Consider the following 57671-nt stretch of genomic DNA (forward strand, 5'->3'; position numbering starts at 1 on the left):
CAGGAAGAATCAAACGGGCTAGGGTTAAAAGGGTATCGTAAGTAGTCATAAGTTTTTGCCACAAAGATAGCAACTTCTAAGATACCCCACAAGATTTTGCGGCTGACCCGAGATATATAAACAAATAACAAGATATTAAAAAAGCACCCACGGAATTGTAGGTGCTTATTTTCATATGGAGCGGCAAGCGAGGTTCGAACTCGTGACCCTCAGCTTGGGAAGCTGATGCTCTACCAACTGAGCTACTGCCGCATAAACATTTCCAAGGTCATGCCTTAAAAACGGTGGCAAAGTTAATAAATTCCTTTCTAAAAAAACAAACGTTTCGTCAAATATTTCCTATTTTTGCTCGGGAAAACAAAGATGTTCTTTCAAAATACAGACTAAATACCAATGAAACGAATCATACTCATCACCGGAGGAGCACGTTCCGGCAAAAGCACCTATGCGGAAAAGCTGGCACTCGAACTCTCGCCTACTCCCGTCTATCTTGCCACGGCACGCATCTGGACGAAGAATTCCGCCAAAGGGTAATCCGACACCAAGAACGCCGGGGACCGGAATGGACAAACATCGAAGAGGAAAAAGAACTCAGCCGCCACCAACTGGAGGGACGGGTCGTCCTGATAGACTGCATCACCCTGTGGTGTACCAATTTCTTCTTCGACCTCGAGTCTGATACCGACCGGGCACTTGCCGCTGCCAAGGCAGAATTCGACCGCTTCACGGCACAAGACGCAACCTTTATCTTCGTCACCAATGAAATAGGTATGGGAGGAACTTCCGAGAACGAATTGCAACGAAAGTTCACGGACATGCAAGGCTGGATGAACCAATATGCAGCTGCCCATGCTGACGAAGTGATACTGATGGTATCCGGCATCCCACTTACCATAAAAAACACTCATTCATAAAACAACAAATAATCAAAACTCAACAGACTGATGAAGACATTTCATATCACCCGCCCGGACGAGTCAATCCGTCCCGCATTGATTGACAAAATTAACAACCTGACCAAGCCCAAAGGCTCATTAGGTACTTTAGAAGAACTGGCACTCCAAATCGGACTCATACAACAGACATTATCCCCCGCCTTGAAACATCCGCAAAACATTATCTTTGCCGCCGACCACGGCATTGTAGAAGAAGGTGTCAGTCTATCTCCAAAGGAAATCACCTGGCAGCAAATCAGCAACTTCCTTCATGGAGGGGCAGGTGTCAATTTCCTCTGCCGGCAGCACGGTTTCACCTTGAAAATAGTAGATGTAGGAGTAGACTACGACCTCCCCTACGAGAAAGGCATCATCAATATGAAAGTGCGCAGAAGCACCCGAAGTTATCTGCACGAGGCAGCCATGACGGAAGAGGAAATGGAGATGTGCCTGGAACGGGGTGCCGAGGTGGTGCGCCAATGTCACGCAGAAGGCAGCAATGTCCTCAGCTTCGGCGAAATGGGCATCGGAAACACCTCCTCATCTTCTCTCTGGATGACTTACTTCACCGGTATTCCCCTGGAACAATGTGTCGGTGCAGGCAGCGGACTGGACAATGCAGGTATCCGCCACAAGTACGAAGTGCTGAAACAGTCTATGGAGAACTATAAGGGCGACGGCTCTCCCCGGGACATCATCCGCTACTTTGGCGGACTGGAAATGGTAATGGCCATAGGCGCCATGCTGCAAGCTGCCGAGCTGAGGATGATTATCCTTGTAGACGGATTCATCATGACCAACTGCCTGCTTGCTGCCGCCAAGCTCTATCCGGAAGTGACGGATTATGCCATCTTCGGACACTGTGGAGACGAGTCCGGCCACAAACTGGTGCTCGATGCCCTACACGCCCGCCCATTGCTGAATCTGGGACTGCGTTTAGGAGAAGGAACGGGAGCCATCTGTGCCTATCCCATTGTAGACTCGGCAGTGCGGATGCTCAACGAAATGGATAACTTTGCACATGCCTCCATCACCAAATACTTTTAAAATGAACAATATTTTAGCAGCATTCATCATGCTCACCCGGCTGCCTTTCTGGAAAATCAAGGAAGTACCGGCAGAGTGTTTCAAGCACGTAGTTCCCTATTGGCCGCTCGTAGGCTGGCTGACGGGAGGCGTGATGGCGGCAGTGCTGTGGCTTGCCGGACAGATTATGCCGGTATCATTAGCATGGATCCTTGCCATCATCGCACGCCTGATTGTCACCGGATGCCTGCACGAAGACGGGCTGGCGGACTTCCTCGATGGCTTTGGCGGCGGCACCACCCGCGAACGGACACTTGCCATCATGAAGGACTCCCACATCGGAAGCTACGGCGTCATCGGATTGATATTCTATTTCCTGCTGTTGCTCCAACTGCATCAACTGCCATTGGGGCTTCTCTGTATCCTTGTGCTCTGCGGCGATTGCTGGTCCAAATTCTGTGCCTCCCAGATTGTCAACTACCTACCCTATGCCCGGAAAGAGGAAGACAGCAAAAGCAAGACCATCTACAACCGCATGAGCCGGTACGAATTGCTCGCCGGATTCTTCTGCGGCCTGGTGCCTTTCGTACTGCTGCTGCCTATAAAGCTGTGGATTGCCACCCTCTTCCCCCTGCTCACCTTCCTCCTGCTCTACCGGCTGATGAAGCGGCGCCTGCAAGGATATACGGGGGACTGCTGCGGAGCCACATTCCTGCTTTGCGAACTGTCCTTCTATTTGGGAAGCCTTATTCTAATTATAAATTAAAGATTGAAAATTAAAGATGGAAGTAATATTCATTCGACACACTTCGGTAGATGTCCCTCCGGGCGTATGCTACGGACAGACCGATGTTCCTCTGAGACCCACATTTGAAGTGGAAGCCGCCGTGACGGCAGAGAATTTGAAAGCATACCTACCGTTCGACCACGTCTACACCAGCCCCCTTACCCGCTGCGTACGCCTCGCCACCTATTGCGGCTATCCCGATGCAGAACGGGACAAACGGATTATGGAAATTAATTTCGGCGACTGGGAGATGAAACCCTTTGAACAGAATGACGACCCCCGCCTGCAGGAATGGTATGCCGACTACATGAACGTGGCAGCCACCGGTGGAGAGTCCTTTGCCATGCAATACCGACGTGTCGGCCAGTTTCTGGATGAGTTGAGGAAGAAGCCCTATACACGCGTTGCCATCTTCGCACATGGCGGCGTACTTATCTGCGCGCAACTCTATGCCGGAACCCTCAAAGCCGAAGAAGCCTTCGACGCATTGACGCCCTACGGTGGCATCGTCCGCATTAATCTCGACAAGGAATAGTAAACGAAATGGTAGGACCTTCCTCCGCTTCGGCTTGCACCTTGTAGATACCTCCAAAATAATGAATAAAATGGGCATTGATTTCATGGCGAATCAAGCTTGTTTTATTCTCAAAATGCACCTTTGCAAACGGAGCGTTGACCACATCGAAATAGAGAACCGGCCTACTGCGGTCCCGTCTGATGCGAATAACCGCCTCATAACGGGCTGTGTCATTCTCTGACGGAGTCAGCATGCTGACAAGCAATGTCTCGAACCACTTCCGGTCCGTCCTTGCAAGCTGCCCCTTGATGTCGGTCTGCAGGCTGACAGACACAGTGCCCTCCTCACGACCGTTCACTTTATCCAGCACCTTGCTGCACAACTGAATAATGTCACACTCCTCGTTCTCATACTGAATCTTGCCTGACTCCAGGCGGGACAACTCCAGAATGCTGTTGACATAGTTCAGCAGACTTTCCGCATTAGTCTGAATAATCTGCCCGTATTCCCTCTTAGTCTCCTTATCCAGCTCCTCCTTTCCGGTCAGCAATTCGGCAAAGCCCACCACCACATTCAACGGGGTACGTATATCATGGCTGATTTCCGATTTCAGACGTTCCTTTGCGATGTTGTCCGTCTCTGCCTGCAAAGCAGCTTCAGCCGTCTTCTTCTCTACGACAGCAATCTTTCCGGAGACATAGCGCGTATACAGGTAGAAAAACAGCATCAGCAGCAGGCAGACACCCAGGAGTATAAATCCTATACGGTAATTCATGTCCTGAATCTTCTGCTTCTCCAACAGCAGCTCGTCAATGTGGTAAATCTCCTTGACCTGCTTCAACTGGTTGGCCGAGAAGGCATTGTTCAGCGAATCCTGCTTGCGTATGAGGTAACGCCGGGTCTCGATAGCCCCGTCAATATCCCCCTTGTCATATTGCGTACTCGCCTTGTAGTTTATCAAAGTGGCAAAGGTGGAGACGTAGTTGTTCAATACCGTAGGGGTCACCTCGTCTATCAAGGCGATACTCTTGTCGTACTCATCGGTCTTGGCATAATATTGAAGCTGTATCAACTGGACATTCAGCCAGAAGACGGGATCGACGTGCGGCTCAAGCAGTTTCTTCACTTTCTCGATATGCTCGCGTGCCACTGTAAGGTTCTTCTGGTTCATGTAATGCAGAATATACTTCACTTCGCAGTCAATCTCGAAATTGCTCCAGTTCTTCCGTGTCTCGGGTTCTTTGGAAATGACCGCCTGCAGCGTCGTGTCCATTTCTTGCAAATAGGGCAGTTTCATGCTGTCTTTACCGCTATTGCCGTATACCTGGGCAATACGCGACAGAATATCCACTTTCAAGCTGGTCTTTGTCTGGGGAGAAAAATTCCGGTAAGCCTCCAAGAAAGAGTCCAGTGCCTCATTCGGGCGGCTAGAGACTCCGTAAGCGCATCCCAGGCTGTTATACGCCGCTATCATCCGATATTGCTATGGCGGAGTTTTGATTCCTCTAACGCCTCCTTGGCCACATACACCGCTTTCTCTATCTGCCTCTTGGAGGCCAGGGCACGGCTGATGGCAGCCTTCTGCTCCAGATAATAATCATAAGTGCCTACCTGAGGGACAAAATTCTTCAGCACACCCACCCAGTACGATAGACTGTCCGGGTCGTGTTTCTTGTCATAACATGCCGCAAGATAGTAGGCGCCCATATTCTCATAAAAGGTATTCCTCTGCCGACGTGCCTCCTCGTACAAACGGGTGGAGAAAGTCATATTATAGGGAGCATACTGGTGTTTGTAGGCCATGTCACGGAGATACGTCAGCCGGACAAGGGTGGCAGGCAGGGCATCGGCAACCTTCAGGATGCTGTCCTGATACCGGGCAGCCCCCGTGTCTTCTGCCAGCAGCGGACAGAAATATCCGCAGAGCAAAACGTAGATGAGAATCAATATTCGTTTCATTGCGCCGTTCCTCCGTGTAATGCGGGATTATACTTCAAAGGATGTGTAAAGCAGAAACGCGCGCCACGGGTGTACCCACTGTCTACCCACAGCTTGCCATTCATATATTTCACAATCAGTTGGCAGATGGAAAGGCCCAGTCCACTTCCCTGCACAAAATCATTCAGCTTTTCAAAGCGTTCAAAAATCAAATGCTGCTTTTCCGGTGGAATGCCGCATCCGGTATCCGTCACGGAGAAAAGTGCCGTACCGGTATCAGCCATTTTCAATTCCAGCACAATGGAGCCCTGTTCTGTAAACTTGGCGGCATTCACCAGCAGGTTTATCAAGACCTGGCGGAGGCGTGCATCATCCGTATCCAGCATCAGGACGGACAAATCCGTGTCAAAACGCATTTCAACCTCCAGCTTGCGCGAGGCTATCACGGTCTCCACTACCTCATTACACAGCTTCACGGCATCATGCGTGCGGATGTTGAAGGTTATGTTGTCATTCTCGAAATCCGAGAAATCCAGAATATCATTGATAAGTTTCAGCAACTGAAAGGAGTTCACCTTGATAATTTCGGAGAATTCCCGGCGCGATTCGTCATCGAACGACTCGTCCTCATCCGTCAGTACCGCCGAGAATCCGACAATGGCATTCAGCGGCGTACGTACCTCATGGCTCATGTTCGAAAGGAACATGTTCTTCCTTTGTATGGCTTGCACCGCTTTCTCCTTCATCGCCTCCTGCCGCATTTGGGAATGCTTCAAACGGAATATCTTCTTCCAGCCCAGCACCAGGAGGAATATCAGAAACAGTACGGACACAGTGATGCCTGCCAGATAGAAACGCATGGAGACAATGCGGTCGTGCTCGTTCTGATAGGCCAGTTGGTCGGCCTGGAAACGGGTACAGAGCTGGTCTATCTCTTTGGGATAATTCTTCTCGAACGAAGTCTTGATATACGAAAAGACCTTGCCGTATTGTCCGTAGGCTTCTTCCTTGTTTCCCATCTTCACCAACAAATCCGCCTTTTCGAGCAGAGCTTCCTTGTAGATGTTATGGTTTATCCGGGCATATTCGGTTTGAAGGAAATCATTGTAGGCGGTCAAGGCAGCCTCATACTCTCCGGTGGCCACCAGATAACGGGCATCTATAATCAGAAGGTATTGCCGTATCTCTGGAATCAGCTGCGCTTCAAGCTGGCCTATCTGTGCCAGACAATGGCTGGCAGCTTTCAAGTCACCCTTGAACAATTGGCAAGAGGCATTGGAGATGTGGCGCATGGCCAGTTCCAGCGGAGAAAGCCGGTCTTCCGGATAGAGGTTCAGACGTGCAAGATAACGCGAGGCGCCGTTTACATTCCGTATACGCAGGTTATAATCTATCAGTTCCACCAGCAGCATACGGATATGCACATCCTCCCCGTCCATCCCATCCAGCAGTCTCAAGGACTCTTCATAAGCGGCACCGGCTTCCCGGAGTCTGCCGGTATAGCTGTACACCTCTCCCATGGCATTCAGCGCAAGGGCATTGCCGAAGGGGTAGGCAAGCGCGCGGGCTTTGGAGTACATCTGGTCGCTCTGGGCAATGGCCATACGGATTTCTCCACGGAAAAGGGAGGATTTTATAAGTATTCTTTCCAGTTCGAAATAGGTGTAATAGCGCTGGGATTCATCCAATTGGGACAAAAGGCCGTCGGCATTCAGCGAGTCACACTCCTCCCGGGTCAGATAGTCGAAACCGAGGCTGTTGTGGAAAGTGGAGATGACCTCATGGACTATACTTTCCTTTTCTTTAGTCCAAGAATCCGCTTTATCTGTTGCCGATGCAATTATTGTGCTCCCGAACCAAATAAAGAAAAGGAATATATATAGTTGCTTTATCCTCATTTATAAGACTTTGTTTGCTTTAAAAGTTACATTTTTAATGCAACGCGGTCTTGCAAAGATATTATATCTTTTTGGAACGGACAAAGAATCAGTTAAAATAACAACATTTTAAAAACAAAAGGAAGCCAAGGTCGATGTCACTATTACGGCAACCACCATCCACCACTCCACACGCCGGTTGATACGAACAGCCACACGCATATCTTCCGTCTTCAAAGGCCGCTCATTAAAACCGATATAAGGTTTCCATACCTCCTCACCAAAATAGTTGTGCGGACCTCCGAAACGGCAATTCAAAATACCGGCAAGGGCGGCTTCCGGATAACCGGAATTAGGACTGGCATGCCGGCAGCCATATCTGCCCACAAAAGCAAACAAGGAAAGGCGACCGGAAACCAGTACCATCAGAAAGGCTGTCAGACGAGCAGGGATGTAATTGGCAACATCATCCAGGCGGGCGGCAAAGCAACCGAACTGGCGGTAGCGCTCATTCTTGTAGCCGACCATGGAATCCAGCGTGTTCACCATCTTATAGGCAAGCATGCCCGGAACTCCCAACAGCAGATACCAGAACAAGGGGGCAACTACCCCATCACTCAAATTCTCTGCCAAAGTCTCCAATGCAGCAGTACGTACCTCCTGCGCCGAGAGTGCAGACGTATCACGCCCAACGATACGTGCCACTTGCATCCTCCCTTCCTCCAAGGAACGGTCCACCGCCTTGAACACCATACGCACCTCGCGAACCAGCGTAGTGCCCGCCAAGCAATAGAATATCAGCAATATTTGCACCGTCAGAAGCATACCCGGAGAAAAGAGCGCCGCCAAGCGGAGCAACAAAAGCGTAATCACATATGCCCCCAAGACAAGAGACACCGCCACAAACGCACCTTTCAGAAAACGCGAATCGCCCCGGTTCAACCGGTGTTCACAGAAAGAGATGGCCTTGCCGAAAGCCACAACCGGATGGGGTAGCCACGCCGGGTCGCCCAGCCAGTGGTCAAGCAGCCAGGCAGTGAGAAGCGGCAGGTTCAAGTTGAAGGCGACACCCAAAAGTATAAGCACATCTTCTTCCATCGGTTATTCCTCCTCAAGCCATTGTCCTATTGCTTTTACAAGCCTATCATTCTCCTCTCGGCTCTGGGCAGCTATGCGGAAAAAGTGCTCATTCAGTCCGTCGAAGTTGGAGGCGTCCCGAATCAGGATACCATGCTCCCCTGCCAGATAGTCTTTCAAAGCGGAAGCCCTACCCATACGGAGGCACACCAACATGAAATGGGTTTCGGTGGCCCATACCTCCAGTCCTCCCAATGCCTCGAGCGCACTGCGCAGGCGGGCAGCCTCTTGCAAGTAAGACGCCACATCCAGTGGATTGGGAACATCATGTTCCAGCAGATGGAGCCCTGCCTCAATGGCAAGTTGGTTGACCGACCAGGGCATACGGTTGGTACGCAGGCGGTGCAGTAGGTGGGGGGCGCCGGTCACATATCCCAGTCGCAGACCGGGAACGGCATAACGCTTGGTCATGGAGTGCAGCAGCAAGACGTTGGGAAACTCCGCAGCCTCGGCAGCAGAGAAAAGCGGACGCAAGGTGAAAAACTCGTAGGACTGGTCGATGACGAAACATACCTGCGGATTATGACTGATAAGTGTTGCCAGATATTCCTTCTCCACGACCGTTCCGGTAGGGTTATTGGGATTGCACAGCCACAGCATGCGCACCTCTTCCGGCAAGCGATACCCCTCGCTCTCCGCAGGAAGCCGGTAGAGGGAAGTGACCCGATGGCCGTGCATGCGGCAGGCATCGGCATATTCACTGAAAGTGGGTTGCACAATGGCGGTGTTTGTCCCGCGGAAAGTCTGTGCCACGAGATAGATGGCTTCGGTAGCTCCGTTCGTCACGCACACTGCCTCGGCAGGAAGGTGGTGGTGGCGGGTAAGGCAGGCCTCAAGCGTGTAAGGCTCCGGTTCGGGATAATTGCCGATGCTGTCAATCCGGGCACACAGATGCGCCTTCAAGGCAGAGAGGTCCACCCTGCTATAAACGTTCGAGCTGAAATTGGCCGTAATCGGACGGCTGTATTTATAGGAATCGTCTCCGTGTCCTTCAATCATGGTTCTTTGTCAATATTTGGTAGATAAGCGGCAGGTTGACGTGGCGGCGCACGTGCTCGGCAAGCCTATCATATTGTTCTTCTTTGAATGTATGGTAATCGAAAGCGCCGGCATTCCCGGACAGTTTGTCTGTAAAAGGCGCAAGCAGGAAATCTATGAATTCCGGATTGTCGAGAATGCCATGAATATAGGTCCCCATGCAAGTGGAGTCCACGTAGTAACCGTCGGTAGAACCGTTCTCCAGAAGATTCAAGGGAGAATCGGGAGCAGCTTCTACGGGGGTGGTCACTCCCATATGGATTTCATAACCCTGCATTAATGGAGAATGGAGAGTGGAAAATGGAGAATGGGGATTGCACAGACCGAACTTCACCTGGCGGGTCACCTTCTCTCCCGACATGCGGGTACTGATGGGCAACAGTCCCAGTCCGGGCAGGCGTTCGATGTCTCCCTCCACATGCTCAGGGTCGAGTACCTCCTGCCCCATCATCTGATAGCCGCCGCAGATGCCCATCACGGTGGCACCTTCACGGTGGGCACGGATGATGGCAGCCGCCACACCGTTACGGCGCAATTCGTAAAGGTCATCAAGCGTGCTCTTGGAGCCGGGCAGCAGGATGACGTCGGCCTTTGCCAGCTCCTCCACATTGTTGGTATAGAACAGATGTACGCGCGGGTCACGCTCCAGGGCATTGAAATCGGTAAAGTTACTGAGGTGGCGCAGCAGGATGACGGCGATGTTCACCTTTCCCTTCTCGGCACGGACAGACTTTGTGGCAAGCGCCACGGAGTCTTCTTCCTCAATGTAGATATCACGGTAGTAAGGCACCACCCCGACAACGGGAATGCCGCAAAGCTCCTCCAGCATCGTAATGCCCGACTCGAAGAGACGTATATCCCCCCGGAACTTGTTGATAAGGATTCCTTTAATGCGTTCCCGCTCATGGGGACGAAGCAACATCAGCGAACCGTAGACGCTGGCAAACACACCGCCACGGTCAATGTCGCCCACAAGAATTACATCGGCTCCGGCATGCAGGGCCATCGGCAGATTGACAAGGTCGGTATCCCGCAGATTGATTTCGGAGATGCTTCCCGCGCCTTCCAGCACAACGGGATTATAGCGGGCGGCAAGGCGGTCGTAGGCAGCACAAACCTCCCGGCGCAGTTCGTCGCGTCCTTCCTTGCGGAAATAATCATAAGCATTGCGGTTGCCGATAGGACGCCCGTTAAGAACAACCTGCGGGGTATGGTCCGACTGTGGTTTCAGCAGCAGCGGATTCATGTCCGTGTGGCAAGGCACTCCGGCGGCTTCTGCTTGCACAGCTGGGCACGGCCTATCTCCAGCCCTTCGGGAGTGGCAAATGAATTGAGCGCCATATTCTGTGCTTGAACGGTGCGGGCTGATAGCCGTCCTGCTTGAAGATGCGGCAGAAGGCGGCAGCAATGATGCTCTTTCCCACATCACTACCCGTCCCGGCAAACATAATCGGATGAAGTTTCTCCATAAATTCCATTTTAGCGAATGCAAAGATAGTGCAAATCCGAATATCTCTCCCATTCATAAGCCATATCTTCGGAAACTATTCGTTATATTTGTAACGTTCTATTCAAAAAGATGACTACTGAACAATTCACACCTCCTCTTGTTTAGAGAAACAAGAACCCCTAAACCGAACGAACTTATGAATAATCTATTATGCCGGAGATTCTTTCCGGCTGTTGCCTGCGTGCTGCTTGCCATCGGTGAAGTGGCTGCACAAACATCCCTCCCCCTTAGCTTCGGTGATGCCCTAAGGCAGATGCAAAACGGCAACCGCAGCCTGAAAATGGCCGACAAGGGAATTGAAGCCGCCCGTGCGGAACGTGACAAACTGAATGCCCTCTGGTACCCCTCCCTGCAAGGTGCCGGTACGTTCGTGCATCTTTCCGAAAAGATAGAAGTAAAACAGCCCCTTTCCCAGTTCACCGACCCGGCAAAGGACTTTGTGCACAACATCGTGCCGGACGACCAGTTCATCAGCAGCATACTCGACCAGATAGGCTCCCATACCCTTGCCTTTCCACTGGCTCCACGCAACCTGACTTCCGTCGGCCTGACCGCCGAATGGATTGTATTCTCCGGCGGCAAGCGCATCCGGGCCTCGAAAATAGGCAACACCATGATAGACATCGCCCGCGAAAACCGGGGACAGACCGATGCCACGCAACGCACCCTGCTGGCAGAAAGCTACTTCGGACTGAAACTTGCACAAGAGGTGGTACGCGTGCGGCAGGAGACTTACAACAGCCTGCAACGCCATTACCAGAATGCCCTTAAACTGGAAGCTGCCGGCATGATAGACAAGGCAGGCCGGCTCTTTGCCCAAGTGAATATGGACGAAGCCTCCCGCTCACTGGAAGCTGCCCGGAAGGAGGCCTCCGTCGTGCAAAGTGCCCTGCGCACCCTGCTCAACCTGCAAGACACCTGCAGTATCCATCCCACCTCGGAGCTTTTCATCAACGACCAACTGCCCGCCAAAGAGGAGTTCCTGCAAACCATGCGGGTGGAGAACTACACCGTGAACCAACTGCAACTGCAGTCACAGATTGCCCGCCAGCAGCTCCGCATCGACCAGAGCGGCTACCTGCCGGACATCGCCGTATTCGGCAAGCAGACCCTCTATGCCCACGGCATACAAAGCAATCTTGTCCCCCGCACCATCGTAGGCATAGGCTTTACTTGGAACTTGTTCGACGGATTGGCGCGTGAGAAGCGCATCCGCCAGTCGAAGATAGCCCAGCAGACCCTTGCCCTGGGACAAGAAAAAGCCAAAGAAGACCTGAGCGTAGGCATCGACAAGCTCTACACCCAATTGCAAAAGGCACAAGACAACGTACGCGCCTTGAATACCACCATCGAGCTGAGCGAAGAGCTGGTGCGAATCCGCAAGAAATCCTTTGCCGAAGGCATGGCAACCAGTACCGAGGTCGTAGATGCGGAAACGATGCTGGCAACCGTCCGCGTGGCGCGTCTGGCAGCCTACTACGAATATGATGTGGCACTGATGAACCTGCTGGCTATCTGCGGAATACCGGAACGGTTCGAGAAATATTTCGATACAACTTATTAAAACCTACCCTTTATGAAAATCAATAATAAAAGCATCAGCATTGCATTTGTCATTATCCTGGCCGCAACGGTCATCATTTCGCTTGCCGGCATGTTACTCATGAGCCGGCAGCCCCTGGTCCTGCAAGGACAAGTGGAAGCAACGGAAATACGTATCAGCGGGAAGCTGCCCGGACGTGTGGACTCCTTCCTCGTACAAGAGGGCGACTGGGTGAAGGCAGGCGATACGCTTGTCGTCATCAACAGCCCCACCATCGAAGCCAAATACCGCCAGGTGAATGCCCTGGAGCAAGTGGCCCAGGAGCAGAACAAGAAGATAGACGCCGGTACCCGCCGCCAGATTGTAGCCACCGCCCGGCAACTCTGGAACAAGACGCAGAGCGACCTTGCCCTCGCCAAGACTACTTACCAGCGCATTGTAACGCTTTATAAGGACAGTGTCGTCACCTCCCAGCGACGTGACGAGGTGGAGGCCATGTACAAAGCCGCCCAAGCCGCCGAACGTGCCGCCTACGAGCAGTACCAGATGGCCGTGGACGGAGCGCAGAGCGAGGACCGCGCCTCGGCCCGCAGCCTGGTGGAAGCGGCGCGAAGCACCGTCGATGAAGTCTCCTCACTCCTCGTCGACTCCCGTCTCACCGCCCCCGAAGACGGCCAGATAGCCACCATCTTCCCCAAACGCGGAGAGCTGGTGGCCCCCGGCACTCCCATCATGAGCCTTGTCGTGATGGACGATGCACACGTGGTACTGAACATACGCGAGGACCTGATGCCGCAGTTCAAGATGGGAGGCACTTTCCGTGCCGATGTCCCCGCCATCGACGGCAAGGACATTGAATTCCGCATCTACTACATCAGTCCGCTGGGCAGCTTCGCCACCTGGAAATCCACCAAACAGACGGGCAGTTATGACATGCAGACGTTTGAGATACATGCACGTCCCACACAGCAGGTAGAGGGATTGAGACCGGGGATGTCCGTACTTTTAAAAATGAAGAATAAAAAATGAGAGATAAAGAATTTGGCTGCGCAATGAAAGCGCTCCGCATGGTTATCCGTCGCGAATGGCATCGCATGACCTCCCGCCGTCTATACCTCGGCGTCTGCCTCGTGCTGCCTTTGTTCTGTCTGTTCTTCATGGCCACCATCTTCGGAAACGGACAGATGGAGAACATTCCCGTGGGTATCGTCGACCTGGACAACACTGCCACTTCGCGCAATATCTCCCGGCGCATCTCTGCCGCCCCCACCTTCCGTGTGACGGAGCACTTCACCGACGAAGCCGACGCCCGCCAGGCATTGCAACGGAAGGACATATACGGCTACCTCGTCATCCCGCCCCGCTTCGAACAGAAGGCGGTGACGGGAACTGACGCAACGCTCACCTATTATTACCACTATGCCCTTCTTTCTGTAGGCAGCGAGCTGATGGCGGCGTTCGAGAATACGCTTGCCCCCGTGGCACTCTCCCCCATCGTGATGCAGGCCGAAGCTCTGGGAGTCAGCGGAGAACAGATACAGACCTTCCTGCTCCCCGTAGAAGCCAGTACCCATCCCCTCTACAATCCGGATATGGACTACTCCATCTACCTGAGCCAGCCCTTCTTCTTCGTACTGTTCCAGATACTCATCCTGCTCACCACCGTCTACTCCATAGGCAGCGAGATGAAATTCGGCAGCGCCGGCGAATGGCTGGAGACGGCACGGGGCAATATCCTCACTGCCGTAGCAGGGAAACTGCTGCCCTATACCCTCATCTTCTCGTCCATCGGCATCTTGGCAAACTATGTATTGTTCGGCCCGTTACACATCCCCTTCTCGGGCAGTCTGTGGCTGATGAACGCAGTGACCGTACTCTTCATCATCGCTACCCAGGCATTGGCGGTCTTTATCTATTCGGTCTTTCCCAAGATTGCCTACATTATCAGCGTAGTGTCCATGGTAGGCTCGTTGGGAGCCACGTTGTCCGGGGTCACTTTTCCCGTCACAGCCATGTATGCGCCCGTGCATGCGGCATCCTACCTCTTCCCCGTACGGCACTTCACGGAGGCGGCACAAGCCATGATTTACTTCGATGCAGGTTTTGCCTACTTCTGGCAGTCGGTAGCCACGCTATCCGTCTTCCTGCTGGCAGCATTGCTGATACTGCCGTTGCTGAAATGGTGGATAAAAAAAGAGATAAGGGAAGAAGCAATCGCCGCCTCCCCATCACCTTGCCCACCTACCGTATTGTCAACAGCTTCCGTCATCCGCCACGAGTGGCATGCCATCGCCACCAATCCCGCCATCCTGCTCGTGCTGGCAGGCGGCATCTTCCTCTACGGACTGCTCTACAACTACATGTACGCTCCCAACCTGGTGCGCAAGGCTCCCGTCGCAGTGGTAGACCTCTCCCACTCCGCCCTCAGCCGCGAATACATCCGGCTGCTCGACGCCACTCCCCAGACCGCCGTCTACGGCCAGACGCCCAACATCCTCGAAGCCCGCCAATGGATGAAGCAGGGCGACGTGGCAGGCATCCTTTACCTGCCTGCCGACTTCGAGGCACGTGTGGCACGGGGCGAGACTTCGGTTTTCGTGCTCTATGCCGCCACGGACGCTTTCCTCAACTTCAAGGGATTACAAGAGTCCAGCGCGCGTGTCATGCTTGCCGTGAACGATGCCCACCGCATGGAGGGCACCGTATTCCTGCCTCCGCAAGGGTTGCTGGCAGTGGCTTCGTCCGCTCCCGTCAGCGTGTCAGGCACAGCCCTCTACAACTATACGGAGGGGTACGGTTCGTATCTGATTCCAGCCGTCATGATTGTCATCATCTTCCAGACGATGCTGATGGTGATTGCCATGCTGACGGGCGAGGAAGCGGAAGCCAGAAGAAAGGGAATACGCTGATGCGTGCCGGCTCGCTGAAGGATGTATGGCGGATTGTCGGGGGCAGGACCTTTGTATACTTCATGCTGTATGTAGTGTTCTCCCTATTCCTGCTGGGACTGCTGCCGCATCTGTTCAGCATCCCCCACATCGGCAGCGGAAAGGATATCGTCACCATGATGATACCCTTCCTGCTGGGCACAAGTTTCCTTGCCCTGGCCGTCTCCCGCTGGTTTACAGACTCCGAAGCGCCGCTACTGATGATAGCCTTCTTCTCTGTGGGCTACATCTTCCTTTCGGGCGTGTCTTATCCGCTGGAGCTGATGCCGTGGTATTGGCAGGCGGCCCACTATCTTTTTCCGGCAGGTCCTGCCGTACTTGCTTTTGTAAAACTGAACTCAATGGGTGGAACGCTGGCCGACGTATGGCCGCAGATGCTGACAATGTGGATACAAGTATTGGTCTATGGAACTTTGGCGCTCTGTACTACACGTCGCCTCTACGGAGAAGGAAAAGTGAAGGCATAAAAAAAGGCTATCTATCCCAGACAGCCAATCTTTTGTTAACCTTAAATCTAATACTATGAAAAACACATTGCAAATATACGGAGTTCTCCGAATTCTCCAAAATTTCCGCCCATAACAGCCTTATTTATAACATGGTTTAATAGGAATATGCCGTTGTTAACAGATAGGGGCTGGGCAAATAAGAAATTTTCACTATCTTCATCCCCAAAATCGTAAATCAAAGAATATTCTGCCATGATTCATACCATACTCGATACAGACCTTTACAAATTCACCACCTCGTATGCCTACATCAAATTGTTTCCCTATGCCATGGGCACTTTCAGCTTCAAGGACAGAGACGACACCGCCTATACGGACACGTTTCTGAAGGAGCTGCAAGAGGCGGTGGACAGCCTGGCACAGACCGTACTTACTGCCGAAGAGCTGGAATACATGACCCGCCACTGCCGTTTCCTGCCAAGGGTCTATTGGGAGTGGCTCTCCTCCTTCCGCTTCCAGCCGGAGAAGGTAAGCATCCATCTGGACGAGGACCGGCACCTGAACATTGAAATCACGGACTATCTGTACAAGGCCACCCTTTACGAAGTCCCTCTGCTTGCCATCGTATCCGAAATAAAGAACCGTTCTTTGGGAAACGTGGCCGACATGGACAACATACTCTGCAAACTTTCCGAAAAGGTGGCACTCTCCAACCGGCGCCAGCTGTATTTTTCGGAGTTCGGCACCCGGAGACGCTTCTCGTTCGAAGTACAAGACAAAATCATAGGCCGTCTGAAGGAAAACGCCGAATATTGTACCGGGACTTCCAACTGCCACTTCGCCATGAAATACGGCATGAAGCCTATGGGGACGCATCCGCATGAATGGTTCATGTTCCACGGCGCACAGTTCGGCTACAAACACGCCAACTACATGGCCTTGGAAAACTGGGTGAACGTGTACGACGGCGACTTGGGCATCGCACTGTCCGATACCTATACCTCCGGCATTTTCCTAAGTAACCTGAGCCGCAAGCAGGCCAAACTATTCGACGGTGTACGCTGCGACTCCGGCGATGAATTCGATTTCACCGACAAGCTCGTTGCCCGCTACCGCGAACTGGGCATCGACCCTACCACTAAAACCATCGTCTTCAGCAATGCGCTCGACTTTGGCAAGGCACTTGATATTCAGGAGCATTGCAGAGGTAAAATCCGCTGCTCCTTCGGCATCGGCACCAATCTGACGAATGATACCGGTTTCAAGCCCTCCAACATCGTAATGAAACTGACGCAGTGCAAGATGAACGTCAACCAGGAATGGCGCGAATGCGTGAAACTGTCCGACGATGCAGGAAAGCATATCGGCAGCGAAGCGGAAGTACGGGCATGTCTGTATGATTTAAGGCTCGGACAACAAGCAGGAAACCTATGCTGAGAACAGTTTCCCGGCGATTAGCGATAAGCACTTACTGTCTTTTCCTTTTGTAAGCAAACTCCTGCCATTTCTCCTCCGGCCAGTCCTGCCGCTGCATCTCCATGCGGGCCATGACGAAGAACAAGTCCGAAAGGCGGTTGATGAAACGTAGGATATCCTCGTTCACGGGGTCTTGGCGATGGAGTGTCCACAAACGGCGTTCGGCACGGCGGGCCACGGTACGGGCAAACTGCAGTTGGGCAGATGCGGAAGTGCCACCGGGCAAAAGGAAGTAGCCGTTGTCCGTCAGCAGGACGGTCATGGCATCCATCTCCTGCTCACAGCGTAGCGTGAGCTCTGCGGCAGAAAGCGGATTAGGATTTACCACTCCCGAGGGGGTGGCCACATGGCTCATTACCACCATCAGTTCCCGCTGGACAGCATGCAGCAACTCCTGCCAGGCATCTTTTGCCGCCAGCATGGAGCGCACGATGCCAATCACGGCATTCAATTCATCAAGGCATCCGTTTGCCTCGATACGGATGTCATCTTTCGGCACGCGCGTGCCACCATGAATACCCGTTGTTCCTTTGTCTCCAGTTTTGGTATAGACTCTTTTCATACTCTATTTGATAAGGAACTGTGCCCACTGCGGGATTTCCTCTACATATTGTTTGAAGAGGGTCCCGTTTACAGTGCGGAACAATAATCGAGGGATTTGATTTTCTATTGAATTATCGTAGATATATACCCTATCAACCAAGGATATTGCTTTGCCTATATTCAATAACGATTTATAATAACGGGAAATAATTTTGGAAATGGGAACTTCATGCCCTCCATTCAAATAGCGCTGTGTAATACGCCGTACATTTATCTCAGGATTATCTGTACAGACAAAAAAAATGCGAATAAAAAATCCTGCTTTTTTTGCTTCTTCAACAAATGCAAGTTTTTCGTCTGAGGAAAAGACTGTTTCAAATACAAAATCTTGCCTTTTCCTTAAACACTCATAACGCATTTTAGTCGCCAATTCTGCTGCCTTCAATACTGCAACGGGAGAATTCCAATCACCATATTGTTCTTGCGCTATATTATCAGGATTAATGTAAAGGCTATTTTCTGCCCATTCATTATGAAGCAGTTGCACTGTCGTAGAAGTTTTACCCGAACCATTCGGACCAGCTACTATACAAAGTGTCGGATTTTTTTCGTTCATCACATGGATATATCACTTACATTTTTAGCTCTATATGCTTTCAATTTTTCTCTCACCTCTTGCATTCTCCGCTCCAATTCTCTTTTTGCCTTGCGAGAACTTTCACGGGCCGCAACAGCCACTTGTTCCATCAAAGCATGCAGTTGTTCATCAGTAGGGTCTTCCAAAGAAGACAAGCGATAAGTATTCAGTTTCATAATCATAATATATTTAAATGAAAACAAAGATACTCCACTATTTCGAGAACACAAACGAAATTACATAAAATATCAATGCGCTATTTTAGAGTTCACCGAACAAAGCCATCACATCCACCTCGCCCCAATACAGATGCGTATAACTGGCTATCAGGTTCTTATAGCGAAAGACGTGAGTGGTTACCTTCCCTCCTTTGGCATTGTAGACCTGCGCTATCGAGGGAGGAAGACTGCACGCACCACCTTCTTTTCCACCAGCTTCGGGCACGGCAAACTGCGTATAATGGAATTCGTGTCCTTTCAGCCGCCATCCGTTATAGTCGAACTGACGGTATCCCAATGTCAATTTCCTGCGTTTACGCTCGTTCGTAATGCTGAAAGGCAATACTCCTACCATCTCATTTCCGATACTGCCTACACAGCTCCCGGCGCTTCTTCCATCGGTATCAATACTTCCCTCGTCCGTATCCCCATCAGAAATAACGGACTGCGAAAGATATATCATCCCCCCGCATTCCGCCAGCGCTCTGCCACCGGCCTCTATATAGCTGCGGATAGACTCCCTGGCAAGCCTTGCCCCGGCAAGTTCCTCCAGACGGTTCTCGGGATAGCCGCCGGCAGATAGAGCAAATCCGTCTCTTGCGGAATAGCCCGGTCCTGCTCCGGATTGAAGAAAGTGACCGTGCCCATACGGTGCAGAATATCCAGATGCTCCGCATAAAGGAAGGAAAAGGACTCTTCGTTGCGCGCTACCGAGATATGTAGCTTCCCCGGCTCTGATAGTACCGGCTTCTCCTCCACTGCCGCCGCAGGCAATGGACGCCCGGTTATCGAGAGCAGCAGTTCCCAGTCCACATGTTCCTCCAGCAAGCCTGCCAGCATGTCCAGCCCCTCCGTCTCCTTAGAACGGCTGAAATCCAGCCCCAGATGGCGCGACTCCTGCTCCAGTTCCTTCTGCTTGGGCAGATAGCCAGACAAATCACGTTCAAGTCTTCACAGACTTCCTGCAGCATCTGGTAGTGGCGGGGCGAGCCGACACGATTGAAGATAACTCCCGCAATACGTATATCCGGACGGAAATTGATGAACCCCGACAACAAAGGAGCCATGGAATAGGCAGCCGACTTGGCATCGACCACCAGCACCACAGGAATACCCAAGAGCCGTGCCACTTCTGCCGACGAGCCCCGGTCGCGGTCGTACCCGTCGTACATCCCCATCATCCCCTCGACCACGGCAACATCCGCATCCGCCGAATAGCGTGCATACAGACTGCTTACGTGCTCCTGAGACGCATGAAAGTATCCAGATTGATGGAAGGACGGCCACATACCGCCTCGTGATACTTGGTATCTATATAATCGGGACCGCACTTGAAAGGCTGCACCTTCAGACCTTTCTTCACAAACAATGCCATCAGTCCACGACTGACGGTGGTCTTTCCACTGCCCGATGTGGGGGCGGCTATGAGAAACTGAGGGATGGAGCGCATGGGAAAATTATGAGTTATAAGTTATGAGTTAGTAAGTTATTTGGGGACGGAATATTTTCCTACTGCAAAGATAAGCATATCTCCGACAAAAGTTTTATCTTAGCTGCGAAAATAAAACATATCACCATGATAACCGAAGAACTTAAGAAACTCTACATCGCACATACCGGACACGAACCGGAACAGATTGACGAACTCCCCTCCTCCGGCTCCAACCGCCGTTACTTCCGCCTCATCGGAAGTCCTACACTTATCGGTGTCAGCGGAGAGTCTGTGGAGGAGAACCGCGCCTTCCTCTACATGGCAGAACATTTCCGCCAGAAAGGACTGCCCGTGCCGCAAGTATTCATCCGCTCCGAAGATGATATTTATTATCTGCAAGAAGACCTGGGCGACTCGCTCCTATTTAATGCCATAGAGAAGGGCCGCAAAACCAGCGTATTCGGCGAGGATGAGAAGCAGTTGCTACGCAAGACCATCCGTCTGCTTCCTGCCGTGCAGTTTGCCGGAGCCGACGGCATGGACTTCTCCTACTGCTACCCGCAGGCAGAGTTCAATAGCCGCAGCATTCTGTGGGACCTGAACTACTTTAAATACTGCTTCCTCAAGGCTACGGGGATGGACTTCCAGGAAGACCGGCTGGAAGACGATTTCCAGAAGATGGCAGACGTGTTGCTCCGTAGCAGCTCCGCCACCTTCATGTATCGCGACTTCCAGAGCCGCAACGTGATGATAAAGGACGGCGAGCCGTGGCTCATCGACTTCCAGGGCGGACGCAAAGGTCCGGTCTACTACGACGTAGCCTCCTTCTTGTGGCAAGCCAAAGCAAACTATCCCGACAGCCTGCGCCAAGAGCTGCTGAAGGAATACATCGACGCCCTGCGCAAGTACCAGCCGTGGACGAGGCTTATTTCTATGCCCAACTCCGCCACTTCGTGCTGTTCCGCACCATGCAGGTGCTGGGTGCCTACGGTTTCCGCGGTTACTTCGAGAAGAAGCCCCACTTCATACAAAGTGTTCCCTTCGCCATCGAGAACCTGCGCCAGCTGCTCCAAGAACCTTATCCCGAATATCCTTACCTCTGCCGGATTCTGCGCGAACTTACCGAGCTGAAACAATTTACAGACGACCTGCAAAAGCGTCGCCTCGTGGTGAAAGTCACCAGCTTTGCCTACAAGAAAGGCATCCCCGAAGACTCCACGGGCAACGGAGGAGGTTTCGTCTTTGACTGCCGCGCCGTGAACAACCCCGGCAAGTACGAGCGTTACAAGCCCTTCACGGGACTGGACGAACCCGTTATCCGCTTCCTGGAAGACGACGGCGAGATAGCCGTATTCCTGGAGCATGCCTACGCCCTTGTCGACGCTTCCGTGAAGCGCTACATGGAACGCGGCTTCACCAATCTGTCTGTCTGCTTCGGCTGCACCGGCGGACAGCACCGTTCCGTATATTCGGCACAACACCTGGCGGAACATCTGCACAAGAAGTTTGGCGTGCAAGTGAACCTGATACATAGAGAACAGAATATAGAGCAGACGTTTAAGGCCAAAGTTTAATGTGCTAATGTGAGAATATGCCAATATGAAAGCCATGATTTTCGCCGCCGGCCTGGGCACCGGTTGCGCCCCTTGACGGACAACATGCCCAAGGCCCTCGTTCCCGTAGCAGGAAAGCCCATGCTGGAACGGGTGATACTGCGGTTGAAGGAAGCAGGATTCAATGAGATAACGGTCAATATCCACCACTTCGGGGAGCAGATTATCGACTTCCTCCGTGCCCACGACAACTTCGGCACGGAAATTCACATCAGCGATGAACGCGGCATGCTGCTCGACACCGGAGGAGGCATCAAAAAGGCACGCCCCTTTCTGGACGGACAAGAACCTTTTCTGGTGCACAACGCGGATATTCTGACGGATATTGACCTTGCAGGCCTCTACCGCCACCATCTGGAAAGTGATGCGGAATCTACCCTGCTTGTGAGCGAGCGCAAGACTTCCCGCTATCTCCTTTTTGACGACGACTACCACCTGCACGGCTGGATAAACAAGTCCACCGGAGAGGTGAAACCGGCAGGTTTCGACTACCGGGAAACGAAGTACCGGGAACTCGCCTTCGGAGGTATCCACATCATCTCCCCCTCCCTCTTCCGCCTGATGGACGATGGGCAGTGGAACGGCAAGTTCTCCATCATTCCTTTCTACTTGTCCGCCTGCACAAGGGTACACATACAAGGCTATCCGCTGCAAGGATTCCGCTGGTTCGACATCGGCAAACCGGAGACACTGGCGCAAGCGGAGGAATACTACAAACAAAAATAATTTCTACTCTACTGGAGTTTTTCGTCATATTTCTCAGCACTCAGCACAAACCCTTCTGAAAGCCTTTATTCATGGGCATTGAGCGAGTGACGAGAAGCGTGCTGACAGCGTGCTGAGAAACGTTTCTCAGCACGTTTTTTTCTCACATCCGACTTTAACAGTTTGATAATAAGAGGTTAACCACACTTTTCCCTTGGTTTTCAATTGTACCGAAATAACCTTTATTAACGTCGATTTCGGGCTTATTATTCGCTTTACTCGTGCAAATATTGCATTGAGGAGGGCAAACCCCGTTACCCATGATGCCGGAAGTGTAGCTTTCGCTCCCGGGATGTGGATACTTTTTCCCTTCATGCCCTGCGTGTAATGCAGAGAAGCTTGGTACATAATTCCCGAATCCTTATTACAAAACTTCATCCCACCTATGTGTGCCCGACGGTTTTCCCACGTGAACCGACGGGCACACATACGTAAACCGTCGGGGGCACGTGCGCGGGACGAGGTTTTGCCTGAACCTCCGTGATAAAAAGCATGGGACATACGCGAATTCTGCCTATACTTTCTTCCGGTTTTACCCCTGTTCGGGAGACGGTCTACCCATTCATTGCCGCGCGGTTTGTATCACCCCGTTAACTCCCAAGTATGGATAATGTAGACTAAACTTTCGCTTTGGGAGTGTGAACGAAAAAATGTATCTTCGTAGCCGGAATATAAAAGACTGCCGTAAAATGAAAATTACCCGTGATGAATTACTGATAGCTGCGTTCAAGCTGTTTATGTCCGTGAACTATGAGAAAGCCAGTTTTGCAGAACTTGGAAAGATGCTCGGAATGTCGAAAGCCGGAATATTCAAATATTACAAAAACAAACAGGAGCTATTCATTGCCGTGGTGGACAGGTTTTGGTTCAGCACGCAAAACCCACAAAACAAATTCACTGAAACGAACAGTACGTTTGCCGAATTTATAGACGAATATGTGCGTGGTGTACAACGGACAATGGATATGCTGGGCGACCTGATAGGTGCAGACCGGGACAAGGTGGCGCAAGGAAAGTTCACATATCATGCCCAATATTTTCATTTTCTGTTTCAACTGCTCCAATACGATCCTGATGCAAAAGAAAAACTCCGTAATCTTGTAGAGGTTGATTATGCTTACTGGCGTGCCGCTATACAACGTGCCATAGCTACCGGAGAACTAAGAGAGGATGTGGATGTAGAGGAAGCGGTAGTCATGTTCCGGCAGGTTTACATGGGGCTTTCCTTTGAAATGTCTTTTCTGGGTGGACTGAACACCGAAAAACTCTCCAAACATTTACGTGCCGTTTACTCCTTGTTGAAACGCTAAACAGTCTCCATTGAACGCTGTTCCCCTGCTGCCCTGATTGTCTGTGCAAAAAAAAGATAAAAAGAAAACGTTCGTTTACTTTATTCGGGATAGTTTTATAACTTTGGCAATATCATTTAATTAATGAGAGTTGTAATGTTATAAAACAAGCCCTACATGGATGCAAGCAAACAACGGGTAAGTATCGTACTGACAAAACAAAATACAGACGGTCAGGATTATATACGGATAGAATATGCCGATAGCCTGACTATTATTTTGCTGCTTTCGCAAGACAACGGAATTAAAACAATCGGAAACGGAAGCGCATACATACAAGCATCCGCTTTCCGGCTACCGGAGTTCTACACCCGTTACTCTCCCCACGCTTATATAGATTACAGCCGGGTACATGTATGTATGTCGCACCATTTTTTTGCTACCCAATTACAGGAACAAGGTACTAATCTAAAAACCATACAGGAGTTGCTGGGGCACAATGATATTAAGCAACAAGTATATATTTTCATGCGACGAGTGCCCGCAAAGCAAGCACATCCAATCCACTTGATACACTGGATGATTCGGGAGGTATGGATATTAGAGATTAGGAAATACACCTGTTGGGTGTCGGCTATTTCGATAACCGATACCTTGCAGTGTTCTTATAAATACATTAGCTACGAATAAAGAAAAATTAAAGTCATGAAAAAGGAAATCGTAAATCGGATTAAACAATTAGGTGGTAATGTCGCCAATGTAAAAGGAGTGTCTTTACAAGAAGACTTGTGTGCCATAACTTTCGACACCGCTTTGTATCAAAAGCCGGAAGATACACCTTGGCAGTCTGCCGAAGATACAGAACCGATTGAAGGTTTGGGTGATTGGGTGGATGAGAATATGGAATTATTCAATTCTGACAGAGAAACATTCTATAAGAAAATGGTTGATACCTACTATACATTAGATGAAGAACCTCGCAGGCAATTGTTTTGGATAGCCAAACCTTTCACTCCATTACAAGAAGGCACACCGGATTTTGAAGAATGGAATGATTGGTTTTCAGATGAAGCGGAGTTGGACGAAATCATTCAACATTCAAATTGTGCTACTCCCGCTTTTGTGGAATTGCTTTACACAGATGCTTATCCCAATAACTACTTCATCTGTGTATCTGACCTCAATATTGATAATCCGATTGTATGGAGTACAGACCATGAAGAGTTTTTTACAGAGGTTACAAATGAAGGAACATTAGAAAATTTCCTAAATAAATTCATGACTAAAGAGGAGTTTATAGATATTGTAAAACGAAAAATGGAGCAATAAGGAACGTAGCTAACATGCACCTCAATCGCCTTAAACGGCGATTAGCTGCATCCCATTACTAACAATTTGGACGAAAATATAACCGTATGACAATAGAAACTCTCTTTAAGAATTTGAAAAAAACAGTTTCTTATCAAGAACACGAGAATAGTTATTTCTATGAGGAATTAGGAAAGAAAATAGAAGGTTGTTTCTCAAACCAAAGCTATCATTCCGGTACTTCAATAGACTTAATTTATTATGGGGATATGACAATGCTTAAAAGTTACTATGAGCTTACAACGGGGCTAAATGAAGAAAACTTCACAGGTCTTGCAGATGCTTTCTTATATAATTTTGCCGCATTAGCAATAATTCCTAAAAACAAAGAAGATAGAAAACAGTTGCTTTTGACAAGTGTAGACATGTGTCATCGAATGTTAGGTATATTTACTTGTTTGTCATCTCAAGAAGCTAAAATAGCATTTGAACACTTCTTAAATGTGATAGATAGTGATATTCAAGAGTACAATGTGATTCTTTATAAAAACACCCTATTTTCGGAAGTATTTATATTATATGACTTACTTACCGATAATAACTCGTCTGTATTGTTGAATAAATATATTGGAGATACACCTATACATCCTACTTATAAGAATTTCTTAAGTTTGATATATTCAAATGATGAAGATGCAATTAATCGTTCAATAGATGAAATGGTCGAATATCACCTTATGCAATGTAGGAATGATAGCTATCAACGTGAGTTTTATAGTCGGACTTGGCGTTTTATTCCTGTTGAGATATGGGTTTTTCTACGGTTGCGGGTAATTAAAGGGAAAGGTATTCACTTTGTGCAAAACAGAATGATAAAGAAATCGTTACCTTTTCTAATGAAAGAAAAGTATGAACTATCTCAACCAGCGCAAAATCTTAAAGAGGTTGTCTATAAAAACTATGTTAGTAACGAGGTCGAGCCAACAGCTAAACGCTGTTCCTCACCAAACCATTATAAACAATAAAACGAAGTTGTATGGAAGACTTTGAAATTCTAAATAAATTCGATAATGACAAGTTGATAGACGTAGTGAAAAATTATAAGCGTTATGGCTATGATGATGAACTTCGTGATTATGCTATCAACTTATTGGGAGAGCGCGGATGGAGCAGAGATGATTTGCAACAATTTGGTTATTTAACAAACTATGATTATGATGAAGCTGAAAAACAGTATAAAGCATACAATAGAAATTCATTGATAGGTATTTGTACTCTTGTATTCAGTGGGGGAATTTTAGTTGTCGTTTATTTAATCTTTCTAATTTTGGCTTATCGGAATGTTGCAAAATTCTATAATGCATTAGGGCGCAATCAAGATGAAACCGCATTATTCAACGCCCTTGGCGTGCTGGCTTATTTTCATCTAAAAGGAAGAATGAAAGAAGAATTGAAAGGAATAAGATAAGTTTATAACAATCACCTAAACAGCTAAACGCTGTTCCTTACCAAACCATTAGCGATAATTTGTAGCAAAGATGAAAAATACAAGTGAAACAAGAAGTCGTTTTGAGCAAAATAACTCAATGCAGAATGGGAAGAAATACAGGTATTGCTTCTTTGATTATCTGTATTACAGGCTGTATGTTACCTACAAGAAGCATAATGATCCGCCACGTTTCAGTGCTTTCGGCGTGTTTGCCGCCACATTCATGATTGCCCTGCTCTTTTTTAGTATTTTCTTCAATTGTGTGCTGACGGACAGTTGGTTTTCACGAAAGAACTTCACGGAACTACAAGGCGGGCTTGTCTTTTTTATCCTGACAACCGTGTTTTGTATCATTCCCTTCTATCTGCGATACACCCGGAAACGGACTGCCGCCATACTGCTGAAATATAAAGGAAACAAATGGAACAGGATTATCCCGTCTTGGGTAATATATACTTTCCCGATATGGAGTTTCTTGGCAGGGATAGGAATATGTATGTTGATATTCAATTAACAACAATATAGGCACGAATGAAAAAAGGTATCAATAAGATTATACGCATGAAGAAAGTTATATTATATATTATATACTGTTCGGCTTTGTCAGTTGTGAGGCTTGGTACGAAAAATTAATTGGGAATTATTACCTTTTGGCATAGATTCAATGAGTGAAATGTGCGTCAGCTATTATGACAAGGGTATGGACTTGGATGTTTCGATTACAGAAAACGGAATATATGAAGTGGGGCACGATGAACATTTCATCCTTGCCAAAGCATACAAGACATTGATAGATAGTCTTGGAAATTCCCTGCATCGTTACGATACGGACATAACCGAATATTACATCATCCCGGTAGATAACACACAAAGCGGGTTGGAAGCGCAGGAAAACTGCTTTAAGCTGACGACGAAAGAGGAATTTGAAGCCAAACGGAAGGAACTCGGAGTGTCTATGCAAATTCAACTTAGAAGTGCCGGAGTGTCTATGAAATATCACCAGAAAGTAGCATGTAACTTACGATGGTAAATAAATGATTATATTATGAAAAGAGTAATAGTGTTATTGACTTTCATTAGTATTGCATTGTGTTCATTCCGAATTAAGAATGACACTGTTGTTGTAGAGCAGGTGGAATCAGATCTTCCTATTATCATCCGATATGACAGCGTAAGGGATTACATATTCAGAGTTCAATTCCCATTGACATTTAGAATATGTAATATATCAGGAAGAAATAAGCAAATTTGTCAAATAGCATATTACTACAAGGATATAAATCATGCACTATCCTATGAACAGGGATGGAATTATAATGTACGAATCAATCGAATGAAAAAAGGAGAACTTCTTAGTCCCTACAAGAGGGGACGAATAATGATTGATAGTTTAACGACTGAAAATTTCGTGTTTCAGACCGGACACTCCATACGATATGAAGATACTACATTACAATCTGTTTTTCGTTCCTTTATACCTGCGATAAAGCAGTCCGGTAAAGATACATTGCACATTAGCACTATTCGGGCATTTAAAGAGAAGTACCCTGAAATAATTAAGACATTGCTCCAGAACGATAGTATTAAATTTTGGATTTATACTCCTTGGAGCGATGATAAGGGGATTCATTTTATCTTACCGGTTGAACAGAAATAAAATACATTTATTTTGCATAAATGAAGAAAGACATAAAAAAAACGGATAATTATTTTGAGCGTAACCGGATAACCCGGCAAGCACGAAATTACAGGTACAACTTTGTTGACTACCTCTATTATCAGGGAGAGCGATACAGTAAGAAATATCCAAGAAGTTCAGGCAATATGTTAATAACATTGTATTGGATCGGGTTTGTTTTCTTTCCGCTTCTACCTTTTTTTGCTCCTCACTATACCAATATACTGGGAGATATATTGGTGAAAATAAATTTAACGGATAATCTTCATCCGATACTGGAGGTAGTGATTTTTCTTTTTCCAATATTTGTTGCAATAGCACTTCCGCCGGATCTGTGGTGTTTGTTGAGATACAGAAAAAACAGGGTGGCGGCTATCAAGCACCACTACCGACAAAGTATATGGAAGGATGCGATTCCTATGTGGCTGTTGTGGATGATTCCTACCTTATTTGATCTGTTATCATTATTTGTAATCTATGTAACAACAAAAAAATAAACCAAAGGAAATAATGAAAGCGAAATTGAAATATCCGATATTTGAGTTCAGCCCGGACGAGAATATGGTTTACACCTTTTGGGAGGAGAACCAAACCACGCAGCTTGCCATACTGAAAGAGGCTGACGGGTGGAAGGGTGAGATAGTGATAGATTCCACCGGGACAAAGTACACCGTCAAACGTTCCTATATGACCGGATGGAAAGGCATACACGGATTCACGGGGATGCACACGGGGATGCACACGGGATGATTCGTTACGAAACGGAGTATGAAGATACTACCGAACCTTTCTCCCTGCGCCAACTGCAAGAGAGGATAGCGGAGAGATACCCCAAAGGATGGTGGTTCGAGGAAGAATACTGGGACAGCGCGGAAGATTTCCGGCAAACGATTTTCGCTTGCAAGTCTTTTGAGGAACTTGCCGAAGTTATGATGCCCCGTCCCCTGACGTTGCGGGGACGCATCGTCAAATGGCTGCATCCCACCCCGCAGGAAAAGAAAATGCGGATAAAAATGCTTATCTTCTGGATTATTTACCTGACGATATGCTACCTGATATTCGAATGGCAACGCTAAGCCGGGGAATAGCATGGATAACAGATAAACACAAGTTATAAATATGGAGAAAAAGATTACATCATTACTATTAGCAAACAATCCCGGCAATGACCTGAAACAGCGTGCGAAGGAACTGGACGATAAAATGAAGTGGTTGCTGCACAACAACCGGAACATGGATAATTATTTGGAACTGGAAACGTTCAGCAAGGACGGAGTATTGTGCCAGTGGATAAAGACAGAACGGGCAAGGGACGTGGAACATTACCTGAAAAATACAAACCACACGCTGACCGAAGTGGCGTTCATGACCGGGTTTTCATCCACATCGAACCTGAACGACTTCTGCAAGGATTATTTGCTCGACACGCCGGGCGAGATACGAAAAAAAGCGCAAGAAACAAAAAATTGCACGCTATGTACACGTCTCAGTTATAACGGAACTGATTTGCCATATAGTGGCGGACGTTTTCTAGATGAAAAATTAATGTGGCTCTTTTCAATGTACACAGATTACGGACATTTGTAACCATATTACGGATTCCTCCTCCTGCGATATGGAACTTTCCGGATTATTCTCTACATTTGTACAGAACTAACAGGAACGTTTATGGAAGAAGTAATCAAGCTCAATGCAGTAGACCAGTACAACAAGATGTTCGGTCTCGAAACCCTGCACCCGCTGGTCAGCGTGGTCGACTTGTCCGAAGCTACCGGATACCCCAGACATTTCACGTTGAACTATGGCGTATACGCCCTTTTCCTCAAAAATACCAAATGCGGAGATATACGCTATGGGAAACAGTTTTACGATTACCAGGAAGGCACGGTAACCAGCTTCGCCCCGGGCCAGGTGACCGAGGTCAACATGCTGGAAGGTATGCAGCCCAGCGCTTCCGGCCTGCTGTTCCACCCCGACCTGATAAAAGGCACCTCGCTGGGACAAGGAATAAAGCAGTATTCCTTCTTTTCCTATTCCTCTACCGAGGCACTGCATTTGTCCGAAGACGAGAAAGAAATCTTCCTCGACTGTCTGAAGAAGATTAAAATGGAAATCCAACGCCCCATCGATAAGCACAGCAAGGGTCTGATTGCGCGCAACATAGAGCTACTGCTGGACTACTGCATGCGTTTCTACGAACGCCAGTTCATCACCCGCTCGGCAGCCAACAAAGACATCCTGATGAAATTTGAAGCACTGATAGACGACTATTTCCAGAGCGACAAACCGCAGACCGAAGGACTGCCTTCCGTGAAATACTTCGCAGACAAAGTGTTCCTCTCCTCCAACTATTTCGGAGACTTGGTGAAGAAGGAAACCGGAAAGACAGCGCAGGAATATATCCAGAACAAAATCATCGACCTGGCCAAAGAAATGATTATAGGAAGCGGGAAGACAGTCAGCCAGATTGCCTATGAGCTGGGATACCAGTATTCGCAGCACTTCAACCGCGTGTTCAAGAAAAACGTAGGCTATACTCCGAGCGAATACCGGCACTTGCAGGTTTAGACAATAAAGTTTCACCACAGAATTACGCGGATTAGCGCAGAGTTTTTTCGGTTTCATCAAATATAAGTTCTATCTTTGTATGCCAATAGAACATATGGATATGAAACACCCCCAAATAATTGTTGCCGGCATCGGACCGGGCAATGAATCGGATATAACTCCCGCCGTAATTTCCGCTTTGCAAGAATCAGATGTAGTGGTGGGATATAAGTACTATTTCCAGTTTGTAACCCCTTATCTCCCCCCCTCAACAGCATGTATAGATACCGGCATGAAGCGTGAACGTGACCGTGCCGAGCAGGCTTTCGAGCTGGCGGAGCAGGGAAAGACGGTCTGCGTCATCAGCTCCGGGGATGCGGGCATCTATGGTATGACGCCGCTTGTCTACGAGATGAAGCGGGAAAGGAACAGCGACGTGGAAATCGTTTCGCTGCCGGGCATCAGCGCTTTCCAAAAGGCAGCCTCACTGCTGGGAGCTCCCGTAGGACATGACTTCTGCATCATCTCCCTTTCAGACCTGATGACTCCCTGGGAGCGTATTGAAAGGCGTATCACCGCAGCCGCTGCCGCCGACTTCGTGACGGCAGTCTACAACCCCAAAAGTGAAGGACGCTACTGGCAGCTTTACCGCTTGAAAGAACTCTTTCTGCAGGAAGGACGCTCACCGGAAACGCCCGTGGGATATGTGCGCCAGGCAGGACGCCCGGAACAAGCGGTACACATCACCACGCTGGGAGATTTCAATCCCGAAGAGGTGGATATGTTTACCGTAGTATTGATAGGCAACTCACAGTCCTACGAATGGAACGGAGCTTCATCACTCCGCGCGGCTATTACCGGGACACGAATACCGAAGCCACGGGCATCGGTAGAAGGACGTAAGGGAGGCAGCAACTTGGCTGCCACGCTGGTGAACTCCGTGCTGTGCTACAACGATGCGGAGCTGTTGCGCCCCGGCAGGGATGTGTAAGTGAAAAATTACTTGTTATGCCCCCTTACATTACTTGATATTTTCATAAGATTACTCATTGAATGAGACACAGATTTATAATCATAGGAATGGATGACAACCGCTCCCCCTTCTTCCCGCCGGAAGCACTGGCGCAGATACGGAAGGGGAAGGTCTTCTCCGGCGGCATACGGCATAAGGAGATTGTCGGTCCTCTGCTGCCTGCCGGGGCCGAATGGATTTCCATCACCGTACCGCTGGACCGTGTCTTTTCCCGCTATGAAGAAATATTTACCCGCTTCGAAGAGACGGCTACGGACGACTCCATCATTGTATTCGCTTCCGGCGACCCGTTGTTCTTCGGTTTTGCCAATACCATAAGGCGTAAGCTTCCCGAGGCAGAATGGTGCTCCACCCTTCCACCCATATCGCCTTGAACGAATATAACCCCATTGAAATTATGAAAGCCACGCTTTCTTAAACATACCCATTATGAAAACAGCTATTATTCTAATCTCCGAAGCCGGTTTGAGCATAGCCCAATCACTGCTCAACGAACTTCCCGACTCCGAAATCTTCACCCTCAGGCACGAAGAGGGATGCACACATATAGAATCCGCCGGAAAATTTACGGCGGAAAACTTCAACCGCTATGATGCCTTTGTCTTCATTGGCGCCATGGGAATCTGTGTCCGCACCATCGCCCCTTGCGTGAAGAACAAATATACCGACCCCGCCGTGGTTTGCGTGGACAGTACCGGCAAATTTGCCATCTCCGTACTTTCCGGACACATCGGAGGAGCCAACGAACTGACCCACCAGGTAGCGAATATCCTCGGGGCCGAACCGGTAGTCACCACGCAAAGCGACTGTACCGGCCTATGGGGGCTCGATACCCTGCCGCAACGTTTCGGGTGGTTTCCGGTCATCAATGCCGAACCCTCCACCCTCCTGCTGGCAGAGCTTGCCAAGACGCCCGAAGAGAAAAAAAGAGTATGCATGAACGAGCATATCAGCCTCTTCGTTTCCGGCAAGCCCACCGCCCTGCTGCTCACGGTGCGCAATGAAGGTACGGACTGGATGGAGGCGAACCTGCCGCCCCATGTAGAAGTATTCTACCGGGTGCAGGACATTAAACCTTCACGCTTTAAACTGATTCTGTGCGTATCTCCCCAAGTCCCCAACTTCCCGGAAATGCCTATGATATGCTACGTGCCTGTGTCGTACACCTCGGCATCGGTCTTGCCCGGCTGGCAGGCCCCGTGCGGAAAGTGGAGAAAGAGATTATGAACACGCTGAAGAGATACGGTATCATGCCCCAAAGCATCGCCTCCATCTCCACGATTGAAGCCAAAAGTGACGAACCGGTAGTGAAAGCGCTCCAAAAGAAGTTCCCGGTCTACTTCTATACACCGAAGAACTGGCAGAGATAGAGGTGCCCCATCCCAGCAAAACCGTCATGAAGCACATGGGTACCCCCAGCGTCAGCGAAGCCGCCGCCTTGCTGAGTGCAAACAACTCCCGGCTGCTGATGCCCAAGAAGAAAGGAGAAGACTATACCGTGGCCGCCGCCCTCGACATAAGAGCTGTGCGCCAGGGCCACATCGAAATAGTGGGTGCCGGCCCGGGCGACCCGGACCTGGTTTCCGTACGCGGACGCCAAATGCTGGAGCGCGCCGACCTCATTCTGTATGCCGGCAGCCTCGTTCCCAAGGAGCTGACTCTCTGTGCCAAGGTCGGAGCTACTGTGCTCAGCTCCGCCTCCATGGATTTGGAAGAGCAATTCTCCTTGATGAAGAAGTTCTATGACAAGGGAAAATTCATCGTACGCCTGCATACGGGTGACCCATGTATCTATGGTGCCATTCAGGAACAGATGAACTACTTCGACCAGCACGGTATGAGCTACCATATCACCCCCGGCATATCCTCCTTCCAGGCGGCGGCAGCTGCTTTGAAGTCGCAGTTCACCATTCCGGAAAAAGTGCAAAGCATCATCCTTACACGCGGCGAAGGACGTACGCCCATGCCCGAACGCGAAAAGCTACATCTCATGGCACGCTCACAAAGCACCATGTGCATCTTCCTCAGTGCAGGCCTTGCGGAACAGGTGCAGGAAGAGCTGTTGCAGGAGTATCCGGAAACTACCCCCGTAGCTGTCTGCTACCACTTGACATGGAAAGACGAACAAATATTCAGGGGAGAACTCAAGGACCTTGCCAGGATAGTGAAGGAAAACAACCTCACCTTGACAACCCTGATTGTCGTAGGCGAAGCCATCGGCAACCGTGAAGGTCTGTCACGGCTCTATGCACACGAGTTCAAACATCTGTACCGGAAATAAATCAACGATTAATCACCCATAACCATTCAAACATGATATTAATATTTGGCGGAACCACCGAAGGACGCATAGCCATCCAAACCCTTGAAGAAGCCGGAAAAACTTTCTACTACTCTACCAAAGGGAATGAGCAGGACGTACTTCTGCATAATGGCATCCGCCTGCAAGGCGCGATGGATGCAATAGAAATAGAAACATTCTGTGCACAGCATCACATAAAGCTGCTGATAGACGCCGCGCACCCCTTTGCCACACAGTTGCATGAGACTCTGGAACAAGTCTCTGTGGAATCGAATATCCCCGTCATCCGTTTCGAGCGTATCTTCCCGGAACGCGATGAAGAACACATCACCTGGTGCAGGGATTATGACGATGCCATCGAGAAGATACTGAAAGAAAAGATTTTCATCTTACTTGCACTGACCGGCGTACAGACCATAGGCAAACTGAAACCTTTGTGGCAGAAGGCCTGCTGTTACTTCCGCATCCTCGACCGTGACAGCTCGCGCAAGCTCGCCCGGGAACAAGGCTTCTCCGAGAAGAACCTCTACTACTACACGCCCGGAGAAGACGAGCAAGTCCTGATGAAACAGCTTCATCCCGAAGCCATCCTCCTCAAAGAAAGCGGGATATCCGGCGGATTCTGCGAGAAGGTGGAAGCTGCCCGACAACTGGGTATACGCATCTTTGCCATCCAACGCCCCAAGACATCCGGCAAGTTTATCTGTGTAAACGGCGAGCATGGCCTGCGCCGCATAGTCGAGAAACATTTACCCGACTTCTTCCCCCTGCGTAGCGGACTGACTACCGGAACATGTGCCGCCGCTGCCGCCGTAGCCGCCACCTGGGATGTATTCAATATCTACTTCAAAAAGCGTCCTACGGAATTTCCGGTAGTCCTTCCCAACGGAGAAACCATCCAGGTCCCCGTAGAGCCGCAGCTCCATATTCCCCACTCCGACCTTCTGGAAAACGGTGACGGCATGTTCGAGACAAGCGCTACCGTCATCAAGGATGCCGGCGACGACCCGGACATCACCAACGGGATGAAAGTTGTGGCCAATATAGCCATACCTTTCCGCATAGACGACCCGCTGCCGGAAGACACTCCCCAGGACGACTACAACATCATCGTCTGCGGCGGCGAAGGCGTAGGTGTCGTCACCATGCCCGGTCTGGGACTTGAGCTCGGTAGCTCTGCCATCAACGACACCCCGCGCGAAATGATAAAGAAGAACGTCAAGCTATGGCTTGAACGCCTCCATATTGCCAAACAGCCCAATCCTATTCTCATTACCATCTCCATCCCCGGTGGAGAAGAGATAGCCAAACGCACCTTCAATCCCCGCCTCGGTATCGAAGGAGGCATTTCCATTATCGGGACTTCCGGCATCGTGAAGCCATTCTCCTCGGAAGCCTTTGTCAATTCCATCCGGAAGTCCATGGAAGTGGCAAAAGCAACCCGGAGCCCTCGTATCGTCATCAGCTCCGGCGCAAAGAGCGAACGTTTCATCAAGGCGTATTATCCCGACCTCCCCGCCCAGGCTTTCGTGCACTACGGCAACTTTATCGGCGAAACCTTGAAAATAGCAGCCGAAGAGCAAGTACCGCACGTCACCCTCGGTGTGATGATGGGAAAGGCCGTGAAACTGGCCGAAGGCAATCTGGATACCCACAGCAAGAAAGTGACCATGAACAAGGAATTCATTCAAGACCTGGCATGCCAGACGGGATGCAGCGAAGAAACACTTGCCGCCATCGGACAGATGAACCTGGCGCGCGAACTCTGGGACATCATTCCCGAAGAGCTGCTGGAAAAGTTTGGCAAGGCACTGATTGAGCTCTGTCACCGGCACTGTGCCCCCTTGCTGCCCAACGGCGAATTAACTGTATTACTCATAACCGAAAACGGAAAAATTTACTCATGAAGAAGAAGATTATCATTACCCTCTGTATGGCAATGACCGTACTGACCGGTCTGGCACAAAGCCCGCTGTCCTTTCATGCAAAAGCAGGAATCGGTACCTCCCATTTTCATGGAAAACACTCCAGTAGTGACACCCAAATAGCTTACAAAGCTGGTGTCGGCGCAGAATATGTCCTCACCAAGACCTGGGTGCTGCAATCCGCATTGGAGTTCGTGTCCATCGGCGGTAAAGACGAGATAAGCCACATCGGCAAGGCCAAAATGCATGAACTGTATCTGCAAATCCCCCTCATGATAGCCGCCCGCCTCCATCTGGGCAGGGATTATCATGCCTCGCTGAGTGTCGGCCCTTATGCGGCCATAGGCGTGGCAGGCAAGACCTCCGGCGAGACCTACGATTATAGCAGCAGTAGTATGCAGGGAGGATACCAGTTCAAGATAGACACTTTCGGCAGCATGGTAGACGGGAAAATGGGTAACAACCGTTTCGATGCAGGTATTGCCCTGGGACTTACTTTTGAATACAGAAGATTCATCATCGGTGCAGAGACACAAGTGGGACTGGTAAAAGTCAATGAGCAGATAAACCAGATGATAGGTCATTCGGAAGAAAGAGGATATTTCCCCAAGAACTTCGCCGCATTCTTCACGCTGGGGTACCGGTTCTGGTAAGGGAACATTTTGCCATACAGAGTTGTTTAGTATACAGACAGATACTCAACAATATAAATGAATAATATGAAAAAAAGAATCCCTATCCTGCTGGCTGCAATGACAGCCCTCACCTTCGCCCCTCAAACAGCAGAGGCATGTACCGGCATCACCCTGACGGCCAAAGACAATGCGCACGTCGTAGCCCGCACCATCGAATGGGGAGGCAGTGAGCTGAACAGCCAGTACGTCATCGTACCTCGCGGTTATTCGCAACAATCACTGACACCCGGAGGCAGTCAGTCCGGCATGGAGTTCACCTCACGCTATGGCTACGTAGGCCTGTCGGTAGAGCAAAAGGAGTTCGTGGCCGAAGGACTGAACGAAGCGGGACTCTCTGCCGGCCTCTTCTACTTTCCCGGATATGGCAAGTACGAGGAATACGACCCTGCACAAAGCGCATCGAGTATATCCGACCTACAACTGGTTTCGTGGATGCTGGGCAGCTTCTCTACCGTAGACGAAGTGAAGGAAGCCATTGAAAAAGTATCCGTCATCAACATTGACCCGCGCGCCTCCACCGTGCACTGGCGCATTGCCGACAAGAGCGGTCGCCAACTGGTCCTGGAGTTCATCGACGGACAGCCCCGTTTCTATGAAAACAAGCTGGGAGTATTGACAAACTCCCCCGGCTTTGACTGGCAGATGACCAACTTGAACAACTACGTCAATCTATACCCCGGAAGCGCCGAAAGCAAATCATTGGGAGGCGTCACCATAGCTCCATTCGGCTCGGGAAGCGGCTTCCTGGGCATTCCGGGAGATGTCACTCCTCCCTCCCGCTTTATCCGTGCCGCCCTCTATCAGACTTCCACGCCACAGCAGGAAACAGCACAAGAAACCGTGCTCCAATGCTTCCAGATATTGAATAACTTCGATATCCCGGTAGGCATCGAGTTTCCCCTCGGAGAAATCCCCGTCAATATCCCCAGCGCCACCCAGTGGACCTCGGCTACGGACATGACAAACGGTATCATCTACTATCGCAGCATGTACAACAGCGCCATCCGAAGCATCGACCTGAAGCAGATTGACTTCCGACGCATCAAATATCACGCTGCTCCGCTGGACGAAGTGAAGCAACAACCGATTGTTCCCATTAAGATTGGGTAGCGGATAGAGACGAGAGCACTACGTGCAGCAATTCCTCAATGGAGTACACCGTTACCGGCTCCTTACCCGACCGATGGAATACGAAGCTGCCGTCTCCCTTCAAATCTCCGGTTTCGATATAAATCTCCGATTCAACATTCCGGTTTGCCAGAATCCCGTTTCTCTGGAGTGCCTTGCGCACCATGGCATACTTCTGCCCGTGGCCCGCCAAGCGTATCCGGGAGGTGTATTCATTGGCTACCCTGAACAGTCCCGTTTCCAAATCGAAGGCAATACCCTTACGGGCAAAGAAGTTGCTCAGACTGCCGTTCAGCGAAAGGTCCTCGGGCGTGCCGATGGCCACTCCGTTCACCTTGTCCATCAGCCATATTTTGTCCGCTATCTGCAGGGCCAGTTCCAGGTCGTGGGTAGAAAGGAAAATCGTCTTGTCCGTTTGCCGGCTGAGCTGGTGAAGCAGTTGCATCATCTCTACTTTACTGGGAAAATCGAGGAAAGCTGTCGGTTCATCCAGATAGATTACGGGAGTTTCCTGGGCGAGCGCCTTGGCTATCATCACCTTCTGCCGTTCACCGTCACTCAGCGTATGCACCATGCGGTGTGCCAGATGGGGAATGCCTACCAGGGCGATGGATTTGTCCACCACAGTCTTGTCCTCTTTCGAAAGAGTTCCCCAGAAGCCGGTGTAGGGGCTGCGCCCCAAACCTATCAGTTCTACGACGGACATATTGCGTATATCGCACTTCTCCGTCAGCACCACACTGATGACGCGCGAAAGCTGCTTGTCGGTATAGTCCCCTATCTCTTTTCCTTCAATAAATATGTTTCCTCCAAGTTTCGGCTGGAAAGCGGACAACGTACGGAGCAGCGTGGACTTCCCCACTCCATTAGCTCCCAACAAGCAAGTCAGCTCACCACTGTTGATTCCGGCGCAAATGCCGTCTGCCACCACTTTCACATCCCCCTTACCGGGGTAACCGATGGAAAGATTCTCTATATGTATGGTTTCCTTATTCATTCAATTCTCCTTTCCGTTTTCTAAAAAGTACAGAAGCCACTACCGGCGCACCTACCAGTGCCGTCACCGAGTTGACCGGCAAAGCTCCCTCGAAGCCGGGCATACGGGCTATCAAATTGCAGACCAATGCCAGGGAAGCTCCTACCAGCAATGTGGCAGGCATCAGCACCTGATGGTCCGAAGAGTGGAAGATGGCACGGCACAGATGGGGAACTGCAAGAGGTTACGCATAAAATGCACAGCAGTGCAATGCCTATGGCAGATATCCGGGTCATGATTATTGGGGTTTATGGAATTCGGGCACAATATTCGTCATTTTTGAGGAGATACGCAAATGCTCTTCCCTATAAATTAAAAGCACCTCTACTTCAGCCCCCGTAAAGTTCTATACTATTTTCGTGACATAGACCTTTAGCGGCGTAAAGGTCTATGTTACGAAACAGATGTCCGAAGCTTCTTTTCTCAGAAATTCATCAGGTCATTCAGCGCTTCACTCATGCTGGGATGTGTAAAAACAAAATCACGGAGGAAGGTATATTCCTGCCCGGTCTTCATAGCCATTGCCACCAGGTTGATGACCTCACTCGATTCCGGCCCAAACAACGTGCAGCCCAAAATCTTGTCCGTATCGGCATCCACCACCACCTTGAACAGTCCGTTCGTATCGCCCAAAGTCCTGGCACGCGGAATGGCGGCTACGGGCAACTTGTTGACCTTTATATTCAATCCCTTCTTGCGTGCTTCCGCTTCGCTCAGCCCGATACGTGAAAGCGGCGGATCGATGAATACCGAATAGCTCACCGGGTCACGGTCGGACACCTTGCGTTCTCCCGCCCCGAAAAGGTCTTCGCGCAGAATGCGGTAATCATCCAGAGAAATGTAGGTGAACTGCAAACCGCCCTTTACATCACCGATGGCATGTATCTTGGGTTGGTAGTCTGCAAATAGTCGTCTACCACAATGGCACCGCGCTCATTCACCTCTACACCTGCCGCCGCCAGATTCAAGCCAGCCGTATTCGGACGCCGACCGGTAGCCAGCAGGATGGCATCTGCGTGTAACTGATGTTCCTCTCCCGTGACTGCATCCCGGTAAATGACGTCAGAGCCTTTCACGGACTGCACGCGTGCATTCAGCCTGAAAACGATTCCTTTCTGTTCCAATACCTCCCGGACACTGTCCGCAATATCCCGGTCCTCCCGGGATATCAGTTCGGAAGCGCCCTCGAGCACCGTGACTTGCGAACCGAATGAAGCATACATGGAAGCAAATTCCAGTCCGATGTATCCCCCGCCTACAATGACGAGCTGTACCGGCAGCTCAGTCAGTTCCATAATGGAGGTACTGGTATATACCCGTGGGTTACCTTGTATCCCCTCTATCGGTGGAATGACGGTTTCGGCACCCGTATTGATGAATATCCGGGAAGCTTGCAATTGTAATGTCCCTTCTGCCATCCCAACTTCCACCACATCCGGACCTGCAAAGGAGCCGATACCCGTATAGACCGTTATATGAGGATTGTCGGCCAGATTGTGATAATTCTTCTGACGAAGGAAAGAAACGACCTCTTCCTTCCTTGCAATGGACTGACGATAGTATGCCTTCTTGACCTCCCAAGAAGCGTCTTTATCCACCTGCTTTGCCGCATGCACCAATGTTTTTGTGGGGATGCAACCGATATTGATACATGTCCCTCCATACATCTTTTCCGAACGCTCCACTACGGCAACGTCCAGCTTCCGTTTTGCCAACTCGGCAGCCAGCGTCTTTCCGCCTTTGCCGAATCCGATGATAATGGCATCATACTGTTTCAGACTTCTATTTCTTTAATTGGTTCAATACTCTTTTTGCACTGTCAGACAGTACGACAAGGGCACCGGCAAGAATGGCCGTATCCTTGATGACCAAGCGCCCTGCCCCCGTCAGCAACGGAAAGCCGTGCTCCCCGCTTCCCAAGTCGGGCACCCACACTTCAGGGGTTGTCACCAAGAAAGAGAGGGTACCTATTGTCATGACAATGGCCAGTGCGGCTCCCGCCAGTCCGATTTTCGGAGAGAATATCCCCAGAAATGTCAGAATGCCGATGGTCATAATCAGAATGCCCAGACCGTGAGAGAAACCATACGTATTGTTCTCCACGTGCCACTGATGTTTCACCTCATTGAACTCGCCCTCTTTCAGCTTATACTCCTTGTACTCCGGGGCACTCTTTGTATAAAAGAAGCTCATGAACGGGCTGTTCGCCACAAAAGGAACAATCCCTTCAGCCTCATAATTCCAGAATTTCAATCCGCCAATCCATACGAAAATAACCAGGATGGCTACACGAATCAAATTAACACCCAACTTTTGAGTGGAAGCGGCCAGCGTCAACGCAGCCATAAACAAGTTTTGCAATTTCGTTTTCATCTTTGTTCTACTTTTTAAATGATTTCAGTACTACGACTTGATTTTTGTCTTTGCAAAGTTCCCTGTTTTCCACCACATGCGAAATGGCAATTATTCCGCAACAGTTGGCAATTCTTCCCGTTTCACCCTTTTCCGGTAGTCCGAGACACTCTCGCCGGTCATTTTCTTGAAAAAACGGCTGAATGCGGGCAAGTCTTCGAAGCCAGAATGGAGCTGATTTCCTTAGCGCTTTTGCGGGTATACAGCAACAGCCTCATGGCTTCCGCCTCAAGGCGCTCATGAATCACCCGTAAAGGGGAAGGCAACCCGCAGGTCGAGAACAGATTGGAAAGTGTCTTGGGAGAACGGCAAAGAATATCGGCATAATCCTGCACCTGCTTCTTCTCCTTGAAATGCCGGTCCACTAATACGTAATACTGCCGGATGATGTCAAACGTCTTTTCCTGCTCCTGCCCCACTCCGAAACGCTGGCGCGCAATGCGTGTGCAGGTAATGATGAAACGTTTCAAGACAATACGCAGCATCTCCTCCTGCAGGTTGTCATGGATGACCGATTCCTGCCGGAAAATACGGACTATATCATGCAAGTTGGAAGACTGCCCGGCAGAAAGTGCCAGTTTCATCACCTTGGAAGAGCCATAAAAAAGGAATCCATTGCAAGAGACCTCGTTGTCATGTCCATAGATGCAATAAAAATTGCTGTTGAATACAAACGTCAGGTATTCTCCGTCCACCTCCTTCACCTCCAAGTGATGTAACGGGGTCAAGGTCACGATTTCGTCCTTTTCCAAGCGCATGGGATATGTCTATTTCCAGAGTCAGCGTACCGCTCTGTACCCAAATGAATTTGTACAGAGTCTTGTCACGTTGCAGCGACGCACGCTCATGGTAGCTGGTAGTCATGGCTATATTGCCATTTAAGCGGGTATTCAGTTGGTAATCCATAAAGACAGACTGTTTTTAGTAAGAATAACAAAGATAAGCAATATCTTGTTTGCTACTGATTATTTCCCCACTTTTGTAGCCGTTTTGCTGTTCTTTAATTTTTAACCTTTAATGTCTTCATGCAAATGTTCCCCGTCATATTTATATCTCTCGGTCCCGGCGAACCGGAACTGATTACCGTAAAAGGCTTGAAAGCCCTACAGGCAGACGGCATCCCCGTGAAGCACATCCCCGGTATCCCCGCCTTCATTGCCGCCGGCGCACTGGGCGGGCTCCATGTGGCCAGCCAGGAAGAGCGGCTAACGGTGATACCCGGTATCGTCACCACAGAAGAGATAGAAAGACTGACAAGCAAAAACAGTGCGGTTGTCATCATGAAGCTGTCCAGATGCACCGATGAGATTCACCGCTGCATCCGCCTGCATCCCGAGTACCGGTATCACTATTTTGAGAATGTAGGCACTCCGGAAGAGAAGTATATCAATGACAGCAAGCGGATAGCGGCCATCCGTTTCCCTTATTTTTCCCTGCTTATCATTCGCCCAGAGGCCTTTTGAGCCCGATTTAATACAATTTCGCACGCCATAGGCATTATTTTAATGAAAATGGGTTACCTTTGCGCCGTTGAAATATAAAAAAGATAAGAACATGAAGAAAGTCGCTTTTTATATGATGATGCTGGTTATGAGCATCGGTTATGCCTATGCACAAGGAAAGGCAGACATCAAATTCGAACAGACCACCCACAACTTCGGCACATTCTCCGAAAACAGTCCGGTGGTCAGCTACACCTTTAAGTTCACGAACGTAGGCGATGCTCCGCTTGTCATCCATCAGGCTGTAGCTTCCTGCGGATGTACCGTTCCCGAATATTCACAAGAACCGATAGCACCGGGAAAGACAGGAACAGTGAAAGTAACCTATAATGGAACCGGAAGATACCCCGGACACTTCAAGAAATCCATTACCCTGCGCACCAATGCCAAAACGGAAATAATGCGATTGTTTATCGAAGGGGACATGACCGCTAAAGATGCCAAATAAGCATTTTACCATACAGAATTAAGGAGATTTTTTTAAATCTCCTTTTTTTTGCTTTCTTTGAAGTCCATAAAGAAAAACATAAAACTACAAAACCTATGAAACAAGAAGAAGAACCAATCACCGGCTTGCCGGAAAATGCGTTCCGTGAACTGAAACCGGGAGAAGTGTACAACCCTCTGATGAGCCCGGACAAGAAGTATTCAGAAGTAAATGCCTGGTCGGTGACATGGGGTATTCTAATGGCCATTCTCTTTTCGGCCGCAGCCGCCTATCTGGGGCTGAAGGTGGGGCAAGTATTCGAAGCCGCCATCCCCATCGCCATCATTGCCGTCGGCGTATCGGGTGCCGCCAAACGCAAGAACGCATTGGGCGAAAACGTCATTATCCAGTCTATCGGTGCCAGCTCGGGCGTCATCGTGGCAGGTGCCATCTTCACCCTTCCGGCACTCTATATTCTCCAAGAGACCTACCCGGAGGAAATCACCGTCACCTTTGCACAAGTCTTTATCAGTTCCCTGCTGGGAGGTGTGCTGGGTATTCTCTTCCTTATCCCCTTCCGCAAATATTTCGTGAGCGACATGCACGGCAAGTATCCCTTTCCCGAGGCAACAGCCACCACACAAGTGCTCGTCTCCGGTGAAAAGGGCGGCAGCCAGGCAAAACCGTTACTCATGGCAGGTATCATCGGAGGTCTATACGACTTCATCGTGGCAACCTTCGGCTGGTGGAACGAGAATTTCACTACCCGCGTATGCGGCTTTGGCGAAATGCTGGCCGAGAAAGCCAAGCTGGTATTCAAGGTTAATACGGGTGCTGCCGTGCTCGGTCTGGGTTATATTGTGGGACTGAAATACGCGTCCATCATCTGTGCCGGCTCACTGGCCGTATGGTGGATTATCATCCCCGGTATGTCCATGATTTGGGGAGATTCCGTACTGAACCAATGGAACCCCGAAATCACGGCAACCGTAGGCGCTATGGCTCCGGAAGAAATCTTCAAATACTATGCCAAGAGCATCGGTATCGGTGGCATTGCCATGGCAGGCATCATCGGCATTATCAAGTCCTGGGGCATCATCAAGAGCGCCGTAGGACTGGCTGCCAAGGAAATGGGAGGTAAGTCCAATGTGGAAGCCAGTGTGAAGCGCACGCAGCGGGACATCTCCATGAAGATTATCGCCATCGGTTCCATCATCACGCTGCTGCTGGTTGTTCTCTTCTTCTACTTCGATGTGATGCAGGGCAACTTGACACATACCATTGTAGCCATCCTGCTTGTTGCAGGTATCGCTTTCCTGTTCACCACCGTGGCAGCCAATGCCATTGCGATTGTGGGCACAAACCCCGTATCCGGAATGACGCTGATGACATTAATCCTGGCATCCGTAGTCATGGTAGCCGTAGGGCTGAAAGGTCCCGAAGGAATGGTTGCGGCACTGGTGATGGGCGGTGTCGTATGTACGGCACTGTCCATGGCGGGAGGCTTCATCACTGACTTGAAAATCGGTTACTGGCTGGGTAGCACGCCTGCCAAGCAGGAGACCTGGAAGTTCCTCGGAACCATCGTTTCCGCCGCTACCGTAGGTGGTGTAATGATTATCCTGAACAAGACATACGGTTTCACCAGCGGACAGCTGGCCGCTCCGCAGGCCAATGCCATGGCAGCCGTTATCGAACCTCTGATGAACGGTGTGGGGGCGCCCTGGCTGCTCTACAGTATCGGTGCAGTGCTGGCCGTCATCCTCAACTTCTGCAAGATTCCCGCACTGGCATTTGCATTGGGCATGTTCATCCCGTTGGAACTGAATGTTCCGTTGGTAGTGGGCGGTGCCATCAACTGGTACGTGACCAGCCGCAGCAAGGATGCCGCTCTCAATGCCGAACGCGGGGAGAAAGGTACACTGCTGGCCTCCGGTTTCATTGCCGGCGGTGCATTGATGGGCGTGGCAAGTGCCGCCATGCGTTTCGGAGGAATCAACCTCGTAAACGATGCATGGTTGCAGAACACCTGGTCCGAAGTGCTGGCACTGGGTGCTTATGCCATTCTGATATTCTACCTCATCAAAGCTTCCATGAAAACCAAATAACTTTTAAATACTTAGACCATGAAGAAGATTCTGCTTTTATCTTTTCTATTTGCAACGACCATGTTATCTGCACAAAAGCCCGTTGAGCTGCCTTTGTGGCCCAACGGTGTCCCCAACAACAACGAACTGACCAATTCCGAACAGAACCATAACAACGAATGGGTATCCGATGTCACCATCCCTACCCTTACAGTGTATCCTGCCCCCACCCCAACGGCATGGCCATCATCATGTGCCCGGGAGGCGGATACAGCGGTCTGGCCATGAACCACGAGGGACACGACATGGCTTCCTGGTTCAACACACAAGGCATCACCTATGCAGTGCTGAAATACCGCATGCCCAACGGACACAATGAAGTGCCCCTTTCCGATGCCGAGCAAGCCATCCGAATGGTACGTGAACACGCTGCCGAATGGGGTGTCAATCCTCAGCGTGTAGGCGTCATGGGCGCTTCTGCCGGCGGACACTTGGCAGCTTCACTCGCCACACTATACAGCAGTGACAATACCCGTCCCGATTTCCAGATTCTGTTCTACCCCGTAATTTCCATGCAGAAGGGAGTTACCCACGGAGGTTCCCGCAAGAACCTGCTCGGAGAAAATCCTTCCCAGGAATTAGAACAGAAATACTCCCTCGAAAGACAAGTATCCCCGCGCACTCCGCAAGCTTTCATCATGCTTTCTTCGGACGATGACGCAGTGCCGCCCATCAACGGCATCGGTTACTTCCTTGCCCTGCGCGACCACAAAGTACCTGCCAGCCTGCATGCCTACCCCATCGGTGGACACGGCTGGGGATTCCGGGACAACTTCACCTACAAACGCCAATGGACGGAAGAATTGGAGAAGTGGCTACGCGACGGACTTGTTTTTGAAAACAATAAATAATAATTCTATGAGAATACAGAACTTGTTGCTCTGCCTAGCCGCATTTCCTCTTGCCTTGACCGCACAGGAAAACAACCGCTACGAAGAGATTACCAACCCCAAGCTAACAAGCATCAACCGGGAGCCCGCTCGCAGTACGTTCACCTCCTATGTCACGGAGGCCGATGCCGTCATCAATGACCGCAAGAACGGAACCTACCGCCTATCCCTCAACGGGAAATGGAAATTCCATTACGTGGAGGCCTTCGCCGACCGCCCCACGGACTTCATGATGGACCGTGTGGACGCCAGCCGCTGGCCGGACATCAATGTACCCGGAAACTGGGAGTTGCAGGGATTCGGCACGCCCATCTACGTGAACCATCCCTATGAGTTCTGTTCTTCGGGCTATCCTCCTTATTGGGACAAGCCCAACCCTCCATACGTTCCCCAAGAATGGAATCCCACCGGCACCTACCGCCGCGAGTTCACTCTTCCGGGAGACTGGGACGATAAGGAAATTTTCCTAAGTGCCGACGGCGTACGCGGGGCAGCCTTCTACTACCTCAATGGCAAGTTTATAGGCATGAGCAAAGACGCAAAGACTCCGGCACGCTTCAACGTCAGCGCCATTGCCAAGAAAGGAAAGAATGTCATTGCCATTCAGATACACCGCTTTTCCGATGCCAACTATCTGGAATGCCAGGACTTCTGGCGCATCAGCGGTATCGAGCGTGACATCTATCTCTACGCCCAGCCTCAAATCCATCTCACGAACTTCAAGGTGGAAGCTCCCCTGGACGACAACTACCGTGACGGTATCCTCAAGGTAAAGGTACAGTTCACCAACGAAAGCGGACAAAACACCCCATTTATCGTTGGCTACCGCCTGCTGGACAAAAATGACCAGCAGATAGCCCAGTCCTCTACCCAGTCAGCGGTGACCAGACAGAAGTGGAGTTCACTAAGAAAACCATCCAAGAACCTTTGCAATGGACAGCCGAAACGCCCAACCTCTATACCCTCGTCATCAGCCTGAAGCGACCTAACGGGGATGTGATTGAAGCGACAAGCTGTAAAGTAGGATTCCGTACCGTGGAAATCAAGGACAAGCAACTGCTGGTGAACGGACAACCCATCCTCGTGAAAGGCGTGAACTATCACGAACACAACGAGAACACCGGTCACTATGTCTCCGAAGAACTGATGAAGAAAGATTTCGAGCTTTGGAAGAGATACAATGTCAATACCGTCCGCACCTGCCACTATCCCCAGCAGGAACGTTTCTACGAACTCTGTGACGAATATGGTATCTATGTCATCGACGAAGCCAATATCGAAAGCCACGGCATGGGTTACGACCTGCGTGTAGGCGGTACGCTGGGAAACAATCCGCTCTTCATGAATGCCCACCTCGACCGTACCATGAATATGTACGAACGGGACAAGAACCATCCGTCAGTCATCATCTGGTCACTGGGCAACGAAGCCGGAAACGGATTGAATTTCTACGTCACCTACAACACCTTGAAGACGCTTGACAGCCGTCCCATACAGTATGAACGTGCACTGTTGGAATGGGATACGGACATCTACTGCCCGATGTATGCTTCTCCTTCCTATCTAGAGAAGTATGCCCGGAATAAGGATATGACGCGTCCTCTCATTCTTTGCGAATATGCCATGCCATGGGCAACAGTCTCGGCAACTTCCAGGAATATTGGGACATCATCGAAAAATATCCCATCCTCCAGGGTGGCTGTGTCTGGGATTGGGTAGACCAGGGCTTTGCCGCCAAGACAGACGACGGGCGCAAATACTGGACCTATGGCGGCGACTATGGCGAGAACGGTACCCCCTCCGACGGCAATTTCTGCATCAACGGCGTGGTATATCCCGACCGCAGTGTCAAGCCGCAGACAGAAGAGATGGGTAAAGTCTACCAGAACATCAAGTTCCTTGATTTCGACAAGCAGACTTCCACCGTGAAAATCCGCAATGATTTCTCCTTCACCAATCTCGACAAGTACGACTTCTACTACATCATCCGCGACCACGGAAAGGAAGTCTACCGTGGCAAGATTGAAAATATCCATGCCGCACCGGGCAAGACGGTAACCACCGGCTTTCTGAACGGCATACCCAAAGAGAAACAGACAACGGGAGATGTGCGCATCGAGTTCTATGCAGCCATCAAGACGGCAGAACCTTTCCTCCCGGCGGGCACGGTCATTGCACGCGAACAGACCTACGTCCATACCTTCTACAAGAAAGAGGCTACGGCACAGAAGCCCGCCACTTCCAAGGAAGAAGGGAATTTGGTGGTGTTCTCCGGTCCCGACTTCAAAGCCACCTTCGACAAGCAAAGCGGTCTGCTCACCTCCTATTTGTACAAGAAGCACGAGTACATACTGAACGGTCAGGGTCCCCGGCCATTCTTCTGGCGTGCACCGACGGACAATGATTATGGAGCCAACCTCCCCGTCCGCCTCAAAGCCTGGAAAGAGGCAAGCTATCAGAAACCGAAAGCCGAGAGCTTCCAAGTGATTCCGGGCAGCAATGCCACGACAGTAAAGGTCACCTACCGTTTTCCGCAGACAGACGCCCGTTGGGACATCACCTATAAGATATATGCCAGCGGAGTCATCAAGGTAGACAACCGCTTCATGGCCGAAGGAGACCAAGCTCCGATGATACCGCGTGTAGGGCTGCGGATGCAGTTGCCGGAAAGCTTTACAGACTTGACCTACTACGGTCGCGGTCCGAAAGAGAATTACCGCGACCGCCGTACCTCCCAGTTCATCGGAGAGTACGCCATCCCGGTCAGGAACATGTACGAGCCTTACGTCCGTCCGCAGGAGAACAACCATCGCACGGACATCTATTGGTGCGCCCTGACCGACAAGGCGCAACGGGGTCTGCTGCTCATCGCCGACCGTACTTTTGAGCTGAACGCCTCCAACTATCCCCTGGAAAGCATGGATAGCGGCGACACGATTGACAACGGTGCCCCGCGTACCGAAAAGACCAATCACCGCCACCTCACCGACCCTCTGCCGGAAAAGATGGCCGATTTATTCATTGATTACCGCATGATGGGTGTCGGTGGAGACGACAGTTGGGGCGCAACAGCCCATGAACCCTATCTGATTCGTCCGGGCAAAGAGAACGCCATTGAATACGGTTTCTCCCTTGTTCCGTTCGACAAAAAGGAGGATTATAAATATTTAATCCGGCAATATTGAATTTAATCCCTCCGGATTAAGCTTTTATAAAAAGGATGTAGTAAATTTGCTGCATCCTTTTTACGTTTAAGAACAATAATAATCAAAAGAGAGAAAAATGAAAACAATGACTAAATTTATGTTCAGCGCCCTCTGTGCCGCAGCTATGGTAACTTCTGTTTCTGCCCAAGGAGGAAAAGATATGTTGAGCAATGGAATAAAGTATCTGGATGTGCCATACGTAGCCCATACGCTGGAGGCAGACGGTCCCGAGGAACTCGTCATCAACTGCGATGAGGTAGACTGCACTACGCTGGTGGAATATGTACTGGCAGAGACGCTTACCCCCAAACTGGTGGACGGGGACATCTCGGAGACCGCTTTCGCCGATAACCTGCAAAAAATCCGTTATCGTGACGGTAAAATCAACGGGTACACTTCACGCCTGCACTATATTGCCGACTGGATAAACAATGGTGTACGCAACGATTTCCTTCTTGACGTAACGGGTGCCATGAGTCCCGACACCGAAAAGCTGTCCATCTCCTACATGTCTTCCCATCCCCAGCAGTACAAGCAGCTGGCCAATTCGCCGGAGAACGTAGCCCAAATGAAGAAGATTGAACAATCCTTGTCCGGCAAGGAAGTTCACTATCTTCCAAAAACCAAGCTTCCCGCCGAAGGTCTCCCGTGGATTAAGGACGGCGACATCATAGCCATCACCACCAATACTCCGGGATTGGACGTAGCCCACCTGGGAATCGCTTTCCATGCGGACGGCAAGTTGCTGCTGCTGCACGCTTCTTCTACAGACAAGATAGTAGTTGTCTCCAAAGTTCCCTTGTCCCAGATGTTGAAAGACAACAATAAGTGGACGGGAATACGGGTATTGAGAATGAAGAAATAGGGAAAAACAAGATAAGGAATAAAAGGGGATGTGCCTGCACGACACATCCCCTTTTATTTTGCCCAACCGAACTCTACTTTCAGAAACTAAAGATGCCCAGTTCCGGGAAAGTGGCTCCCTGCACCGCAAAACAGATTCCGAAACAAGCGGCGCTCACAATCCAGAGGATAACCAGCGTCCACTTCAGACCGGAGTTCATCGGCTGCCACTTGAATATCTGGCTGAAGATGCCCCACACAAGGCTGACCAAAGGAATGCCCACCAGCAAAATACCGGCAATATACATCACTATGGCAGACAACGGGGAAACCGGCAATACTACATCTGCCATAGGGAAGAGGGATATCAGAGCTGCACCACCACCGACAGCCACCATTACCGCAGCAAACAGCAACGCCACAAACACGATTCCAAATACAAACAGTATCGGACTGCAAATAATGGCGAACACTACCAGGCATATCTTTAAGAACCAGCCGACAATCATCACCAACGCATCTCCCAATTTTTGAAGGGAAGTACGAGGTCTGTCCGACTTCATATAGTCATTCACACCATTGGCCACCTTCTCAAAACCATCCGTCACCGTCTTTCCGATGTTCTCCACCGTAACCGCCTCACCGCGCATGCTCAACTTCTCGGCTGCCGTACGAGCTTCCGGTATGACCAACCAGCAGACGATGTAGACCGGTATCAGCGTCCCTACCCCACAAATCAGGATGACAAGCAGCAACAAACGAAGCAAAGTGACATCCCAGCCCAGGTATGCGGCTTCCACTGATGACACCACCCAGCATCTTGTCATCCGGATTACGGTAAAGGCGGCGGCGTGTAGTGTTGTAAACAGTATTACTGCTCCAAGCGCCCGCTCCATAGCCACCGCCGGCATTTGTACCACCGGCATTTGTACTGCCTGCACCGGCCTCTTCTCCTTCTGCCTCCATATCTTCCGGCTTTCCCATACGGGCAATCACTTCCTCTACATCGGCAATCGTGATTACTTGCAAACCAGCCGACAATTTCTCGGCAAAGAGTTCGGAAATGCGGCGTTCAATATCATCTACAATTTCGTCGGCACCGGCTTCCTTGCGGAAGTGCATCTTGAGATTACTCAGGTAATTATCCAGAAGGCGGTATGCATCATCATCGATATTGAAAACGGTTCCGCCCAAATTTACGGTTAATGTCTTTTTCATAACACACTATTTATTTACAATTTGACTATTTACGATTTACTATTTGCCATTCGGCTAATTGCGGCATATTCCCTATGTCATTTCAAGAATTGCTGATGTGATTCACCGTCTCGTTCAACTCTTTCCAGGATATTTCCAGTTCGCCGAGAAAGCTTTTTCCCTTTTCCGTCAGCCGGTAATATTTGCGGGGAGGACCTTGGGTAGACTCAATCCATTCATAACTCAGAAGGTCGTCGTTCTTCAGACGGGTGAGCAACGGATAAAGTGTCCCTTCCACTACTATCAGCCGGGCTTCTTTCAGCTTCTGGATGATGTCCGAAGCGTAAGCCGGCTCTTTATGCAGCAGCAGCATGATACAATATTCAAGCATGCCCTTGCGCATTTGCGACTTTACATTGTTTACATCCATAATGGTATCTATTACTTATTTGTTATGAAACAGAAGGCCGCTCATCATCTTATCACGAAACAAGAGATGACACTCCCTCTTTTCTTTGCATGGCACAAATATATGTATTACACAAATACCTTGCATTACAAAGTACCATATATTACCATTAATTAACAATAAGAAAAAAAGGAAGATTAAGGAGAAGCATGCCATAGTTCACCACAGATTACACAGATGGACGCAGATGGTCACAAAGCTTTTTTAGATTCACTGACAATATGCAAGGATTATCTATGTTATCTGCGATGAATATAAATTTTGACATATTTTCTTTCTTCACAAAACAGTCGTATATTGAATGCTATTCAGTCGTATACTGAATGGCATTCAGTCCTATAGTGAATATGATTCAGTATACGACTGAATTAGGCATAATTCAGCACCACTGATAATCAACGATTTATAGAGTAGAAGATTTTATTCGATAAATTATGACAAATTACCTAAATAGCTCTACATTTATAGCAGGCAGCAAGAGGTTACTCTACTTTTTCCGCCCCCCCCTTTCTGTCTGACTAATATGAGCTATACACGGGAATGGGGGAAAACAATTTTATCCAGTATTCCGTTCAGGCTTGCCAATACTACTCCATAGTTAGTAATGGGGATACACTGTGCCTGGGCATAGGCTATACGGTTGAGCACATATCTCCGATTGAACATGCAGGCACCGCAATGGATAATCAAGTCGTATCGGGACAAGTCTTTGGGGAAATCATTTCCGGAAACAAAGTCTATCTGCAACTCCTCGCCGATACGCTTTCTTAACAGACGGGGAATTTTGACGGTTCCGATATCCTCGGTCAGCGGAGCATGGGTGCAGGCTTCGGCTATCAATACGCGCGACTGTACCGTGAGGCGGTGGATGGCGGCAGCTCCCTCCACAAAGGCATCAATGTCTCCTTTGTAACCGGCAAAAAGAACCGAGAAAGAAGTGAGGCTGCTTTCGGCAGGCTTCTGCCGATAAACGTCGGGGAATACCTGGGAGTCTGTGATAATCAGCTTGGGCGGACGGGCAAGGGCTTGCAGGGAAGCTTGCAGCTTGTCGGTGGTGCAGCTCATCACCAGGCACTTCTTATCCAGCAGTTCGCGGAGGGCCTGCACCTGCGGAAGAATGAGACGCCCTTTGGGGGCTTGTATGTCCTGGGGCATCACCAGCAGAACAACATCTCCCTCGGCCACCAGTCCGCCCGTAATGGTCTGCTCACCAAAATTCTCGGGAAGTTTTTCAAGGATGGCATCGAATATGCCTGAATACCGGCAGCCCCTTTGGCACTGACCACAACGGGAGCCTGCCCCCACTCCTTTTCAATCCGGAGAGCCAACGAAGCGGTATCTTGACGGGAATCGGCTTTATTCAGTATCGGTATAACGGGGATTCCACGCTCCGTCAGCAGCTTTATCCATTGTTTCTCCAAAGTCCCGTCTTCTTCATAAAGCAAGAGGGCGATGTCGGCTTTCTCTACCGTCTTCAAGGTGCGCTCCACACGCATCTCGCCCAACTCGCCTTCATCGTCGTCAAAGCCGGGGGTATCTATAAAGAGGCACGGTCCCAGAGGATATACCTCCATGGCCTTTGTCACGGGGTCGGTAGTAGTGCCGGGCGTTGCCGATACCAATGCCGTGTCTTGCCCGGTCAAGGCATTGACAAGGCTGGACTTTCCACTGTTCCGTCGTCCGAAGACGGCAATGTGCAGACGGTTGGAATGGGGTGTATTATTCATATTATCCTTGGTTTCTTCTGCTTGAAATCTAAGAAGAGGATGTGTCAAAACGGGAAAAAGGAACGCAAATTACACGAATTACACAAATATTTTTTTGTTGACAGTTCATTATTAACATATTATCTTTTCACTGATTTGTGTAATTTGCGCAATTTGTGTTCAAATATTCATTATGACACACCCACTTCTAAAATCTAAAGTCTCTTTTCCCTTCTCCTATTTCCTGGAGGTTACGTTCGGCTATCGCCCGTATCTTGGGGTTCGGGATATGCGCCATTTCCTCACGAATCAGCCGTATGCCCTTCTCCTTGGTTTCGGGGGAAGCATAGTCCTCCAGATATTCTTTTAATGTCATCAGTGCATTGGGCTGGCAGCAGTTTGCTATCTGCCCGCGCTTGACGAGCGACATGAAGCGGTCTCCGGTACGTCCCTCACGGTAGCAGGCGGTGCAGAAGCTGGGGATATGCCCCAGGTCGAGCAGCCAGCCCACCACTTCATCCAGCGTGCGCCGGTCGCTTACATCGAATTGGGAGGAATCTTCCTCCTTGGCTTCCGGTACGGCATAGCCTCCTACGCTGGTGCGCGAGCCGCCGCTTATCTGCGAAACGCCCAGTTCGAGCACCCGGCGGCGTACGGCTTCGGACTCACGGGTGGAAATAATCATTCCCGTATAAGGCACCGCAATACGCGTCACTGCCACAATACGGCAGAACATCTCATCCGAGATGGCATCGGGAAAATCTTCGGTCGAAATATCATCTGCCGGACAGATACGTGGCACGCTGACGGTATGCGGACCTACGCCAAAGGTCGCTTCCAGATGTTCGGCATGCATCAGCAGTCCTACGAAGTCGTAGCGATAGGTGTTCAGTCCGAACAGTACACCGATACCTACATCGTCGATGCCACCCTCCATGGCTCGGTCCATGGCTTCGGTGTGGTAGGCGTAGTTACTTTTCGGTCCTGTGGGGTGCAGGGCTTCGTAATGCTCCTTGCTGTAAGTCTCCTGGAAAAGGATATAGGTGCCGATGCCTGCTTCCTTCAGCAACCGGTAGTTCTCCACCGTAGTGGCGGCTATGTTGACATTCACCCGGCGGATGGCTCCGTTCTTGTGATGGATGCTGTAAATGGTGCGGATGGACTCCAGGATATAGTCGACGGGATTGTTTCGCGGGTCCTCTCCGGCTTCCAAGGCAAGGCGTTTATGCCCCATGTCCTGCAAGGCGATAACCTCGCGGCGTATCTCCTCTTGCGAGAGTTTCTTGCGGGGATGGTACGGTTCTTGGCATGATAGGGGCAATAGACGCAACCGTTCACGCAATAATTGGAAAGATAAAGCGGGGCAAACATCACGATGCGGTTACCATAGAATTTCTGTTTGATTTCGCGTGCCAGACGGAAGATGCGTTCTACCAGTTCCGGCTCGTCACATTCCAGCAGCAGGGCTGCTTCCCGATGGGAAAGCCCCTGGCACAAAGCAGCCTTGTCAATCAGACTTTCGATGAGCGGACGGTTGTTGCGGTTTGCCTGCGCATACTCCAGTGTATCCAATATCTCCTGGTGATTGATGAATTCTTCCGCTTGTCTTGACTTTATATTATACATGTGATATTGAATTATGTAAATAGGAATTTATCTCACCACAGAGTTTCTATAACTGATACTATCTGAATTCTCCTCCTCCGGGGAGGTTGCTCTCCCCGATAACGGGGGAGGTGGAGGGGGTGAGTACCCGTAGGGGGAGGTGGTAGCGTCACATAGGAGAGTTATTATCTATCATACAAGCCTTATGCTCTCTACCACCCCGCCCTCCGGGCACCCCTCCTCCCAGGAGGAGGGGAATTAAGGTTACTCTTATGAAAATAAAAATCTGTGGTGAAACATTAAATTACCATTTACAATCTCAAAAGTAAAAAAATAAAACTATCTATTATTATAATCTCCTCGTTCTTTTGACACCTCATAGCCTATCCCTTTCAGTTGCTCCTCCAATTTCTGCAATCCCTCTGCGGCTTCGGCACCTGCAGAGGCTTTGTTATCGTAGAGGGAATACTTCGCCCGCTGATGAGAAGGAGAAAGATTGGGCATCACGACATTGGCGCCTGCCAATATTCCCCGCTCCCGTCCGTCCGGTGCCAGTGTTGCCAGTGCTGTGGTAGCAGGTATCAGTGCCGCGGGATGCATCAGACGAAAGATGGAAAGCAGCTTCAGCGTCATCTCCATGTCTCCTGCCGGGAAAGCGGCAAACGAAGTATCGTGATGCGGAAGGAAAGGCCCCATGCCTATCATCTCCGGCTGGAAGCGCTGGATGAAAAGAATATCTTCTACCAAATGGTCCACCGTCTGATAAGGACTGCCCACCATGATTCCGGTTCCTACCTGATAGCCTATCTCTTTCAGCCAGTCCAGGCATTGCAACCGATGGGAAAGGGACATCTCCGCAGGATGAAGCCTACGATAATGCCCTTCGTTGCAGGTTTCGTGCCGCAACAGATAGCGGTTGGCACCGGCACGGAAGAGACGCTCGTAAGCTTCCCGAGACTTCTCGCCCAAAGACAAGGTAATGGCACAATCCGGGAAGGATTGCCGGATGGCGGCAACGGTCTCCACCATCCCCTCATCCTTCACCACCGGCGCTTCGCCCCCTTGCAGCACAAAGGTACGGAAGCCCAACCGATAGCCTTCATGGCAACACTCCAGAATCTCCTCCTGCGTCAGCTCATAACGGGCAATGTTCCGGTTTTCCTTCCGTATGCCACAATAGTAGCAGTTATTGCGGCAACGGTTGGTTATCTCAATCAGTCCGCGAATGAAAATCTTATTGCCAAAGCGGGCAAGCGCTTCTTCCCGGGCAAGCCCTTGCAGGTAGGCTGCAAGTTCTGTGTCCCGACAAAGAAGCAAGGCTTTATACTCTTCGGCATCCAGCCTGCGATTGCTCCGCAGTTTGTCTATCAAATATTTCAATACGTTTCCTCTCTCTTAGCCAACTCTTGTGTCAGCTGGCGCTTTCCGGCAGCTATTTCATTATGCGAACATGGCCCGGTGATACAACCGCCCTCGCATGCCATCACTTCGATGAACTGTCCCGGAGCCTTGCCGGTCTTGGCATAGGCACGTAGCGAGCCGATAGCCTTCTTATCCAGGTTGGCCACCTGCACGGCATTGACTTTATCCGCTTCTTCTTTCAGATAAGCCTTCACGGCCCCCATCACACCGCCTGCCTGGGCAAAGCCATGTGCCTCGCGCACGGAAGTGAAACTCATGGAATAGGGCTTCGCCTGCTCCATCTGAATATCCAGTCCGGCAAGCACGGAAGCCATCTCCTCGAAAGTCATGATGAAGTCCACCGCTTCGTCACGCTGCGCCTCTTTGCGCTTGGCCACGCACGGGCCGATAAAGACCACCTTTGCATCCGGATACTTCTCCTTGGCGATGCGTGCGGCATAGTACATCGGCGAACCGGTGCCCGACACGTAGGGCTTCATGGCAGGAATATGCTTGTTCACCAGCTCTATATAAGACGGACAGCAGGAAGTCGTCATAAACTTCTGTCCTTCTTCCAATTTCTCAATCAGTTCGTGCGCCTCGTTGCTGACGGTATCCATCGCACCTTGCGCCACCTCGATGACATCCGTAAAGCCGACTTGTTTCAGTGCTCCGTACACTTGTTCAATAGTCGTCTTGAACTGCCCCAGAATGGACGGAGCCACGATAGCCACCACCTGCTCACCCTTACGGATTCTGTGCAGTACGTCGAACACTTGCGAAATCTCGAAGATAGCTCCAAACGGGCATGCGTTCAAGCACTTTCCGCAGTAGATGCACTTACTTTCGTCAATATGCTCTATCCCTTCTCATCCTTACTGATGGCTTGCACGGGACAAGCTTCCTCGCAAGGTACGGGAATGTAAACAATGGCATGATAGGGACAACTCTTATGGCAGATGCCACAACTGATACACGCATCATGGTCAATCCACGCCTGCCCGCTCTCCTTGACATGTACCGCCTTCTTGGGACAATTCACCTGGC

At 50.0% G+C, this 57671-nt stretch carries 37 protein-coding genes, 1 tRNA gene and 19 pseudogenes (1 of these 57 running past the window's edge); 35 read left to right on the plus strand and 22 right to left on the minus strand.

Annotated elements, in window-relative coordinates; translation table 11 throughout:
* Positions 1-176: 176 nt before the first annotated feature.
* A tRNA-Gly gene (locus tag JCM16496_RS08110) sits at positions 177-252 on the minus strand.
* Between the two features lie 141 nt (positions 253-393).
* Here JCM16496_RS08110 and cobU point away from each other — a divergent pair.
* The 4 genes and pseudogenes from cobU to cobC all read left to right on the plus strand — a co-directional run bounded on the left by cobU (position 394) and on the right by cobC (position 3283).
* A pseudogene (cobU, locus tag JCM16496_RS08115) lies at positions 394-914 on the plus strand (bifunctional adenosylcobinamide kinase/adenosylcobinamide-phosphate guanylyltransferase).
* A gap of 30 nt (positions 915-944) precedes the next feature.
* On the plus strand, positions 945-1982 hold the full coding sequence (cobT, locus tag JCM16496_RS08120) for a nicotinate-nucleotide--dimethylbenzimidazole phosphoribosyltransferase (RefSeq protein ID WP_025833497.1): 1038 nt from the start codon (positions 945-947) through the stop codon (positions 1980-1982).
* A 1-nt stretch (position 1983) separates the two neighbouring features.
* Positions 1984-2727, plus strand: a complete 744-nt coding sequence (cobS, locus tag JCM16496_RS08125) for an adenosylcobinamide-GDP ribazoletransferase (RefSeq protein WP_025833499.1) — start codon at positions 1984-1986, stop codon at positions 2725-2727.
* Positions 2728-2743: 16 nt separating this feature from the next.
* Complete coding sequence (cobC, locus tag JCM16496_RS08130) at positions 2744-3283, plus strand: alpha-ribazole phosphatase (protein ID WP_025833501.1); 540 nt, start codon at positions 2744-2746, stop codon at positions 3281-3283.
* Here cobC and JCM16496_RS08135 read toward each other — a convergent pair.
* The 5 genes and pseudogenes from JCM16496_RS08135 to JCM16496_RS08155 form a co-directional block, all read right to left on the minus strand.
* Positions 3264-5224, minus strand: a pseudogene (locus JCM16496_RS08135) (sensor histidine kinase). The gene cobC and the pseudogene JCM16496_RS08135 sit on opposite strands and share 20 nt — an antisense overlap.
* Positions 5221-7101 carry a sensor histidine kinase gene (locus JCM16496_RS08140; RefSeq protein WP_025833503.1) on the minus strand — a complete coding sequence of 627 codons (1881 nt, stop codon included), beginning with the start codon at positions 7099-7101 and terminating at the stop codon, positions 5221-5223. Before JCM16496_RS08140 ends, JCM16496_RS08135 begins: the two are co-directional and overlap by 4 nt.
* A gap of 108 nt (positions 7102-7209) precedes the next feature.
* Positions 7210-8178 carry an adenosylcobinamide-phosphate synthase CbiB gene (gene cbiB, locus JCM16496_RS08145; protein ID WP_025833505.1) on the minus strand — a complete coding sequence of 323 codons (969 nt, stop codon included), beginning with the start codon at positions 8176-8178 and terminating at the stop codon, positions 7210-7212.
* 3 nt (positions 8179-8181) lie between these two features.
* Positions 8182-9216 carry a threonine-phosphate decarboxylase gene (locus tag JCM16496_RS08150; RefSeq protein ID WP_025833507.1) on the minus strand — a complete coding sequence of 345 codons (1035 nt, stop codon included), beginning with the start codon at positions 9214-9216 and terminating at the stop codon, positions 8182-8184.
* Positions 9209-10724: pseudogene (locus JCM16496_RS08155) on the minus strand (cobyric acid synthase). Before JCM16496_RS08155 ends, JCM16496_RS08150 begins: the two are co-directional and overlap by 8 nt.
* Before the next feature lie 177 nt (positions 10725-10901).
* Between JCM16496_RS08155 and JCM16496_RS08160 the strand changes: the two are divergent.
* From JCM16496_RS08160 to JCM16496_RS25250, 4 genes are all read left to right on the plus strand, one after another.
* Positions 10902-12329: a TolC family protein gene (locus tag JCM16496_RS08160; protein WP_025833509.1), complete on the plus strand. Its 1428-nt coding sequence runs from the start codon at positions 10902-10904 to the stop codon at positions 12327-12329.
* A gap of 12 nt (positions 12330-12341) precedes the next feature.
* Positions 12342-13337 carry an HlyD family secretion protein gene (locus JCM16496_RS08165; RefSeq protein WP_025833511.1) on the plus strand — a complete coding sequence of 332 codons (996 nt, stop codon included), beginning with the start codon at positions 12342-12344 and terminating at the stop codon, positions 13335-13337.
* A 128-nt stretch (positions 13338-13465) separates the two neighbouring features.
* Entirely contained in the window at positions 13466-15217 is a 1752-nt protein-coding gene (locus JCM16496_RS08170) for an ABC transporter permease (RefSeq protein ID WP_439644525.1), read from the plus strand.
* Entirely contained in the window at positions 15217-15723 is a 507-nt protein-coding gene (locus tag JCM16496_RS25250) for an ABC transporter permease (RefSeq protein ID WP_439644524.1), read from the plus strand. Before JCM16496_RS08170 ends, JCM16496_RS25250 begins: the two co-directional genes overlap by 1 nt.
* Positions 15724-15776: 53 nt before the next feature.
* Here the strand turns inward: JCM16496_RS25250 and JCM16496_RS21630 are convergent, their stop codons facing one another.
* The gene (locus JCM16496_RS21630; RefSeq protein WP_128809503.1) at positions 15777-15959 is read right to left on the minus strand and encodes a hypothetical protein; all 183 of its coding nucleotides are present in this window, start codon (positions 15957-15959) and stop codon (positions 15777-15779) included.
* Here JCM16496_RS21630 and pncB point away from each other — a divergent pair.
* Positions 15958-17142, plus strand: coding sequence for a nicotinate phosphoribosyltransferase (pncB, locus tag JCM16496_RS08180; RefSeq protein ID WP_025833513.1), 1185 nt, complete (start codon positions 15958-15960; stop codon positions 17140-17142). The genes JCM16496_RS21630 and pncB overlap by 2 nt on opposite strands.
* A gap of 31 nt (positions 17143-17173) precedes the next feature.
* Here pncB and JCM16496_RS08185 read toward each other — a convergent pair whose 3' ends face one another.
* The 4 genes and pseudogenes from JCM16496_RS08185 to JCM16496_RS21635 form a co-directional block, all read right to left on the minus strand.
* Complete coding sequence (locus JCM16496_RS08185; protein WP_025833515.1) at positions 17174-17743, minus strand: cob(I)yrinic acid a,c-diamide adenosyltransferase; 570 nt, start codon at positions 17741-17743, stop codon at positions 17174-17176.
* 3 nt (positions 17744-17746) lie between these two features.
* Positions 17747-18340 carry an ATPase gene (locus JCM16496_RS08190; protein ID WP_025833518.1) on the minus strand — a complete coding sequence of 198 codons (594 nt, stop codon included), beginning with the start codon at positions 18338-18340 and terminating at the stop codon, positions 17747-17749.
* A complete protein-coding gene (locus JCM16496_RS08195) occupies positions 18340-18537 on the minus strand; it encodes a hypothetical protein (RefSeq protein ID WP_005836934.1) in 198 nt (65 codons plus the stop codon). The genes JCM16496_RS08190 and JCM16496_RS08195 overlap by 1 nt, the downstream gene beginning before the upstream one ends.
* Before the next feature lie 85 nt (positions 18538-18622).
* A pseudogene (locus JCM16496_RS21635) lies at positions 18623-20029 on the minus strand (cobyrinic acid a,c-diamide synthase CobB).
* 126 nt (positions 20030-20155) lie between these two features.
* Here JCM16496_RS21635 and JCM16496_RS08215 point away from each other — a divergent pair.
* From JCM16496_RS08215 to JCM16496_RS08315, 20 genes and pseudogenes are all read left to right on the plus strand, one after another.
* Positions 20156-21585 (plus strand): annotated as a pseudogene (locus tag JCM16496_RS08215) (RapZ C-terminal domain-containing protein).
* Between the two features lie 25 nt (positions 21586-21610).
* Positions 21611-22350, plus strand: a pseudogene (locus JCM16496_RS08220) (nucleotidyltransferase family protein).
* Positions 22351-23078: 728 nt separating this feature from the next.
* Positions 23079-23699, plus strand: coding sequence for a TetR/AcrR family transcriptional regulator (locus JCM16496_RS08230; RefSeq protein WP_025833527.1), 621 nt, complete (start codon positions 23079-23081; stop codon positions 23697-23699).
* A gap of 156 nt (positions 23700-23855) precedes the next feature.
* Positions 23856-24095: pseudogene (locus tag JCM16496_RS22660) on the plus strand (tyrosine-type recombinase/integrase); the annotation flags it as partial.
* A 288-nt stretch (positions 24096-24383) separates the two neighbouring features.
* Positions 24384-25007 carry a hypothetical protein gene (locus JCM16496_RS08240; protein WP_025833531.1) on the plus strand — a complete coding sequence of 208 codons (624 nt, stop codon included), beginning with the start codon at positions 24384-24386 and terminating at the stop codon, positions 25005-25007.
* An 86-nt stretch (positions 25008-25093) separates the two neighbouring features.
* Positions 25094-26011: a hypothetical protein gene (locus JCM16496_RS08245; protein ID WP_025833534.1), complete on the plus strand. Its 918-nt coding sequence runs from the start codon at positions 25094-25096 to the stop codon at positions 26009-26011.
* 11 nt (positions 26012-26022) lie between these two features.
* Positions 26023-26454 (plus strand): hypothetical protein, encoded by a 432-nt coding sequence (locus tag JCM16496_RS08250; protein WP_025833536.1) that lies wholly within the window; start codon positions 26023-26025, stop codon positions 26452-26454.
* Positions 26455-26524: 70 nt separating this feature from the next.
* Complete coding sequence (locus JCM16496_RS08255) at positions 26525-26989, plus strand: hypothetical protein (protein ID WP_025833537.1); 465 nt, start codon at positions 26525-26527, stop codon at positions 26987-26989.
* Between the two features lie 150 nt (positions 26990-27139).
* On the plus strand, positions 27140-27505 hold the full coding sequence (locus tag JCM16496_RS08260) for a DUF3997 domain-containing protein (RefSeq protein WP_128809504.1): 366 nt from the start codon (positions 27140-27142) through the stop codon (positions 27503-27505).
* A 647-nt stretch (positions 27506-28152) separates the two neighbouring features.
* Positions 28153-28650 carry a hypothetical protein gene (locus JCM16496_RS23585; RefSeq protein WP_244440281.1) on the plus strand — a complete coding sequence of 166 codons (498 nt, stop codon included), beginning with the start codon at positions 28153-28155 and terminating at the stop codon, positions 28648-28650.
* A 13-nt stretch (positions 28651-28663) separates the two neighbouring features.
* A complete protein-coding gene (locus tag JCM16496_RS21655) occupies positions 28664-28903 on the plus strand; it encodes a hypothetical protein (protein WP_128809505.1) in 240 nt (79 codons plus the stop codon).
* Positions 28900-29229: a hypothetical protein gene (locus JCM16496_RS21660; RefSeq protein WP_128809506.1), complete on the plus strand. Its 330-nt coding sequence runs from the start codon at positions 28900-28902 to the stop codon at positions 29227-29229. Before JCM16496_RS21655 ends, JCM16496_RS21660 begins: the two co-directional genes overlap by 4 nt.
* A gap of 43 nt (positions 29230-29272) precedes the next feature.
* Complete coding sequence (locus JCM16496_RS08285) at positions 29273-29740, plus strand: helix-turn-helix domain-containing protein (RefSeq protein ID WP_025833541.1); 468 nt, start codon at positions 29273-29275, stop codon at positions 29738-29740.
* 81 nt (positions 29741-29821) lie between these two features.
* Positions 29822-30721: a helix-turn-helix domain-containing protein gene (locus JCM16496_RS08290; protein WP_005829381.1), complete on the plus strand. Its 900-nt coding sequence runs from the start codon at positions 29822-29824 to the stop codon at positions 30719-30721.
* A 100-nt stretch (positions 30722-30821) separates the two neighbouring features.
* Positions 30822-31594, plus strand: a pseudogene (gene cobJ / locus JCM16496_RS21665) (precorrin-3B C(17)-methyltransferase); the annotation flags it as partial.
* A 159-nt stretch (positions 31595-31753) separates the two neighbouring features.
* Positions 31754-32074 (plus strand): annotated as a pseudogene (locus JCM16496_RS21670) (bifunctional cobalt-precorrin-7 (C(5))-methyltransferase/cobalt-precorrin-6B (C(15))-methyltransferase); the annotation flags it as partial.
* Between the two features lie 88 nt (positions 32075-32162).
* Positions 32163-34014 (plus strand): annotated as a pseudogene (gene cobM, locus JCM16496_RS08300) (precorrin-4 C(11)-methyltransferase).
* A 32-nt stretch (positions 34015-34046) separates the two neighbouring features.
* The gene (cbiD, locus tag JCM16496_RS08305) at positions 34047-35942 is read left to right on the plus strand and encodes a cobalt-precorrin-5B (C(1))-methyltransferase CbiD (protein WP_025833546.1); all 1896 of its coding nucleotides are present in this window, start codon (positions 34047-34049) and stop codon (positions 35940-35942) included.
* Entirely contained in the window at positions 35939-36613 is a 675-nt protein-coding gene (locus JCM16496_RS08310) for an outer membrane beta-barrel protein (protein WP_025833548.1), read from the plus strand. Before cbiD ends, JCM16496_RS08310 begins: the two co-directional genes overlap by 4 nt.
* Before the next feature lie 66 nt (positions 36614-36679).
* The gene (locus JCM16496_RS08315; RefSeq protein ID WP_025833550.1) at positions 36680-37765 is read left to right on the plus strand and encodes a linear amide C-N hydrolase; all 1086 of its coding nucleotides are present in this window, start codon (positions 36680-36682) and stop codon (positions 37763-37765) included.
* On the opposite strand, the gene JCM16496_RS08320 is transcribed toward JCM16496_RS08315, so the two are convergent.
* The 5 genes and pseudogenes from JCM16496_RS08320 to JCM16496_RS08345 form a co-directional block, all read right to left on the minus strand.
* On the minus strand, positions 37752-38780 hold the full coding sequence (locus JCM16496_RS08320; RefSeq protein WP_025833552.1) for an ABC transporter ATP-binding protein: 1029 nt from the start codon (positions 38778-38780) through the stop codon (positions 37752-37754). The two genes, JCM16496_RS08315 and JCM16496_RS08320, sit on opposite strands and share 14 nt — an antisense overlap.
* A pseudogene (locus JCM16496_RS21675) lies at positions 38773-39000 on the minus strand (iron chelate uptake ABC transporter family permease subunit); the annotation flags it as partial. The pseudogene JCM16496_RS21675 and the gene JCM16496_RS08320, both read right to left, overlap by 8 nt.
* Positions 39001-39242: 242 nt before the next feature.
* Positions 39243-40597, minus strand: a pseudogene (locus JCM16496_RS08335) (FAD-dependent oxidoreductase).
* A 4-nt stretch (positions 40598-40601) separates the two neighbouring features.
* Entirely contained in the window at positions 40602-41192 is a 591-nt protein-coding gene (locus JCM16496_RS08340; protein ID WP_025833556.1) for a DUF417 family protein, read from the minus strand.
* Between the two features lie 90 nt (positions 41193-41282).
* Positions 41283-42137, minus strand: a pseudogene (locus tag JCM16496_RS08345) (AraC family transcriptional regulator).
* Between the two features lie 125 nt (positions 42138-42262).
* On the opposite strand from JCM16496_RS08345, the gene JCM16496_RS08350 reads away from it, so the two are divergent.
* The 6 genes and pseudogenes from JCM16496_RS08350 to JCM16496_RS08375 all read left to right on the plus strand — a co-directional run bounded on the left by JCM16496_RS08350 (position 42263) and on the right by JCM16496_RS08375 (position 50268).
* Positions 42263-42694, plus strand: a complete 432-nt coding sequence (locus JCM16496_RS08350; RefSeq protein ID WP_025833558.1) for an SAM-dependent methyltransferase — start codon at positions 42263-42265, stop codon at positions 42692-42694.
* A 91-nt stretch (positions 42695-42785) separates the two neighbouring features.
* The gene (locus tag JCM16496_RS08355) at positions 42786-43181 is read left to right on the plus strand and encodes a DUF1573 domain-containing protein (protein ID WP_025833559.1); all 396 of its coding nucleotides are present in this window, start codon (positions 42786-42788) and stop codon (positions 43179-43181) included.
* Positions 43182-43276: 95 nt separating this feature from the next.
* Positions 43277-45268, plus strand: a complete 1992-nt coding sequence (locus JCM16496_RS08360) for an OPT family oligopeptide transporter (protein ID WP_025833560.1) — start codon at positions 43277-43279, stop codon at positions 45266-45268.
* Positions 45269-45286: 18 nt separating this feature from the next.
* Positions 45287-46158, plus strand: a pseudogene (locus tag JCM16496_RS08365) (alpha/beta hydrolase).
* A gap of 7 nt (positions 46159-46165) precedes the next feature.
* Positions 46166-49382 (plus strand): annotated as a pseudogene (locus JCM16496_RS08370) (glycoside hydrolase family 2 TIM barrel-domain containing protein).
* Positions 49383-49479: 97 nt separating this feature from the next.
* Positions 49480-50268 carry an N-acetylmuramoyl-L-alanine amidase-like domain-containing protein gene (locus JCM16496_RS08375; RefSeq protein WP_025833562.1) on the plus strand — a complete coding sequence of 263 codons (789 nt, stop codon included), beginning with the start codon at positions 49480-49482 and terminating at the stop codon, positions 50266-50268.
* Between the two features lie 79 nt (positions 50269-50347).
* Here the strand turns inward: JCM16496_RS08375 and JCM16496_RS08380 are convergent.
* The 6 genes and pseudogenes from JCM16496_RS08380 to JCM16496_RS08405 all read right to left on the minus strand — a co-directional run.
* Positions 50348-51464, minus strand: a pseudogene (locus JCM16496_RS08380) (PspC domain-containing protein).
* A gap of 82 nt (positions 51465-51546) precedes the next feature.
* On the minus strand, positions 51547-51873 hold the full coding sequence (locus JCM16496_RS08385; RefSeq protein WP_025833564.1) for a PadR family transcriptional regulator: 327 nt from the start codon (positions 51871-51873) through the stop codon (positions 51547-51549).
* Between the two features lie 567 nt (positions 51874-52440).
* Positions 52441-53639, minus strand: a pseudogene (hydF, locus tag JCM16496_RS08390) ([FeFe] hydrogenase H-cluster maturation GTPase HydF).
* A gap of 187 nt (positions 53640-53826) precedes the next feature.
* Positions 53827-55244 (minus strand): annotated as a pseudogene (gene hydG, locus JCM16496_RS08395) ([FeFe] hydrogenase H-cluster radical SAM maturase HydG).
* 318 nt (positions 55245-55562) lie between these two features.
* Entirely contained in the window at positions 55563-56603 is a 1041-nt protein-coding gene (hydE, locus tag JCM16496_RS08400; protein ID WP_025833566.1) for a [FeFe] hydrogenase H-cluster radical SAM maturase HydE, read from the minus strand.
* Positions 56600-57671: pseudogene (locus JCM16496_RS08405) on the minus strand (monomeric [FeFe] hydrogenase) (it continues 388 nt past the right edge of the window). Before JCM16496_RS08405 ends, hydE begins: the two are co-directional and overlap by 4 nt.

It is taken from the genome of Bacteroides rodentium JCM 16496 (genome assembly GCF_000614125.1).
Classification (GTDB): domain Bacteria; phylum Bacteroidota; class Bacteroidia; order Bacteroidales; family Bacteroidaceae; genus Bacteroides; species Bacteroides rodentium.

Bases quoted from the DNA above. Each gene is read 5' to 3' on its own strand.
- JCM16496_RS08385 (WP_025833564.1), bottom strand. From the start codon at position 51,873: ATGGATGTAAACAATGTAAAGTCGCAAATGCGCAAGGGCATGCTTGAA.
- JCM16496_RS08350 (WP_025833558.1), top strand. From the start codon at position 42,263: ATGTTCCCCGTCATATTTATATCTCTCGGTCCCGGCGAACCGGAACTG.
- JCM16496_RS21660 (WP_128809506.1), top strand. From the start codon at position 28,900: ATGATTCGTTACGAAACGGAGTATGAAGATACTACCGAACCTTTCTCC.
- JCM16496_RS08240 (WP_025833531.1), top strand. From the start codon at position 24,384: ATGAAAAAGGAAATCGTAAATCGGATTAAACAATTAGGTGGTAATGTC.
- JCM16496_RS08320 (WP_025833552.1), bottom strand. From the start codon at position 38,780: ATGAATAAGGAAACCATACATATAGAGAATCTTTCCATCGGTTACCCC.
- JCM16496_RS08360 (WP_025833560.1), top strand. From the start codon at position 43,277: ATGAAACAAGAAGAAGAACCAATCACCGGCTTGCCGGAAAATGCGTTC.
- cobT (WP_025833497.1), top strand. From the start codon at position 945: ATGAAGACATTTCATATCACCCGCCCGGACGAGTCAATCCGTCCCGCA.
- JCM16496_RS08285 (WP_025833541.1), top strand. From the start codon at position 29,273: ATGGAGAAAAAGATTACATCATTACTATTAGCAAACAATCCCGGCAAT.
- JCM16496_RS08170 (WP_439644525.1), top strand. From the start codon at position 13,466: ATGGCCACCATCTTCGGAAACGGACAGATGGAGAACATTCCCGTGGGT.
- JCM16496_RS08260 (WP_128809504.1), top strand. From the start codon at position 27,140: ATGAGTGAAATGTGCGTCAGCTATTATGACAAGGGTATGGACTTGGAT.
- JCM16496_RS08340 (WP_025833556.1), bottom strand. From the start codon at position 41,192: ATGAAAACGAAATTGCAAAACTTGTTTATGGCTGCGTTGACGCTGGCC.
- JCM16496_RS08160 (WP_025833509.1), top strand. From the start codon at position 10,902: ATGAATAATCTATTATGCCGGAGATTCTTTCCGGCTGTTGCCTGCGTG.
- JCM16496_RS08290 (WP_005829381.1), top strand. From the start codon at position 29,822: ATGGAAGAAGTAATCAAGCTCAATGCAGTAGACCAGTACAACAAGATG.
- JCM16496_RS08190 (WP_025833518.1), bottom strand. From the start codon at position 18,340: ATGAACGAAAAAAATCCGACACTTTGTATAGTAGCTGGTCCGAATGGT.
- JCM16496_RS08315 (WP_025833550.1), top strand. From the start codon at position 36,680: ATGAAAAAAAGAATCCCTATCCTGCTGGCTGCAATGACAGCCCTCACC.
- JCM16496_RS08245 (WP_025833534.1), top strand. From the start codon at position 25,094: ATGACAATAGAAACTCTCTTTAAGAATTTGAAAAAAACAGTTTCTTAT.
- cobC (WP_025833501.1), top strand. From the start codon at position 2,744: ATGGAAGTAATATTCATTCGACACACTTCGGTAGATGTCCCTCCGGGC.
- JCM16496_RS08355 (WP_025833559.1), top strand. From the start codon at position 42,786: ATGAAGAAAGTCGCTTTTTATATGATGATGCTGGTTATGAGCATCGGT.
- JCM16496_RS25250 (WP_439644524.1), top strand. From the start codon at position 15,217: ATGCGTGCCGGCTCGCTGAAGGATGTATGGCGGATTGTCGGGGGCAGG.
- cbiD (WP_025833546.1), top strand. From the start codon at position 34,047: ATGATATTAATATTTGGCGGAACCACCGAAGGACGCATAGCCATCCAA.
- JCM16496_RS08255 (WP_025833537.1), top strand. From the start codon at position 26,525: ATGAAAAATACAAGTGAAACAAGAAGTCGTTTTGAGCAAAATAACTCA.
- cobS (WP_025833499.1), top strand. From the start codon at position 1,984: ATGAACAATATTTTAGCAGCATTCATCATGCTCACCCGGCTGCCTTTC.
- JCM16496_RS08150 (WP_025833507.1), bottom strand. From the start codon at position 9,216: ATGATTGAAGGACACGGAGACGATTCCTATAAATACAGCCGTCCGATT.
- JCM16496_RS21655 (WP_128809505.1), top strand. From the start codon at position 28,664: ATGAAAGCGAAATTGAAATATCCGATATTTGAGTTCAGCCCGGACGAG.
- JCM16496_RS08185 (WP_025833515.1), bottom strand. From the start codon at position 17,743: ATGAAAAGAGTCTATACCAAAACTGGAGACAAAGGAACAACGGGTATT.
- JCM16496_RS08140 (WP_025833503.1), bottom strand. From the start codon at position 7,101: ATGAGGATAAAGCAACTATATATATTCCTTTTCTTTATTTGGTTCGGG.
- cbiB (WP_025833505.1), bottom strand. From the start codon at position 8,178: ATGGAAGAAGATGTGCTTATACTTTTGGGTGTCGCCTTCAACTTGAAC.
- JCM16496_RS08250 (WP_025833536.1), top strand. From the start codon at position 26,023: ATGGAAGACTTTGAAATTCTAAATAAATTCGATAATGACAAGTTGATA.
- JCM16496_RS23585 (WP_244440281.1), top strand. From the start codon at position 28,153: ATGAAGAAAGACATAAAAAAAACGGATAATTATTTTGAGCGTAACCGG.
- JCM16496_RS08230 (WP_025833527.1), top strand. From the start codon at position 23,079: ATGAAAATTACCCGTGATGAATTACTGATAGCTGCGTTCAAGCTGTTT.
- JCM16496_RS21630 (WP_128809503.1), bottom strand. From the start codon at position 15,959: ATGGCAGAATATTCTTTGATTTACGATTTTGGGGATGAAGATAGTGAA.
- JCM16496_RS08195 (WP_005836934.1), bottom strand. From the start codon at position 18,537: ATGAAACTGAATACTTATCGCTTGTCTTCTTTGGAAGACCCTACTGAT.
- JCM16496_RS08310 (WP_025833548.1), top strand. From the start codon at position 35,939: ATGAAGAAGAAGATTATCATTACCCTCTGTATGGCAATGACCGTACTG.
- pncB (WP_025833513.1), top strand. From the start codon at position 15,958: ATGATTCATACCATACTCGATACAGACCTTTACAAATTCACCACCTCG.
- JCM16496_RS08165 (WP_025833511.1), top strand. From the start codon at position 12,342: ATGAAAATCAATAATAAAAGCATCAGCATTGCATTTGTCATTATCCTG.
- JCM16496_RS08375 (WP_025833562.1), top strand. From the start codon at position 49,480: ATGAAAACAATGACTAAATTTATGTTCAGCGCCCTCTGTGCCGCAGCT.